This window comes from Methylobacterium oryzisoli (assembly GCF_046557895.1).
Classification (GTDB): Bacteria; Pseudomonadota; Alphaproteobacteria; order Rhizobiales; family Beijerinckiaceae; genus Methylobacterium; species Methylobacterium oryzisoli.
In genome coordinates, this window is the sequence record NZ_JBKIBX010000038.1 from 1 (window position 1) to 54,091 (window position 54,091).

Sequence of the window (54,091 nt, forward strand, 5' to 3'; positions counted from 1 at the left end):
GCGGCCCGGTGGCGCTCGGCAACCTCGCGGCCGGCACGCTGACCGCCACCTCCACCGAGGCCGTCAACGGCAGCCAGCTCTTCGCCACCAACCAAGCCGTCGCCGCCCTGCAATCCGGCGCCGCCGGCATGTTCGTCGTCGGCAATCCCGGCGGGGCGTCGGCACCGGTCGCGTCGGGCAGAGGTGCGGTGGCGGGCGGGTTCGGGGCCGTTGCCTCCGGCGACTCGACGGTCGCGGTCGGCGCGAATGCGCGGGCGACGCAGTTCGGGGCCACGGCCCTCGGTGCGGGCGCCGTGGCCTCGGGCGATCCGACCACGGCCATCGGCTTCAACGCGCAGGCCACCGGCAACGAGGCGTCGGCCTTCGGCGGCCTTGCCACGGCGAGCGCCGACAACACCACGGCCCTCGGCCGCTCGGCGACCGCCTCCGGCACCAACGCGGTGGCGGTCGGCGCCTTCGCGTCGGCAGCATCGGTCAACAGCGTGGCGATCGGCACGGGCGTGGCGACGACGCGCGCCGATCAGGTGGCGATCGGCACGGCCGGCCAGACCTACACGCTGGCCGGCGTGACCTCGGCCCAGAGCCGCGCGGCCCAGACCGGCCCGACGCGGTTCCTGACCAGCGACGCCTCGGGCAACCTCGCCACCTCCACCGTCGGTCCCGGCGATATCGGCGCGCTCGACGGGCGGGTGTCCAACCTGGAGGCCGGGCTCGGCGCGATCGGGCGCTATGCCTACGCGAGCCGGATCGAGGCGCGGCGCGGCATCGCGGCGGTCGCCGCGACCGCTCCCGTCGTGATGCCGTCGGCCCCCGGAAAGACCACCCTGACCGTCAAGGCCTCGAGCTACCGCGGCGAGGTCGGCGGCGGCTTCACCTTCGCCCACCGCCTCGACACGGCCCTGCCGGCCGTCGTCTTCGGCAGCTACTCCACGGGCAGCGGGCGCGAGCACGTCGTGTCGGGCGGTGCCGGCATCGAGTTCTGAGCATGCCTCTCGGTCTGGCGCGCCTCGCCTCGTGCTGCCTGCTCGGGCTCGCCCTCGCGGCGGGTCCGGCCCTGGCGCAACAGAAGCCGGCGGCGGCCCAGGAGGCTCCGGCTCCACGCCCGGCGCAGATCGACCGCAACGGCGTGCTGATCCTGATCCGCTCGACGCTGCTGGCGCTCAACCACGCCAACGAGACCGGCAACTACACCGTCCTGCGCGACTTGGCGGCGCCGGGCTTCAGCACGGCCAACACCGCCGCGCGCCTCGGCGAGATCTTCGCCAGCCAGCGTGCGCAAAAACTCGACCTCTCCGGCGTGGCCGTGCTGGACCCGCAGCTGACCCTGCTGCCGCAGATCGAGGCGAACGGCCTGCTGCACATGGCGGGCTTCTTCCCGTCCGTCCCGAGCCAGGTGAATTTCGAGCTGCTATTCGCCCCCGTCGACGGCCGGTGGCGGGTGTTCGGGATCTCGGTCAACGTCGGCTCCTCGACGCCGGCAGCACCCCTCCCGGCGCAGGCCCAGCCCTCAGCGCCGCAGCCGGACCGCGCCAGAGGTCATGAACCCCCCAGAGCGGCACAACGGCCCGCACCGCGGAAGAACGGCATGCCGGCCAGGAAGCCGGCGGATCACGAGGAGCCGCCCGGCAACCCCTGATCGCCCGGACGGTCTGCGACACCGATCGCCGGTTCGTCACAGAAAGCACTATGATATCAAATGCTTATAGCAGGATCCGATCGCAGCGTCACGGTCCGCGACAGCGTGCTGGCGGGGAGGGTGCACGGGCGTCGGAGGCTTCAGGGGCCTCCTGCGAGACTCCTCGTGTGAACACCTCCGGATGAGGTTGGGGAGGACCTGAAGCTGCAAGGTCAGTCTGACAGGCTCTTGCGTCCCCTTTCCCGGACGAATGAAACGAAGTGGAAGGAGATCCGGGATTCGGTCGAGGATGTGCCGCGAAGCGGCTCTGCTTTCGCACCGGTGCAGACAAACGGACGCTTCGCGACGTCTTTCGCTGGCCCCCGGATCTCCTTCCGCTTCGCTCCAGTCGTCCGGGACAGGGAAGGGATTGGAGCGGACCTGTTCCGCCATTCGAATCTTGCTCTAGCGGCCCGAACCGGACATCTGCGCCCCCGCCCGCAGCAGCGGGAAGAAGTCGGCATCTCCCATCTGGCCGCCCTTCAGAACGATCTCCAGGCCGTCATAGGCAGGGTCATCCGCAGAGGCCCGGCAGAGCGGCGCGCCGGGGCAGAGGCCGGCCGCGACCTCGAGCGCCCGGACGCCGAGCGCCCCCATCACGTCGCCGGAGCTGTCACCGCCCGCCACCGCCACCCGGCGCACGGCCGTCCCGGCGATGATCCGGCGCATCACCTCGGCCAGTGCCGCGCCGACCCGGCGGGCGGCATCGCTGCGGGACAGGCCGGCCCGGGCCGCGAGGGCGTCGAAGCCCGTGACGGCCGGGTCGTCCGGCCCCTCGGCACTGAACACGATCGGGCTCAGCCCGTCGCGGATCGCATCCGACGCGCGCGCCGTCACGCGGGCGATCTCCCCCTCGCGGGTCGCCTCGGGCAGCGCCCGGGCGAGGTCGAGACGCTCGGTCAAGAATCCCGCCTCGCGGGCCCGGGCGAGCTGCGCGGTGGTGACCGGCGAGCAGCTTCCGCTCACGGCGGCGACGACCGGGACAGGGGCGAGGGGCGGCAGGGCGTGTGCCTCCGGGAGCAGGCCCTCCGAGCGCCAGTAGGCCGCGAGCGCGTATTGGAGCCCGGACGACGAGGCGGTGAACACGCCCTCGCCGCGACCCTCCCAGATCAGCCGCCCTGCCTCGATCAGCGTGTCCTCGTCGAGAACGTCGATCAGCACCACCGGCACGTCGTCGCCCTGCAGCGCGGCCCTCCGCTGCGGGCCGGCGCCTCCCTTCAGCGCCACGAAGTCGATCAGCGCGATCCGCCGGTCGGTCTGTTCGGCCAAGTGCCGGGAGAGGTCGGCCTCCCGCATCGGCGTGACCGGATGGCGGGACATGGTGGGATGCCGGTCGAGGCGATGGCCGTGTCCGTCGACCGCGGCGAAGAGAGTGCCGAAGGCCTGATAGCGCTTCAACCGCGGCGCGCCGACGATCATCGGGCTCCAGCGCCCCTTCATCACGCGCACGCCGATGTCGATGGCCCGGCCGATCGAGCCGATCTCCGGCGAGGAATCGAAGGTCGAGCAGACCTTGTAGTGCAGGATCGGCGCACCGTGCCGTGCGAGACCCGAGAAGAGCGCCGGCAGTTCACGGTCCATCCACTCGGGCGAGCGCCCTCGGGAGGAGCCGGCGAGGCCGATGGCGCGGGCGTGCGGGAATCGGCTCAGCCACGCCGCGTCGGGCATGGACAGGAAGAGCACCGTCGGCACGCCGGCCGCCGTCAGCGCCTCCATGGCATCGGTCGAGCCGGTGAAGTCGTCGCCGTAATAGGTGAGGAGCGGGCCGTCGGGCCAGCCGGCCGCCTCCGCACTCATCGCCAGAACTCCAGGGCTTCGCGCAGGGCAGGGCTGGTCTCGGCGGCCCGGGCGAGCGGAACACCGCTGCGGGCCGCCGCCCAGGCGGCCCGGAAGGCCTCGACACCCGCCGACACCCCACCCGGATGGCCGAAGATGCCGCCGCCCGCCGTATGGATGAGGTCGGCGCAGCCGAGCGCCGCGTAGGTGTCGGCGGCTTGCAGTCCGGTCTGGCCCGAGCTGAAGACCGGCATCGCGGTCATGGCGGCGTCCGGGCCGACCGGCGCCAGCACCGCCCGGGCGGCCGCGATCACGCTCGCGTCGGACTCGCTGAACTTGTTGCGCAGGCCGTTGACGTGGAGGTGATCGGCCCCGGCCAGCCGCCAGAGCTGCTGCCAGGGCGCGTAGTCGTAGCCGAGGGCCGGGCAGCGATAGAGCGCTCCCCAGCCGGCCCTGTGGGCGTGGATCGGCACCTGGGAATGGCGACGGAACGCCTGCACGCCGACCAAGCCGACCGAGTTGAGGCACAGCATCACGCAGGTGCCGCCCTCCTGCAGCACGAGGTCGTGGCGGCGGCGCATCTGGTCGAGGTCGCCCGTCAGGTTGAAGGCGACCATCGCCTTCTTGCCGGTCCGATCGGCGTGCGCGTTGACGACGCGCATCACCGCCCGCACGCGGTCGTCGAACGGGCAGCGGGCCCCGTCGGCCTGCAACTCGTCGTCCTTGATGAAATCGATGTCGCCGGCCACCAGCGCGCGGACCTGATCGGCGGTCTCGTCCACCGAGAGGCCGATGCTCGGCTTGATGATCGTGCCGATCAGCGGCCCCTCCGCGACGCCCGACAGGCGCCGCGTCCCCGCGATGCCGAAGCCCGGACCCGCGAAGGGGGCGGTGAACGAGGGGGGCAGGCTCAGCCGCGTGAGGCGCAGGCCCGAGACCGGAGCGAGCTCGAACAGGTTGCCGGCGATGGTCGACCAGAGGTTCGGCAGCGAGGGGCCGAAATTCTCGACCGGCCACGAGAGTTCGAGGAGGGCGCGGGTGTAGCGCCCGGAGGGCTTGGCACCGGGCAGGCTCGGGGACGCGACGGTCTCCAGGATCTCCAGCCGCTCGACCCGCGCGCCGGAGCGCTCCTTCAGTTCCGGCGTCTCATGTGCCAGCGCCACGAAGGTGCCGCTCGACTGCTCGCCGGCGATCACCTCGGCCGTGCGGGCCGGGTCGTCGCCCGTTTCCATCCAGTAGGTCGCGTGGACACGTTCGCGCATCGGGGCCTCGTATGGATTGAAGGCGCGGCGGGGCGCCGCGAACCGCAAAGGCTCATGCGGAGCATCGTCCTGCCGGCGGGGGACGAACGCCGCTCCGCACCGGGTCAGCCACTCAGGTGATGCGCCGGATGCTCTCGGCGATCTCCGCCTCGTCGAGGCAGCCGAGCCAGTCGTCGCGCATCAGCCGCGGCTTGCCGAACTGGATCGCCTTGTTGCAGGCGTCCGAGAACACGCCCGGCACCTCCTTGAAGGTGACGGCCGCCAGGATGTTGAGATGGCCGAGCAGGAAGTCGCGGGCGCACTCCGCCGGCACGCCGCGCCGCACGGTCTCGTCCATCGCCTCGCGCATCACGTCGAGGAGCGTGGCGCAGACCGTCTCGGACAGGCCGGGTTCGAGGAGCGCCATCTGCTCGACGGTGAGACGGTAGGAGCGCAGGATCGGCGCCCAGATCGCCTTGGCGACGCGCTCGCCGAGGTCGAAGGCCTCCTCCGGTCCCTGCATCAGCGCGCTGGTGATCGACTGCTTGGCGGCGATGCCGCCGAAATGGTCGCGCCGGCCCTCGGGCGTGGTCTCGTCGTTGAAGATCGGCGGGTGGCAGGGATGCGTGACGAAGTAGGTCAGGTCGGGCCGCTCCGGCAGGTGGCCGGCGAAGGGCGCGGCGGCGTCGAGGATCACCACCATGGTGCCGGCCCTGAGCTTCGGCGACAGGGCGTGGGAGATCGTGCCGATCAGCGTGTCGGGCACCGCCAGGACCACCACCTCGGCCCCATCGAGGGCGCCGTCGGCGTCGACGCAGTCGAGGCCGAGTTCGTCCTTGAGGCGCTGGCGCCCCGCCTCGCCGACCTCCACGTGGGCGACCCGGAACTCGGAATTCACGAGGTTGCGGGCGAGCCGCACCCCCATCTTCCCGCCGGCCCCGAACAGGGCGATCTTTTCGTTCATGGCGCGTCTCCTCTCGTGCGGTCTCAGGCGGTGCGTGGGGTCGGGGTGGCCGCGGGCTGGGGCGCGCCGCGCCCGATCACGAAGGCGATGATGCCGGACAGCAGCATGAAGCCGCCGACGATCGGCATGGGCAAGGCGCAGGAGCCCGTGGCGTCCTTGACGGCGCCGGTGATGGTGGGGGCGGCGAAGTCAAGCCGATGAACGGCACGAGCCGCCACGCGATCTTGGCGATCGCGCTCTGCTCGACCGTCCGCGGCGCCGGCGTGCCGGGCGTGGACAGGGGCTTCCTCCGGTTCGGCCGGTTCCGGGAAGAAGACCCCAGTCCGGCTGCTCGTATCGCCCCGCGCCTCGCGGAGCGGCCGGAGAGTGGCGGGGCGGCCGGGCCGCAACAATCGATTTGTCCTCCCCTGTTATGAGTTGAACTCACGTCTCTCCCTCGCGCGGGTCCTGCGATGGCTCATAGTCTTCCCTCGCTCGTGGCGCTCCGTGCGTTCGAGGCCGCCGCGCGCCACCGCAGCCTGACCCGGGCCGCCGAGGAGCTGTGCGTGACCCACGGGGCCGTGAGCCGGCACGTGAAGGCCCTGGAGGCGGCCCTCGGCGTGCCTCTGATGCGCCGGGGCGTGCTCTCCTCCGATCCGACCCCCGAGGGGGCGCGCCTCGCCGAGGGCCTGAGCGCCGCCTTCGGCCTGATCGAGGCCACGATCGCCCAGGTCACGCCCGGACCCCTGACCCTGTCGTGCTCGGCCTCGATCATGCTGTGCTGGCTCATTCCGCGGATGCCGGCCTTCCACGCCGCCCACGGCGAGGTCCAGATCGAGCTGAACACGAACTACGACCGGGTCGATTTCAGCCGCGACAGGATCAGCGTGGCGATCCGCAACAGCACGATCCCGGCCCCGCGCGACGCGCTGATCCGCGACCTCGGCCGGGAATGGATCGGTCCGGTCTGCACGCCGGACACGCTGCGGGCCATGGACCTGCGCCGACCGGAGGATCTGAACCGGGCCGTGCTGCTCTCGACCCAGACACGGCCGGAGGCGTGGCGCGACTGGTGCGCCGTCACCGGCTATGCGGGGCCGCCGCTCGAACCCAGGCGGAGCTTCGAGCATTTTTACCTCATGATCCAGGCCGCCGCCTTCGGGCTCGGCGTCGCGGTCGTCCCGCACATGCTGGTGATCAGCGAGGTGAAGGCCGGCCGCCTCGTGGCACCGTTCGGCTTCGTGCCGGGCCAGCGCCAGCTCAAGCTCTGGATCGCCAGCCATCTCGGCGACCGTCCCGACCTGCGCGCGCTCGAGCGCTGGCTTTCGGCCGAGATGCGCTCGATCGTGCCGGAAGGATAGGGCGGCGCCGGCGGAAGGCCGGCGGTCGCCCGACCGAGGGCGCCCCAGGGTCGCGGCGCGCCCGTCACGGTCTCCCGCTTTCCGGCTCCGCCGCCCCGTTATGCCTTGAAAAAGCACCATCCCGCCCTTCCCTTGCGTGAAGCGCAGCCGTAGCGAGGTGCGGCGGGCCGGATCAGCATCGTGCCCGGCTCCATCAGACGAGCGACTCTCAAGACACCGATGGACGTCCGCAGCCCCCCGGAGACCGATGCGCCGCCGACAGGCCGGCCGCGCCGCTGGCTCGTCCTGACCGGCCTCGCCGTCGCGGCGGGGCTGGGGATCGCCGTCGCGGTGGTCCCGCAGCTGCGCGAGGCCGCCGCGACGCTTTTCGCCGGCTGGCAGAGCCCGGCCCCCTCACCGAAGGGCGAGGCGGCCGCTTCGGCCCCCGCAGGGGAGCGGGTGTTTCGTCCCACCCGGCAGCAGCGGGCCAGCTTCGGGATCCGCCCGATCGCGACGGCGAATTTCCGCCCCGCGGACATGGCCGAGGGCCGCATCGCCCTCAACGAGGACAACAACGTCCCGGTGGCCGCCCCCTATGCGGGCCGCGTCACCAAGGTGCTGGCCCGCGCGGGCGAGGAGGTGAGGGCCGGGGACATCCTGCTGAGGCTGGAGGCCGCCGACATGGTCCAGGCGCAGAACGACTACCAGGCGGCCCTGAACACCCTGCAGAAGCAGCAGGCGCTCTTGAAGCTCGACCAGACCATCGCGGCCCGCCAGCAGGAGCTGTTCGCCGCCAGGGCGGTCGCCCTGAAGGATTACCAATCCGCCCAGAACGACGTGATCGCCGCCCAGAGCGACCTGAGGACCGCGGAGGCCGCCGCCGACGCGGCCCGGAACCGCCTGCGGCTCCTGGGCAAGTCCGACGCCGAGATCGCGAGCTTCGAGAAGAGCGGCCGCCTCGGCTCCGAGGTGGAGATCCGCGCCCCGATCGCCGGCACCATCGTCCAGCGCAAGGTCGGGGTCGGCCAGTACCTCTCCTCGTCGAGCGACCCGGCCTTCGTGATCGGGGATCTCTCGACGGTGTGGCTGATCGCCAACGTCCGCGAGAGCGAGGTGCCGCAGATCCGGCTCGGCCAACCCGTCGAGGCGCGGGTCACGGGCTTTGGCGACCGCGTGTTCAAGGCGCGCGTCGACTACATGGCCGCGAGCCTCGATCCGGCCACGCGCCGGCTGGCGGTGCGCAGCGAGGTCGAGAACCCGGACCGGGTCCTGCGGCCCGAGATGTTCGCGGCCTTCACCATCATCACCGGCCCGGTGCAGCCCTCGCCCGCCGTCCCGCTCGCCGCGATCGTCTACGAGGGCGCCGACGCGCATGTCTGGATCGCGCGCCCCGACGGCACCATCGCGGCCCGACGGGTCAGGATCGGCCTGATCGACGGCGACACCGCGCAGGTGGTCGAGGGCGTCGAGGCGGGCGAGCAGATCGTCACCCGCGGCGCCCTGTTCATCGACCGGGCCGCCTCCGGCGACAAGGCCTCGTGAGGCGCCGCGCGCATGAACAGCCTGACCGTCTTCGCCCTGCGCCAGCGCGTCCTGGTGGTCCTGGGTTTCCTGGTGATGCTCGCGCTCGGCTACGCGAGCTACCTGCAGCTCAACATCGAGGCCTATCCGGACCCGGTCCCGCCGCTCGTCGACGTGATCACCCAGAGTCCCGGCCAGTCGGCGGAGGAGATCGAGCGCTACATCACGATCCCGATCGAGGTGCAGCTCGCCGGCATTCCGAACGCGACGGTGGTGCGCACCATCTCGCTGTTCGGCCTGTCCGACGTGAAGGTGCAGTTCAACTACAACTTCACCTACGAGGAGGCGCTGCAGCGGGTCCTCAACCGGCTCTCGCAGTTGCCGCCCCTCCCCAACGGCGCGCAGCCGCAGATCTCGCCGACCAGCCCCGTCGGCGAGATCATGCGCTACAAGCTCGTCGGACCGGCGGGGTTTTCCTCGGCCGACATGAAGACCCTGCAGGACTGGGTCCTGCAGCGCCGCTTCAAGGCGGTCCCCGGCGTGGTCGACGTCACCGCCTTCGGCGGCAAGGCCAAGGAATACGAGGTCGCGGTCGACCTGAACCGGCTGCAGGGCCTCGGCATCACCCTGGTGCAGCTCGTCACCGCGCTCGGCAACGCCTCGATCAACGTCGGCGGCCAGACGCTCAACGTGGGCGAGCAGGCGGCCGTGGTGCGCGGGATCGGCCTCATCCGCGACGTGGACGACATCCGCGACACGATGCTCACCCAGGTGAACGGCGTGCCGGTGCTGGTGCGGGACGTGGCGGAGGTGCGCGTCTCGCACGCGCCGCGCCTGGGCATCGTCGGGCAAGACGACGACGGCGACATCGTCGAGGGCATCGTCCTGATGAGCCGCGGCGGCCAGAGCCTGCCGACGCTCAAGCGCGTCGAGGCGGAGATCGACAAAATCAACGGCTCGGCGCTCCTGCCGCCCGGCGTGAGGATCGTGCGGATCTACGACCGCTCCGAGCTGATCCACACCACCACCCACACGGTGATGCACAACCTCGTCTTCGGCGTGGTGCTGGTCTTCGTGGTCCAGTGGATGTTTCTCGGCTCCCTGCGCAGCGCCATCATCGTGGCGGCGACGATCCCCTTCGCGCTCGGCTTCGCCATCATGATCATGGTGCTGCGCGGCGACTCGGCCAACCTGCTCTCGCTCGGCGCGATCGATTTCGGCCTGATCGTCGACGCCACCGTCATCATGGTCGAGAACATCTTCCGGCACCTCGCCGAGCCGCAGCACGCGGAGGGACGGGCGGCGCCGGGCGGCCTCACCGGGCGGCTCGGCGCCATCGCGGTCGCCGGCGCCGAGGTGAACCGGGCGATCTTTTTTTCGGCCACGATCATCATCGTCGGCTTCCTGCCGCTCTTCACGATGACCGGCGTCGAGGGCCACATCTTCGGGCCGATGGCCAAGACCTACGCCTACGCGCTGGTCGGCGGCCTCCTCGCCACCTTCACGGTCTCGCCCGCGCTCTCGGCGATCATCCTGCCCGGGCGCGTGGAGGAACGCGACACCCTGATCGTGCGGCTCCTGCGCGCCGGCCACGCCCTCGTCCTCCGGGTCGGCCTGCGCAACCGCCTGCTGGCGGTCGGCGCCATGCTGGCGGTCCTGCTCGCCTCGGGGCTGGCCGCGTCGCATCTCGGCCTCGAATTCCTGCCGCGGCTGGAAGAAGGCAATCTCTACGTGCGCGGCACCATGCCGGCCTCGGTCTCGCTGGAGACCGGCAACGCCCACGTCCAGCGCCTGCGCACGATCTTCCAGGAGGTGCCGGAGGTCGTCACCGTCATCTCGCACCAGGGCCGCCCGAACGACGGCACCGACGCCACCGGCTTCTTCAACGTCGAGATCCTGGCGCCCTTGAAGCCGATCGACCGATGGCGCAAGGGCCTCGACAAGGAGACCCTGATCCGGGATCTCTCGAAGCGCCTCGCCGAAGAATTTCCGGGCATCGAGTTCAATTTCTCCCAGTACATCGAGGACAACGTCCAGGAGGCGGCCTCGGGCGTGAAGGGCGAGAACTCCGTCAAGATCTACGGCAACGACCTCGCGCAGATCACCAGGACGGCCGACGCGGTCAAGGCGGTGCTCGCCACGGTGCCGGGCGTCACCGACCTCGCGGTCTTCGCCTCGCTCGGGCAGCCGACCGTCGAGATCGACGTGGACCGGCGCAAGGCGGCCCGGTTCGGCCTGTCGATCAGCGACGTCAACACCACGGTCGCGACGGCGATCGGCGGCCAGAATGCGGGCGACCTCTACGAGTACGGCTCGGACCGCCACTTCCCGATGCGGGTCCGGCTCGCGCCGCGCTACCGCTCCTCGCTGGAGACGATCCGCAACATCACGGTCGGCGCGCAGAACCCGAACGGTGGGGTGGTGCAGGTGCCGCTGTCCGAGATCGCGACCGTCTCGCTCGTCTCGGGCGCCGCCTTCATCTACCGCGAGAACCAGGAGCGCTACATCCCGGTCAAGTTCTCGGTGCGCGGGCGCGACCTCGGCGGCGCGGTGATCGAGGCGCAGGCCCGCGTCGCGGCGGAGGTGGAGCTGCCGCCGGGCTACCGCCTCGAATGGGTCGGCCAGTTCACCAACCTGAAGGAGGCGGTCGCCCGCCTCGGCGTGGTCGTGCCGGTCACGCTGCTGCTGATCGCGCTGCTCCTGTTCGTCAACTTCGCCTCCCTCACCGACATGCTGCTCACCCTGTCGGTGATCCCGATGGCGATGATCGGCGGCATCTTCGCGCTGTTCCTCACCGACACGCCGTTCTCGATCTCGGCGGCGATCGGCTTCATCGCGCTGTTCGGCATCTCGACCATGGAGGGCGTGATCCTGCTCGCCTACTACAACCAGCTCCTCGACGGGGGCTGGGAGCGCGCGCGCGCCGTCCGGCAGGCCGCGACGGTGCGGATGCGCCCGGTGATGATGACCTGCGTCGCCGCCTGCGTCGGCCTGCTGCCGGCCGCAATCTCCACCGGCATCGGCTCGCAGGTCCAGAAGCCGCTGGCCCTGGTCGTGGTGGGCGGCATCCTGCTGGCGCCGAACCTGATCCTCGTCGTGCTCCCCGTCCTGATCTCGCTGTTTTCCCGGCGGCGGACGAACGCCGGAGCGCGACCCGCGGGCGAGAGGGCCGCCGCATGACGCGACACCACCAGGGCACGCGCGGCGAAGGGCCGGTCGCCCCCCGCCTTCGCCGAGGAACCCGGAACCGCCCGGGGCGTCGGCTCGTCCGGCTGGCGGGGTCCTGTCTGCTCGCGGCGGCGTTGTGCGGCCCGCTCGCGGCCTGCATGGTGGGGCCGGACTACGTGCCGCCGGCCGATCCGCCGGTCTCCCGCTACACGCGCGAGCCGCTGGCGAACCCGAGCGCGGCCGACAGGCTCCGCACGCACCACGGCGGGTCGGCCGACCAGAGCTTCGTGGCCGGCGCGGACATTCCGGGGCAGTGGTGGCAGCTCTTTCGCTCGAAGGCGCTCAACCGCCTCGTCGAGGAGGCGCTCGCCCACAATCCGACCCTCGACGCGGCCCAGGCCTCGCTGCGCATCGCGCGCCAGACCGTGCTCGCCCAGCGGGGCACGCTCTACCCGACCCTGAGCGCCAACCCGCAGGCCCTCGGCGCGAAGGCGCCGGGCCTCGACCTGCAATCCCCGCTGCAGGCCTCGGACCAGTACCTCTACAGCCTCTACACGCCGCAGGTGGTCGTGTCGTTCAGCCCGGACGTGTTCGGCGGCAACCGCCGCCAGATCGAGGCGCTGGAGGCCGAGGCCGAGACCCAGCGCTTCCAGCTCGAAGCGGCCTATCTGAGCCTCACCGCCAACGTCGTGACGGCGGCGATCCAGGAGGCCGCCCTGCGCGCCCAGATCGACGCGACGAAGCGCGTGATCCAGGCCCAGACCGAGATCCTCGACCTCTACAACAAGCAGCTCAGGCTCGGGCAGATCGCGGGCGCCGACGTCGTGCAGCAGCAGGCCGCGCTCTCCCTGTCGCAGCAATTGCTGCCGCCGCTGGAGAAGCAGCTCGCCCAGCAGCGCAACCTGCTCACCGCCCTCACCGGACGGTTTCCGAGCGAGGAGATCGGCCAGACCTTCACCCTGAAGGCGCTGCGCCTGCCGACGCGGCTGCCGGTGAGCCTGCCGTCCCGGCTGGTGCAGCAGCGCCCCGACGTCAGGGCGGCCGAGGCGCAGGTGCGGGCGGCGAGCGCCAGCGTCGGCGTCGCCGTCGCGAACCGCCTGCCGCAATTCGCCATCACGGCGACCGCCGGGTCGAGCGCGGTGCGCCTGGCCCAGCTCGCCGATCCGGGGGCCGCCTTCTTCACGATCATCGGCCAGGCGACGCAGCCGATCTTCGACGCCGGCACCCTCTACCGGCGCCAGCGCGCCTCCGAGGAGGCGCTGGCCCAGGCCCAGGCCCAGTACCGGGCGACGGTCATCGCGGCCTTCCAGAACGTCGCCGACAGCCTACGGGCGCTGCAGGCCGACGCCCGCGCGGTGGCGGCGGCCGAGGCCGCCGAGAGGGCGACCGGCGAGAGCCTCGCCCTCGTGCGCAAGCAATACGCGGCGGGCGCCGTCAACGGCACGCAGGTGCTGATCGCCCAGCAGAGCTACCTCTCGGCCCTCGTCACCTCCGCGGGCGCGCGGGCGACCCAGTACGCCGACACGGCGGCCCTGTTCCAGGCCCTCGGCGGCGGCTGGTGGAACCGCACCGACGTGGCGCCACCCCCGCCGGAGACCGACCCGGCGAAGTTTCTCTGACCACGGTTCACGACCGGTGAACACGGCCATGCCTTGCGGTGGAACAGGCCCGCTCCAACCCCCTTTCCCGGATCTCCTTCCGCTTCGCTCCAGTCGTCCGGGAAAGGGGCGGGTGCAGGCCTGATCGACTGAGTTGGTCAACATATCCCACTCAAGGACTGCATCCGGTGGATCTCGCAGGAGGCCTCCTGATGGCTCCGACACGCTCGCCCTATCCCGAACGGGTCAGGCCGGCATCGCCTCCAGGCACAGCTCGAAGGTGATGCAGGCCGCGTTCGCGCCGCGCGCGAGCACGCCCTCGTGGATGGCGCCGTCGACATCCACCACCGCGATGTCGAGATGGGCCACGGGCGCCCCGTCCGGCCCGGGCCGCACCGCGCCCTCGCGGATCAGCACCTCGCTGGCATCGGTCGGGATCACCCGGCCGTCCGCGAAGACCGGGCGCACGATGCTGCCGAGGCCGCGCACGCGCGCGGCCGGCAGGCCGTGCGTCCGGCAGGCCGCCTCGATCGCGGCGAAGACCTCTTCGTTGGGCTGGAGCTTGAGGAGGAGGCAGCCCGGCCCCGCCGCCTCCCGCCCGCCCGCCGGGGTGAAGAGCGAAAAATTGGTCTCCGGGTCCGGCTCGACCCGCCATGCGGCGTCCGGGGTGGCGAAGGCCTCGGCCCGGGCGGGCGCACGCACCACCACCTCGGCGGGCAGCAGGTGGCCGGCGCGGCGGCGCCCGTCGGCCTCGGTCCAGATCCCGTGCACGTGCAGGAACGGCGCGCCGTCGCGCTCGCCGTAGGTGACGCTCGCCCGCTCCAGCCGCGTCTCGCCCGCGGGCCGGAAGGTCTCGCTGTAATAGGCGGCGAAGCGCGGGTCGGCCGAGAGGGCCGGCATCACGTAGGCGAAGGGGGCGAAGGATCCGCCCGCGAGCTCCACCACGCCGCCCCGCAGGCCGGCCTCCCGCAGGGGCCCGGCCACCGCGTCGAGCAGGGTGCGCCCCTCGGCCAGCGCGAAGGCGAGGCGCGCCGGCTCACCTCCGGCGGAAAGCCAGCGCTCGGCCCGCGCCGGCCCGGGCTGGGCGAGGCGGCTCGGCTCGGGGAGCATGGTCAAGGCTTTCCGGCGAGGGGCAGAGGGGCGAGGGGGAGAAGGCCCGCCGCCTCCAGATCCTCGCGCACCATCCTCTTGGTGATTTTGCCGTAGCCGGATTTCGGCAGGGCGGGGCGGATGAAGACCCGGCGCGGCAGCTTGTAGCGCGCGACCTTGTCGGCGAGGTAAGCGGCCAGTTCCTCCTCGCCGAGCGCCGCGCCCTCGCGCAGGACGAGGACCGCGATCCCGATCTCGCCCCAGGTCGGATCGGGCACGCCCAGCACCGCCGTCTCGGCCACCGCCGGATGGGTGAGGATCTTTTCCTCGATCTCCCGCGGGTAGATGTTCGACCCGCCCGAGATGTACATGTCGGAGGCGCGGCCCGTGATGGTGAGGAAGCGCTCCGCGTCGAGGAAACCGAGGTCGCCGGTGCGGAACCAGCCGTCGCGGAACGCGTCCGCATTGGCCTTGGGGTTGTTCCAGTAGCCCGCGAAGACGGCGGGGCCGCAGACGCAGATCTCGCCCTGGGTGCCGGCCGGGACCTCGCGCCCTTCCGCGTCCTGGATCTGCACCTCCATGCCGGTGCGCTCGATGCCGCAGGTGCCGACCCGCACGCCCGGGCCGTCCTCCGCCTCGTGCAGCGCGGGCGGCAGCACCGTGATGTTCCCGGTCACCTCGCCGAGGCCGAAATACTGCACCAGCACCGGGCCCAGCGTGCGCAGCGCCCGCTTCTGGTCCTCCCGGTACATCGGCGCGCCGGCATAGATCACGTAGCGCAGGGAGGTATGGTCGTGCCGCGCCACGGCCGGATGCTCGACCATCAGCTTCAGGATGGTGGGCACCGTGAACAGGTTGGTGACCCGGTGGCGCTCGATCAGCGCCCAGACCTCGCCGGCATCGAAGCGGTCGCCCTCCGGCAGCACCGTCGTCACCGCGCGGGCGACCTGGGTGAGCGCGTGGATGCCCGCCCCGTGCGAGAGCGGCGCCACCACGAGCGAAACATCGCCCTCCGGCGTCGTGCCCGGCATCAGGTCGCAGAGGTGGTTGGTGATCACGAAGGCCATCTGGCCGTGGGTGAGCACCGCGGCCTTCGGCTTGCCGGTGGTGCCGGAGGTGTAGAAGAACCAGCACGGGTCGTCGTGCTCCACCGCGGCGTTGGCCACGCGCCCGCCCTCGCCGGCGAACAGGCCCTCGTAGGGCTCGCCCTCCGCCGGCCCCTCGCCCAGCGTCACGACGAGACCGAGATCCGGGCAGGCGGCCCGCACCGCCGCCACGTGGGCCGGGTTGTCCGCCTGGCACAGGAAGGCCCGGGCGCCCGATTGCTGCGCCAGGTAGGCGACGTCGTCCGGCATCAGGCGGTGGTTGGTCGGCACGAACACGGCCCCGAGCCGGAAGGCCGCGTACATGATCTCAAGGATCGGGTTGCCGTTGCGGGCGTGCACGAGGAGCCGGTCGCCCTTGGCGATGCCGCGGGCGGCCAGTGCGCCGGCGAGGTGCGACACGCGCGCGTCGAAGTCGCGCCAGGTCCAGGTCCGGCCGCCCCAGTCGATGGCGATGCGCGCGGGATGGCGCTCGGCCGCCTGCGTGAGGGCGTGGGCGAGGTTCATCACCCGGCGGGACATCGGGGTCATCGGGGCGCCTCCCGGTTGGCGGTTGCTCGTGTCGGCCGCGGCCGGCGCCGCGTGCGCGCAGGCTTACGCAGCTTCGGGGGCGCGCGCCACGGCCGGCCTCAGGAAAAGTGGTGCGGCCTCACGGGCCGTCGGCGAGCCGGAAGCTGCGGCGGTGGTGGGGCGAGAGCCCCTGGCGGCGCATCGCCGCCCGGTGCAGGGCGGTGCCGTAGCCGGCATTGCGCTCCCAGGCATAGGCCGGGTGGCGGGCCGCCAGCACGGCCATCAGGCGGTCGCGCAGCACCTTGGCGAGGATCGAGGCGGCGGCGATCTGGGGCACGAGGCGCTCGCCGCCGATCACCGCGTGCACCGGCCCGTCGAGGCCCGGCGGCACGTCGCGCCCGTCCACCGCCACGGGCGCGTCGAGGCCGAGCCGCCGCACGCTGCGGCGCATGGCGTCGAGGGTCGCGGCGCGCACGTTGATGCGGTCGATGAGCCCCCGCGAGGCCCCCGCATACGCGTAGGCCGCGCAGGCGCGGATCTGCGGCGCCAGCCGGGCGCGCGTTGCCGCATCGAGCCGCTTGCTGTCGTCGAGGGAGGCCAGCAGGTCCGGGGGCAGGGCGGCGGGATCGAAGTGCACCGCCGCCACGATGACCGGGCCGCAGAGCGCGCCGCGGCCGACCTCGTCGCACCCGGTCACGACCGGGTAGCGGGCGGCCTGTGCCGGGTCGAACGGCCCCGTCACTCGCCCGTCACTTGTCGGTGCACAGCCCCGCGGCGGCGAGCTGGCGGTGGTGGCGCGGGTCGCAGTCGGTGGCCAGGAACGAAGCCCATTCGGCCTTGGTGCCGTAGAAGGCGTTGCGGTCGACGTCGCCGCGCACGCCCGGCACGCGGCCCGTGGAGGTGAACTGCCAGAGCATCCAGCGCCGGTTGGCGTAGCGCTGCTCCGGCTCGGCGGCGGTGGAGCGGACCCAGTGCGGGTAATCCTCCAGCTCGCCCTCCAGCACGTCCTTGTGGAAGGTGATGTCGGTGTAGATGATCGGGCGCTTGCCCGTGTAGGCCTCCATCTCGCGCAGCATGTACTGCGTCATCGCGAGCGCCTGGGCCTTCGGCAGCTTCTTCGGGCACTTGGCCGAGTGGCCGTTCCACTCGACGTCGAGGACGGGGGGCAGCGCGGTCGGATCGTTCGGGACGTTGCGCTTGAACCAGTCCATCTGCTCCTCGGCGGAGCGGCACCAGAACACGAAGTGGTAGGCGCCCCGCGGCACGCCGGCCCGGCCCGCCCCGTGCCAGTTCTCAAGGAAGCGCTCGTCGAGGTGGTCGCCGCCCTCGGTGGCCTTGATGTAGGCGAACTGCGTGCCGGCGCTGCGCACGGAGGCCCAGTCGATCGGCCCCTGCCACTTCGACACGTCGATGCCGTGGATCGGGTGCTGCTTGGCGCGGGCGACGCCCGGATGGGGCTTCACGTCGCCCTTGGTGGGGTAGAAGTCGGCGGTGCCCGCGCAGGCGGCGAGCAGGGCGAGGCTCGCGGCCGCGGCGGAGCGGCGCGCCCAGACGAGACCGCGCGTGGCAAGACCGCGCTTGGCGAGGGGAAGGGACTTCGGCTCCAGCGGCATCGACGCGCGACCTGAATAGACGCAGAACACTATGGCTAAGCGATGCAGCGGGGCCGGTTAATGAAGGCTTGACGGTAACGGCGCCGAATTCGGGAATGCGTTGCGGCAGGGACACATACGGGGGCCGGGGCCGCGCGCGAGGGCTCGGCCGCCGGGCCTAAGCGGCGGCGGCAGCACGGCTTTGGCCGGGAGGCGACGTGGAGAAGGTTCTGTTCACCATCGGGTACGAAGGCGCGGATTCGGAGCGGTTCGTGGGCGCGCTCGCGGGGGCGGGGGTGGCCACCCTCGCGGATGTGCGGGCGGTGGCGCTGTCGCGCAAGCGCGGCTTCTCGAAGAGCGCCCTGCGCGAGCGGCTGGCGGAGGCGGGGATCGGCTACGACCACCTGCGGGCGCTCGGCACCCCGAAGGCCGGGCGCGAGGCGGCCCGGGCCGACGACGCGGCGCTGATGCGCCGCATCTACTGCGAGGAGGTGCTGGACACGGGCGCGGGCGCGCAGGCCCTCGACGGCCTCGCGGCGCTGGCCGCGCGCGGCCCGACCTGCCTCCTGTGCTTCGAGCGCGATCCGGAGCGCTGCCACCGGCGGGTGCTTAGCCAGCGGATGGCGGCGCGGGGGTTCAGGATCGTGGATCTGTTCGCGTGAGGGGCTCCGTGCCGCCGACGCCGAGGGGCGCGCGGCCGAACCGGCGCACCGGGCGCGGCACGCCGGCCTGCGCGTGGGCGGTCTCGATGTTGGCGTAGAATTGCCGGGCGCTCTCCGCCCAGGTGTAGCGCAGGGCCTCCTGCCGGCAGGTGTTTCGCGGGATCGCGAGGCTGGCGAGCGCCGCGGCGCGCAGGTCGGCGTCGAGCACGCCCGCGCCGGTGCCCCCCACCACGTCGAGGGGACCGGTGACCGGGTAGGCCGCCACCGGCAGGCCGCAGGCGAGGGCTTCGAGGAGCACGATGCCGAAGGTGTCGGTGAGGCTCGGAAACACGAAGACGTCGCAGGCCGCGTAGAGCCGCGCCAGGTCCTCGCCCGTGCGGGTGCCGAGGAAGCGGGCCGCCGGCGCGAGGGCTTCGAGCCGCGCCCGGTCGGGACCGTCGCCGACCACCACCTTCGTGCCCGGGAGATCGAGGCCGAGGAAGGCCGCGACGTTCTTCTCCACCGCCAGCCGCCCGACGAACAGGAAGAGCGGGCGGGGCAGACCGTCGAGCGCCGCCACCGGCTCGTCGCGGGGCCGGAACAGCTCCGTGTCGACCCCGCGCGTCCAGCGCATCAGGTTGGAGAATCCCCGGCCCGCCAGCTCCCGCTCCAGGGAGGGTGTGCTCACCATCGTGCCGCTCGCCGCCCCGTGGAAGCGGCGCAGCCACGCGTAGGACCATGCCTGTGGCACCGGCGCCCGGGCGGCGAGGTATTCGGGGAAGCGGGTGTGGTAGCTCGTGGTGAAGGGCTGCCCGCGGGCGAGGCAGACCCGGCGGGTGGCGAGCCCGATCGGCCCCTCGGTGGCGATGTGGACGTGGGTGGGCGCGAGGTCCGGCCAGCGCGCCGCCACGCCCCGGGCGGTCACCAGCGAGAGCCGGATCTCGGGGTAGAAGGGCAGCGGCACCGAGCGGAAGGCGCGGGGGGTGAGCAGCGTCGGGGCGCAGCCGAGGCGGCGGCCCGCCTCCGCCATGTGCTCCAGGGAGCGCACCACCCCGTTGACCTGCGGATGCCACGCATCGGTGGCGACGAGGAGCCTCACGCGACGGCCCGCCGTCCCGCCGGCCCGAGCACCTGCGCGGCGCTCTGCGCCCCGGCGGGCACGGGCGCTCCGGCCGGGACGGGCGGCCCGGCCGGCACGGGCGGGATGGGCGGCGAGAGGGGCGCCGCGGCGGCCTGCTCGGTGAAGCGGATCACCTCCATGCGCCCGTCGTAATGCTCGACGATGGCGGTGCAGGATTCCACCCAGTCGCCCGTGTTGAGGTAGTGCAGGCCGTCGATGTCGCGGCTCGCCGCGTGGTGGATGTGGCCGCAGATCACTCCGTCGGCCCCGAGCCGCCGCGCCTCGGCGGCGAGCAGTTCCTCGAAGCGGCTGATGAAGTTGACGGCGTTCTTGACCCGGAGCTTGGCCCAGGCGGAGAGCGACCAGTAGGTCAGGCCGAGCCGGCGGCGCACCCGGTTGAGGTGGGTGTTCACGAACAGGGCCGCCTCGTAGGCGCCGTCGCCCAGGAAGGCCAGCCACTTGGCGTGCCGCATCACGAGGTCGAACTGGTCGCCGTGGATGACGAGGTAGCGCTTGCCGTCCGCGGCCTCGTGCAGCACCTGATCCTGCACCTCGATGCCGCCGAAATGCATGTCGAGGAAGTCGCGCAGGAACTCGTCGTGGTTGCCCGGCACGTAGACGAGGCGCGAGCCCTTGCGGACCTTGCGCAGGAGCTTCTGCACCACGTCGTTGTGGGCCTGCGGCCAGTACCAGCCCGAGCGCAGCTTCCAGCCGTCGACGATGTCGCCGACGAGGTAGATCTCGTCGGCATCGACCTCGCGCAGGAAGTCGAGCAGCAGCTCGGCCTGGCAGCCCTTCGTGCCGAGATGGATGTCGGACAGGAAGAGCGTGCGCACGCGAAGCGCGTCGGCGTCGTCGGCCACGGGCATCTCCTTGGCGTCGTCGCCCGCCAGCCAAACCTTATTCGCGTATCACTTTGATGACGCCGGCCGGGACGCGCCGGAGAGCCGCCGGGAGAACGGCCGGCCGTTAGGAGGCGGTTAATCCGATCATGCGGATGCTGCAGGGCAGCATTCCGCCTGGGCCGCTGGCTCGGCCGTGGCGGGCATGCTTGGTGAGGTCCGGCGCCCCGTCCGGGCCGCTTCACTCCCTTGCAACCGGCACGGATCATGGCAGCCCCCGGCGTCCTCTCCCAGCGGCCCGCTCCCGGGGACCAGACCTCCGCGCGCCCGGCCTCGGCGGGCCGGCCGTATCTCGGCATCGGGCTCAAGGTCCTGTCGGCGCTCACCTTCACGCTGATGTCGGCGGGGGTGAAGAGCCTCGCCGACCGCTTTCCCACCGGCGAGATCGTCTTCTTCCGCTCCGCCTTCGCGATCCTGCCGCTGCTCATCTGGCTCGGCTGGCAGGGCGGGGTGGCCGCGGCGGTGCGCACGCGCAACCTGCGCGGACACGTGCTGCGCAGCATCATCGGGGCCGCCGGCATGTTCGCGGGCTTCGCCGGCCTCTCTTTCCTGCCGCTCTCGGACGCGGTGGCGATCGGCTACGCCTCGCCGCTCCTCGTGGTGGTGCTGGCCGCGCTGGTGCTGCGCGAGCGGGTGCAGGGCTACCGCTGGGCCGCCGTGGTGGTGGGCTTCCTCGGCGTGCTGATCATGCTGGCGCCCCACCTCGACCTCGGGTCGGGCGGGGCCTCGGGCTCGGTCGGCGTGCTGTTCGCGTGCCTCGCGGCGGTCTGCACGGCGGCGGCGACCATCCAGGTGCGCCGGCTGACCCAGACCGAGCGCACCGGCGCGATCGTGCTCTACTTCTTCCTGTTCACGGCCCTGCTCGGCCTCTCGACCCTGGTGCTGGGCTGGCGGATGCCGACGCTGTTCGAATTCGGCCTGTTCGTGCTCGTCGGCATCCTCGGCGGCATCGGCCAGATCCTGCTCACCGAGAGCTACCGCTACGGCGACGCCTCGCTGGTGGCGCCCTTCGAGTACACCACGATGCTGTGGTCGCTGCTGATCGGCTGGTTCGTGTTCGGGCAGTTGCCGCAGGCGGCAGTGGCGCTCGGCGGGGTGATCGTGGCGGCGGCGGGCGTGTTCACGGTCTGGCGCGAGCGCCGCCTCGTGCTGGAGCGCGCCCGGGAGGCCGCGGCCGGCGGCGCGCGGGCGGGCTGAGTCCCTTCGGCGCGGGTCCCTTCGGCGCGAGACCTTTCGGCCGAGGGGCAGGCGCCGCCGCCTGCGGTTGACGCCCGCGCGCGGGCGCGCTTACTCGGGAGCGTGCCGGACGGTCCGGCCCGGAGACCCCGCATGCCCGTGGACACCTGCGCGACCGTGCCGGTCGACCTGCGGCTCTACGGCATCCTCGACATCGGCTTCAGCGGCCCCGACCCGGATCGCCTCGCCCGGCTGGCGCGCGACGCGGCCGCGGGCGGCTGCACGCTGCTGCAGGTCCGCGAAAAAAGCGTCGGGAACGCCCGCGCGAGCGTGGAGCGGCTGCGTGCGATCCACGCGGCGCTCCGGGGCACCGGGGTGCCGCTCCTCGTCAACGACCGGGTGGACCTCGCGCTGGCGGCCGGCGCGGAGGGCGTGCATCTCGGCCAGGAGGACCTGCACCCGGCCGATGCGCGCCGGATCCTCGGACCCAAGGCGATCATCGGCCTCACCCTCAAGACCGGCGCGCAGGCCGACGAGCTCTACCGGCTGCCGGTGGACTACGCCTGCATCGGCGGCGTCTTCGCCACCACCAGCAAGGACAACCCGGACCCGCCGGTGGGCCTCGACGGGCTCGCCCGCATCGTCTTCCGGGGACGGCTCGCCCGCGGGGCCGGCCTGCCGCTCGGGGCGATCGCGGGAATCGACCGCAGCAACGCGGCGGCGGCGATCGGGGCGGGGGCGGACGGCGTCGCGCTGATCTCGGCCCTGTTCGGGGCGCCCGGCGAGGTGGAGGCGCGGGCGCGCGACCTGCGCGGGGTGGTGGACGCGGCGCTGGCGGCCCGGGGCGCGGCATGACCCCGATCGCCGTCACGATCGCGGGCTCGGATTCGGGCGGCGGCGCGGGCATCCAGGCCGACCTCAAGACCTTTTCGGCGCTCGGGGTCTACGGGGCGAGCGTGATCACCGCGCTCACCGCCCAGAACACGCGCGGCGTCCAGGGCGTGCACGACGTGCCGCCGGACTTCGTGGCCCTGCAGATCGCCAGCGTCTTCACCGACCTCGCAGTGCGGGCCGTGAAGGTCGGAATGCTGTCGCGCGCGCCCATCATCGCGGCGGTGGCGGAGGGGCTGACCGCCCACGCCGCCGGCCTGCCCCTGGTGCTCGATCCGGTGATGGTGGCGACGAGCGGCGACCGCCTGCTCGCCGACGACGCCGTGGCGGCCCTGCGCGAGCGCCTGCTGCCGCGCGCCGTCCTCCTCACCCCGAACCTGCCGGAGGCCGCGGTGCTGCTCGGCGAGCCGGAGGCCCGCGACGAGGCCGCGATGCTGGCGCAGGGGCGCCGCCTGCTTGGGCTCGGGCCGCGGGCCGTGCTGATGAAGGGCGGGCACGGCAGCGGCCCCGAGAGCGTCGACCTCCTGGTCGGGCCCGGCGCGGCGGTGACGCGCCTGCCCGGACCGCGCCTGACCACCCGCAACACCCACGGCACCGGCTGCACCCTGTCCTCGGCCGTCGCCGCCGGCCTCGCCCGCGGCCTCTCCCTGGAGGCGGCGGCGCGCGGCGCGAAGCACTATCTCGCGGCGGCGCTCGCCGCCGCCGAGCGGCTGACGATCGGGCACGGGCACGGGCCGGTGCACCATTTCCACGCGGTGTGGTGAGGCCGCCCGGAGCCGCCGCATGGAGATCATCGAGGCCGTCGACGCGCGCGGGCACAGCCCGTTCGCGCGATGGTTCGATCGGCTCGATCCCCAGGCGGCCGCTAAGGTCACGGTCGCCCTGGTGCGAATGGCCCAGGGCAATCTCTCCAGCGTGAAATCGGTCGGCGGCGGCGTTCAGGAATGCCGCATCGATTTCGGCCGCGAGGGCGAGACGTGGATCATCCTGCTCGCGGGCGGGACCAAGAAGCGCCAGCAGGATGACATCAGGGCTGCAAAGGACCTGTGGGAGGAGTACAAGCGGCGCAGGAAGGAGGCCCTCTGATGGCGCTGACTCGGAGCTTCGGCGACACCGTCCGGGCGCGCGTCGCGCGGGATCCCGCCTTCCGTGATGCGCTGCTGACGGAGGCGGTCGAGCAGTTCCTCGGCGGCGACATCGATCTGGGCCGCGCCGTCCTGCGCGACTACATCGCGGCGACAATCGGGTTCGAGCGCCTCGCGTCGGAGACCGGCACATCGAGCCGGTCCCTGCAGCGCGTGCTCGGGCCGCACGGCAACCCGAGTGCCCGCACCCTCTTCGCGCTGCTCCAGGCCGTCCAGCAGATCTCGGGCGTCCGCTTGGCGGTCGCGGCCGACCACTGAAGTCGCCGCCCCCTCGCGGCTCGCCGCACTCTTGGCGATTCCGCCGCCGCGACGGCCTTTCCCCTTGCCAGCCCGGGCCGATTGCGTTTGATGGAGCGTACGGTCGTTCGGAATGCGGAACGGCGCGGCTTCATCCGAAACAGTGCGCGGGCGGGCGATGGGTGTCGAGCGGGGGCGTGAACGGGCCAAGGACATGATGACCGGCGCGCAGGTGCTGTCGGGGCAGCTCGGCAAGACCATCCAGCGGCTGCGCAAGGCCTACAACCTGTCGCTCTCGGAACTCGCCGAGCAATCGGGCGTGGCGAAGTCGATCATCAGCCAGATCGAGCGCAACGAGACCAACCCGACGCTGGCCACGATCTGGCGCCTGAGCCAGGCCCTCGACGTGTCGATCGAGCGGGTGCTGGCGACGGGCGACGAGGAGCCGTTCATCGAGAAGTCGTCGCGGGCCGACACGCCGATCCTCGTCTCCGACGACGGCCGCATGCGCCTCGCGATCATCGGCTGGATCAAGACCGTCGAGTGGCTGCAATGGTACGACCTCTCGGCCGAGCCGGGGGGCGAACTCGATTCGGACGCCCACCAGCGCGGCTCGGTGGAGTGCCTGTCGGTGCTCGAGGGCGAGTTCGAGGTCGACGTGGCGGGGGAGATCCAGCGCGCGAGGGCCGGCGAGACCCTGCGCTACCGCTGCGACCGGCCCCACACGGTGCGCTGCACCGGCACCGCGCCGGGGCGGGCCACGATGGTGGTGATCATGAAGGCGGCGGTGATGGAGTAGGGCGCCCGCCCGTCACGCCGCCGCGCCGACCCAGCGCACGATCTCGGCCAGCACCGTCGACAGCGCCCGGTCGAGCCCGTTGGCGGCGCTCCCGGCATTGACCTCGGCCACCGGCACGCGGGCCCGGAAGACCCGGGCGGCCACCACCGCGCCGGTGGCGTCGGACACCAGCTTGGCCGAGATGTCCACCACCGCCTCGCGCGAGCCCGCCGCGATGTCGAAGGCGCGGATCTCGGTGACGAGCAGCGTGTCCGCCGCGACCTTGTCGCCGGGGCGGCTCACGGAGCGCAGGCGCCCGGTATTCTCCAGGCTCTGGAGCAGGCGGGCCTGGATCAGGCGCGGCAGGCGGTCGGCCCATTGGCCACCGCCGAGGAACGACAGGGAGCCGCCGGCCTCGCGCACGATGATGCGGTCGGCCTCGAAGGGCTGCAGCCCGACCGGCTCGGCGACCACGAGCGCGCGCCGCGCCGGCCCGCTGCGCGCCGCGCCGGGGAGGGCGGTGAGGTCGAAGGTGGTCGGCACCGCGCCGCCGCAGCCCCCGAGGGCGAGGGCGAGGGCGAGGAGCGGGGTGCCGGCGCGGAGACGGGCGCGGAGACGGGGATGGGTCGGCATGGAGGCTGCGGGGCGGGGGGCGCGAGACCCAGACATAGGCCCCGAACCTTGACGGGATAGCCTCCGGGCGGCCCGCCAGGAGTCCGGCCGCGCGCATCTGCTGGGGGTGCAGCGCAACAAAGCTACCGCCCGTTGTATTCGGGCAACGTCGGCTTGCCGCCGAAGATCACCTGCGAGGGGTCGCGCTCCAGGGTGCGGGCGGCGCTGTTGAGGCTGTTGAGGGTGCGCTGGCCTTCCGTGGAGAGGGTCTGCACCTCGCGCCGGCCGGCGCCGGAGAGGCGGCCGAAATGGGTGGTGATGCTGGCGGTGCGCTTGTCGAGGTTCTCCGACATCGTCCGGAAGGCGCGGCCGGCCTCGCGGATCGACACCGCCGCCTCGCGGATCTCGCCGAAGGTGCTCCTGCCCTCCTCGCCCGAGGCGGAGCCGAGGAAGCCCTCGGCGCCCTTGAGCACCGCGTCGATGCGGTCGGCGGAGGCGTTGAGCTTGGCGGCAAGCGAGCGCGCGTCGCGCAGGCCCGCCTCGATGTCGGGGGAGGCGGAGGCGAGGGCGGCGGAAAACCGGTCGGCGTTGTCGATCAGGCTGCCGAGCTTGCGCCCGTCCACGGCCTTGACCAGGGCGTCGAGGGCCGGCGCGCTGTCGCTGAGGGTCTTGGAAAAGCGCTCGACGTTGGCGAGCGTCCGGTTGATCGCCCCCTCGTTGCCGGCGACGACGCGGTCGAGGCGCTGGAGCATGTCGTCGGCGCGCTGCGCGATCATGCGCGCGCTCTGCATCAAATCCTGGATGTCGGAGGAATCGGCGAAGATCGTCGCCATCCGGTCGCCCTCCGGGGCCTTGAGGGCCGGGGCGTCGGCGCTGCCGCCGACGAGCGCGATCGAGGCGACGCCGGTGAGCATGGTCATGTCGAGGCGCGCCCGCGTGTCGGCGCGCAGCGGGGTGGTGCGCTCGACCTCGACCACCGCCATCACCCGGCGCGGGTCCTGCGGCAGGAGCTGCACGTCCACCGCCTCGCCGACCCGGATGCCGTTGAAGGTCACGAGCGAGCCCTTGGCGAGCCCGCCGACGCCGCCCGAAAAGACGATGCGCAGCGGCAGCCGTCCCTCATTGGAGACGCTGCCGCGCATCCAGTAGGCGAACAGGAAGCCGGCCGCGATCACCGCGAGCGTGAAGGCGCCGATCAGCACGTTGTTGGCGCGGGTTTCCATGCCTCTCAACCGGCTCCTGTGGCGGGGGGACGGCGGATGGCCGCGCGCCGCAGGGGCCACCTGCGCCGGGACGTCCTGCCATCCAGCAAGGGGACCGATGCGACGGGAGCATCGGGACGGGCCGGACGGCCCTGATTAACGGCCACGCTCGGCGCGGAGGGTGCGGCGGCGCACATCACCGGGCGGCCGCCCGTGCCTCGCCGGGGACGATCGAGCGGGCGCGCTTGCCGTGGAAGTACGAGCGCAGCCAGGGATGGTCGGAGGCGAGCATCTCCTCGATCGGGCCGTGGGCGATGATCTGGCCGTCGCCGAGCGCCGCGATGCGGTCGCAGGCGGTGTAGAGGCTGTCGAGGTCGTGCGTGACCATGAACACCGTGAGCCCCAGCGTGCGCTGGAGCGTCGCCACGAGCTCGTCGAACTCCCCCGCGCCGATCGGGTCGAGGCCCGAGGTCGGCTCGTCGAGAAACAGCACCTCGGGGTCGAGGGCCAGCGCCCGGGCCAGCGCCGCGCGCTTGATCATGCCGCCGGAGAGCTCGGAGGGGAGCTTGTCGGCGGCGTCGGCCTTCAGGCCGACGAGCTCGATCTTGAGCCGCGCGAACTCGTCGAGCAGGCGCTCGGACAGGTTCAGGTGCTCGCGCATCGGCACCTGGATGTTCTGCTTGACGGTGAGCGCCGAGAACAGCGCGCCCTGCTGGAAGAGCACGCCCCAGCGCCGCTCGATCACGCGGCGGCGGGCGGGGGTGAGGCCATCGACGTCCTCGCCGAAGACCTCGATCGTGCCCGCGCGCTTGGGCACGAGGCCGAGCAGGGTGCGGGTCAGCACGGACTTGCCCTGGCCCGAGGGGCCGACGAAGCCCAGGATCTCGCCGCGCAGGATGTCGAGGTTCAGTCCCTTCAGCACCGTGCGGTCGCCGAAGCCGACCACGAGGTCGCGCACGCGGATGATCGCGTCGCGTCGCGGGGACGTCTGACTTTGGCGCTGGCCTTGCACGGGAAGCCGTCTCTACAGGTCGATGGCTGCGAAGAAGATGGCGAAGACGCCATCCAGCACGATGACCATGAAGATTGACTTGACGACTGAGGCGGTGACGTGGCGGCCGAGCGATTCCGCCGAGCCCTCCACGGCGAAGCCCTCGCTCGTCGCGATGACGCCGATGATCAGGGCCATGAACGGGGCCTTGATGAGCCCGATGGCGGCGTGGCGGTAGGAGACCGCGTTCTGGAGCCGCGCCAGGAAGGCGTCGATCGACATCCCCCCGTAGAGGAGCGAGGTGAGCGCCCCGCCCGCGAGCGCCGCGAGATCGGCCAGGAAGGCGAGGAGCGGCAGCGCCAGCATCAGGGCGAGGATGCGCGGCACGATCAGGATCTCGATCGGGTCGAGGCCCATGACGCGCAGCGCGTCCACCTCCTCGCGCATGCGCATGGAGCCGATCTCGGCCGTGAAGGCCGAGCCCGAGCGCCCCGCCACCATGATGGCGGTGAGCAGCACCCCGAGCTCCCGGAGGGTCAGGATGCCGATCATGTTGACGACGTAGGACTGCGCCCCGAAGCGCTGGAGCTGGATGATGCCCTGCTGCGTCACGATGCAGCCGACCAGGAAGGCGATCAGCATGATGATCGGCGCGCCCCGGAAGGCGATCTGCTCCATCTGGTTGACGAGGGCGGCGCCCCGGAAGGAGCGCGGGCGCGCCAGCACCCGCAGGCAGGCCGCGACGGTCTCGCCGAGGAAGCCGACCCAGGCCACGACCTCGCGCCCGAGCCGGCGCACGCCCGCGCCGAGGGACGCGACGGCGTCCACGGGGCCGGCGCGGCGGCGCGCGCCTGCCGGCGCGGCCTCCCGGTAGGCGACCTCGCGCAGCAGGATGCGGTGCTCCGGGAGCGCGCCCGCGTAGTCCACGGCCCGGCCCGCGGCCTCGATCTCGGCCCGCGTGCGCTCCAAGACCCAGGCCCCGAGCGTGTCGAGGCGGGCGAGGCCCGAGAGTTCGATCTGCACCCGCCCGCCCTCGCGGGCGGCCCCGGCGATCTGCCCGGCCGCCGCCTCGACGGCGGGCGCGTGCGCGGCGACCCAGCGCCCGGACAGGCGCGCCTGCACGCCGTCGCGGAAGCGCACCAGGGTGGCGGCGGCGCCCTCGGACGAGGCGCGCTCCGGCCCGGCACTCTCGGGCAAGGGGCCTTCGGGCAAGGGGCCTTCGGGCAAGGGGCCTTCGGGCAAGGGGCCTTCGGGCAAGGGGCCTTCGGGCAAGGCAGGTTCGGGCACGGTGCTCTCGGGCACGAGCCGCATGCCGGACTCGGTCGACACGGGCCGGCCCTCCATCCTTCGCGAAGCGTCCCCTTGACTCGCGCTTATAGCGCCGGAGCGGGGCCGGCGGCAAACCCGCGGTCCCTCTCGCGTCATGCCCTCGATCGGAGCGGACGGGAAACGCCCGGCCTGCCGCCTGTTCCCTCTCTGTCCTCAGATCATCCCTCATGCTGTCAGGCGGCGTCGGCAGGGGATAAGCTCTACCGTAGGGCGTTTGCCGCTGGAACATCGGTGCGGCGGTGACGTCTAACGGACGTGGACGAGCGGAGGCACGGCGATGATGCGCGTGAAGGTCGAACGGATCGGAGGCGGCCTGCATCCGAGCGAGGTCGTCGTTGCCGTAGAGACGAGAACCGGACGGGAGGAGCTATCCGTCGACGGACGCTCCTTGCAAGGCTCTTCGCAAGACTCTTCCCTTGAGATAGGATGGCCCGTGGGCCAGGATGAAGCATACTACCTCGTGGAACTGCCCAACGAGACGTTCAGAGGATTCTGGCGCGTCTGGGTGCCCAAGAGCGACGTGACTTCAGCCGGCGGAGCTGCAAGAGCCGTGGCGTGATCCTCACCGATCGTGAGATCAAGAACTCCTTGGCAAGCGGGTTGATCGACATCAGCCCGCTGCCGGCACCCGAGTCTTATTCATCGACATCCGTCGATCTGACCCTGGCCCCGATCATCAGGGTGTTCAAGCAGCCGACGGTGGGTGTGACGGCGGCCATCGATCCGATGGTTCCGGGATACAGCGTGGTAAGGCTGATCGAGCGCGAGACCGACGCCCTGGATCTCTCGCAGAACGGCTACGTCCTTCCGGGCAAGACCCTCATACTGGGCTGGACGAGGGAGGCCGTTGCCCTGCACGATCGCGGGCGTGTGGCCGCTCGGGTTGAGGGCAAAAGCTCGCTTGCCCGCATCGGCTTGGCGGTCCATGTCACCGCCCCGACGATTCACGCCGGATTCAAGGCGCCATCGATTCAGCTGGAGATCGTCAACCACGGTCCGCTGCCGATAAAACTGACTCAGGGCATGCCCATATGCTAGCTCATCTTCGAGCAGACCCTGGGCATGCCGGACAAGGCCTATCAGGGTCAGTTCGTCGGCCAGACCCCCACGTGAGCCCGCTCCGGCCCGCCGCGAGCGGCCTTCTCGCCGGCAGGTCACCGGAGCACCCGCGTCAACCCGATCCGACCGCCGGGCGCGGGGCGCGGCGGGCGGCCGCCGCCACGAGGGCGAGGCCGAGGCCCGCGAGCGGCAGCATCAGCGCGAAGGCCAGCACCGGGCCGCCGGCCCGCACCGCCGCGCCGCTCGCCAGCGTGGCGACCGCGGAGCCCAGCGCCGCGACCGCCCCGTAGGTGCCCTGCGCCCGCCCGCGCGCGCCCTCGGGGGCGAGGCGCGACAGGGCGCCCATCGCCCCGAGCTGCGTCGCCCCGAAGGTGAGGCCGTGCAGCACCTGGAGCGGCAGCACCGCCGCCGGGAGGTCGGCCAGGACGACGAGTCCGGCCCAGCGCAGGAGCGCGGCGCCCGCCCCGAGGGCGAGGAGGCGGAAGGGCGCGTCGCGCAAGCTCGGCAGCCGCGGCACCAGGGCGAAGAAGGCGATCTCCGCCACCACGCCCACCGCCCAGGCGGCGCCGATCGCGGCCGGCGAGAGCCCGAGGGCGGCCCAGTGGATACTGCCGAAGGCGTAGACCGCCGCGTGGCTCGCCTGCAGGCAGGCCGCCGCGCCCATGGCGAGCCACAGGGCCGCCGGCAGGGGGATGCGGGCGGAGGCCGGGGCCGGGGCGGCGTCGCGCTGCGGTTCTCGGGCCGCCAGGACGGCGCAGCCCGCCGCCGAGACGAGGCCGAGCGCGGCCAGGAACGCGGTGGCGCCCGCCCGCTCGCCGACGAGCCCGAGCAGCCAGCCGCCGCTCAGCGCCGCCGCCAGGAAGCCCAGCGAGCCGCCGAGCCGGATGCGCGCGTAGGCGAGGCGGGGGTCGCGCCGCACCGCCGCGAGGCTCAGCACGTCCACCGCCGGCACGAGCGGCGCGCCCGCCACCGCGTTCAGCGCGATGACGAGGGCGAGCAGCGGCCAGCCGATGCCGGCCGCCGCCGGCATCAGGGCGTAGGTGAGGGCGAGCCCGAGGCTGCCGGCCACGAGGAGGGTGCGGGGGCCGACGCCGCGGTCGATCAGCCCGGTGAGCGGCGCGGTGACGAGGATCTTGACCGCGATCGGCAGCGCCACCAGGGCGCCGATCAGCCCCGGCTCCAGCGACAGGCTGGCGAGCCAGAGCGGCATGAACGGCATGGCGATGCCGATCCCGGCGAAGATCACCGCGTAGAGCAGGCCGAGGCGCAAGGCCGGCGAGGAGGCGGGGGAGGACGCGGGTTTGGACATGGGGCTGCGTCGGCCGGGCGCCGAATCGACCGGACCGCGCGTAAGCCGACGTTAACGCCGGTCTGTCAAGCCGTTCCGGGTGTTCTGCGTCCACAAGCCCGGGACCGTGCGACCATGGCAGAGTTCCATCCGCTCACGCCGACCGGCATCGACGAGTACGAGACGATCGAGACCGCCCTGATGGAGACGGGGCGGGGCCGATGGTTCCTGTCCGAGTTCGCCCGGCGCCAGCGGGGCGACGACACCGAGCGGCTGCTCGGGGCCATCGCCAAGCTGGAGACCACCCTCACGGCCGAGCGCCCGGTGCCGGAGATCGACCGGATGCGGCTCGACCTCGTGGAGATGGTCAAGGCGATCAGCCGCACCAAGTCCGAGATCGCGGCGATCCAGGCCCCGGACCAGGACCAGAGCCGGCTGGAGGCCGCCTCCGAGGCGCTCGACGCCATCGTGCGCACCACCGAGCGCGCCACCTCGGACATCCTGCAGGCGGCCGAGGAGGTGCAGGAGGTCGCCTGGACCCTCCGCGAGGGCGGGGCCGACCCCCGGGTCTGCGACACGCTCGACCACAACGCCACCCAGATCTACACCGCCTGCTCGTTCCAGGACCTCACGGCCCAGCGCACGAGCCGGATCGTCCACACGCTGCGCTACCTCGAACAGCGCCTCACGGCGATGATCGAGATCTGGGGCGCGGACGGCGCCGAGCCGGCGCCGGCCGCCGGCCCGGTGCTGGTCACCCCCGACCTCGCCCAGAGCGACGTCGACGCGATGATCGCGACGAGCCCGGCGGCGTCCGAGCCGCGCCCGCCCCGGCTGGCGCTGGTCGAGCCCGTGCTGCCGGTCGACGACATCGCCTTCGTGCCCGCCGCCGACCCGCTGCCCGCCGCCGAGGACGAGACCTCGCAGGACGAGAGCTTGGACGAAGAGACCTTGGACGAGGAGACCTCGGACGACGTGACCTGGGAGGGCGAGACGATCCCGCTCGGAAGCGTCTTCTCCGACCTCGACGGGCTCAGCGTGCAGGAGCGGATGAGCCGGTTCAGCTGACCCCCCGCCTCGCGCGCGCCACGATCGCCCGCCAGAGGGGGCGGCCCCGCGGCGGCCTCGATCCCATGCCCCTCCACCTCCTGAAGCTCTGCGTCGGCTGCGAGTCCATCCGCGACCTCGAATCGTGGATCGCCGCGCGGCGCGCGGCGGCCGAGCGGGAGGGCGCGGCCTTCGAGCAGGTCCACACCACCCGGATGGCCCCCAAGCGCGCCGACGAGATCGCCGGGGCGGGCTCGCTCTACTGGGTGATCAAGGGGCTGGTGGCCTGCCGCCAGCCGATCCTGGCGATCCGTTCCTTCACCGACCCGGAGGGGATCGGCCGCTGCCGGCTGGTGCTCGATCCCGGCGTGATCCCGGTCGAGCCGCGCCCCTGCCGCCCGTTCCAGGGCTGGCGCTACCTCGCCGCCGCGGACGCCCCGCGCGACCTCGGCGGCCGGACCGGCGCCGACCTCGCGGCGATGCCGGAGGCGATGCGGCGGGAGCTGGTCGCGCTCGGGCTGCTGTGAGGGGCGGTCCGGCGGCGACGCTCCCGCCGGCCGCGCGGCGGAGGCGCCGTCCCGGATCGGGGCGGACCGGCGGTCCGTCTCAGCGCAGCATCAGGAGCGGCACGCCGATGCCGAGCAGCGCGCCGAGGAACAGGAGCCCGAACAGGGTGCCGAGGCGCCAGAAGTCGGCGGTGGGCAGGTAGCCGCTCTCGTAATAGACCGGCGCCGGCCCGGTGGCGTAGGGGGTGATGACACCCATGATCCCGTGCGTGACGGCGAGCGCGACGGCGAGCGTCGGCACGGGCAGGCCCGGCACCGCCATGCCGACGGACAGCATCACGGGCAGCATCGCGGTGGTGTGGGCGGTGATGCTGGCGAACATGTAGTGGGAGAAGAAGTAGATCGCCACCAGGGCGAGCAGCGCGGGCGTCGGCGCGAGGCCGCCCATGTGGGTCGCGACATAATCGGCGAACCACCTCACGAAGCCGGTGCGGCTCAGCCCCCCCGCCAGGGTGACCAGGAGGGCGAGGAGCGACAGCGTGGTCCAGGCCGCCTTGTTGGCCGCCATGTCCTCCCAGGTGACGACGCGCGTCATCAGCATCAGCACGAGCACGATCAGCGCCGCGGTCGTCGCCTCGACGGAGTGGCCGCCGAAGATCCACATCAGCACCGCGAACAGGACGAGGACGGCCAGGATCACCTCCCGGCGCGAGATCGGTCCCATCCGCTCCAGCTCCCCCGCCGCCCAGGCCGGCACCTCGTCGCTGCGGGTGATGCGGGGCCGATAGGCGACGTAGGTGAGGAGCGGCAGCAGCAGCAGCAGCGGCAGCGCGAAGGGCGCGGCGGCGAAGAACCACTGCGCCCAGGTGATCTGGACGCCCGCGATCTTGCCGATCAGCTCCACCGCCAGGAGGTTCGGGGCCAGCGCCGTGAGGAAGAGGGAACTCGTGATGCAGCCCGCCGCGAAGGTGGTCCACATGATGTAGCCGCCGACGTCCCGGGCCGAGGGGTGGTTGGGCAGCGAGCCGTAGAGCGGCGGCAGGTTGCGCACGACCGGGTAGACGGTGCCGGCGCTGCGCGCGGTGTTCGAGGGCGTGAAGGGCGCCAGGATGGCGTCCGCGAGCGTCACCGCGTAGCCGAGCCGCAGGGTGGAGCGCCCGAGCGCGCGCACCAGCAGGAGGGCGATGCGCCGCCCGAGCCCGGTTTTTTCGTAGCCGAGCCCGAGCATGAAGGCGGTGAAGACCAGCCACACGGTCGGGTTGGCGAAGCCCGAGAGCGCCCAGCGCAGGGATTCCTCGGCGGCCTTGAAGCCGGGCTTGGCGAGGTCGGCGGGGCTGAACAGCACCCAGGGCGCCAGCACCGTGACCGAGACCACGCCCGCGAGCGCCACCGCCGGGCCGGGCAGGGGCTCGACCACGAGGCCGGCGATCACCGCGGCGAAGATCGCGAAGTAGTGCCACGTGTAGCTCGCGAGGCCCGCCGGGGCGGGGCTGAGCGCGATCAGCACGGCGACCCCGAGGGGCAGGAGGGCGCGCCACAGGGCCGGCCGGTGCGCCGGCTTCGCGGGGGTCCGGTCGGCGGAAGGACTGGAGCTGGCTTGGATCACGGACGCTCTCTCCTCTCGCGCGCGATCGGACGCCGCGCTCGCGGGCGCGGGCGGGACGCCCGCGCCTTGCGTCCTACATTCACCCGTCCGTAACGGAAGGGAAGTCGAATCATGAACCGACGCGACGTTCTGACGGGAGCCGGCGCCTTCGCGGCCGTCGGCCACGAGGCCCTCGCCGGCGGGCTGCCGCTCGGCAACCTGCCCGGTACCCGCTACCCCGATCCGCGCATCGAGGCGCTCGATCCGCGCTTCACGGCCAAGATCGGCAACGCGGGCATCGAGCGGATCGCCACCGGATTCCGCTGGGCGGAGGGGCCGGTCTACGTCCGCGACGGCGGCTACCTCCTGTGGAGCGACATTCCGAACGACCGGATGCTGCGCTGGCTGGAGGAGGACGGCCATGTCAGCGTCTTCCGGTCGCCCTCGCACCATTCCAACGGCAACACCCGCGACCGGGAGGGCCGGCTCGTGACCTGCGAGCACGGCACGCGGCGGGTGACCCGCACCGAGCACGACGGCCGCATCACGGTCCTGCTCGACCGGTTCGAGGGCAAGCCGCTCAACGCCCCCAACGACGTGGTGGTGGCCTCCGACGGCGGCATCTGGTTCACGGATCCGGGCTACGGCATCGACGGGAACTACGAGGGCATCAAGGCGGCGGCGGAGCTGCCGACGCGGGTCTACCGCCTCGATCCCGGGACCGGCCGGGCGGCCGTGATGGTCGAGGACATGGCGCGGCCGAACGGCCTCGCCTTCTCGCCGGACGAGCGCATCCTCTACGTGGTCGACAGCGCCACCGGGAACGGGCGGCGGGCGCACATCCGGGCCTTCGCGGTGGAGGGCGCACGCCTCGCGGGCGGCCGGGTCTTCGCCGACGATTTCGCGCCCGGGCTCACGGACGGCCTGCGCACGGACGAGGACGGCAACGTCTGGTGCAGCATGGGCTGGGCCGACCCGGCCGAGGACGGGGTGCGCTGCTACGCGCCCGACGGCACCCTGATCGGCAAGATCCACCTGCCGGAGACCTGCGCCAACCTCTGCTTCGGCGGCGTCAGGCGCAACCGCCTGTTCATGACCGCGAGCACCTCGGTCTACGCGCTCTACGTGGACGCGCAGGGCGCGCTGCGGCCGTAGGGCGCTCGCACTACGGACACTGGCGCGCTTTCCCGGACGACTGGAACGACGTGGAAGGAGATCCGGGATCCAGGCGATGATGTCGCGAAGCGTCGGCCTTCAGCGATCGCGCCGAGAGGCGGAGCCGCTTCGCGGCGCTTCACGGGGCTGGATCCCGGGTCGCATTCCGCTGTCGCTGCATGCGCCCGGGAAAAGGAAGGGATGCGCGAAGCCTCCCGGGCTTCGCGGTCCCGGTCATGTCGGACGCCGACGTCAGAACCCGACCCGGTCGCCGCCCTTCAGCTCCAGGATCCCGCGCGCGTCGTCCGGGGTCGCGATCTCCAGGCCCAGGCCCTCGATGATCTGGCGCACCCGCGTGACCTGCTCGGCGTTCGAGCGGGCGAACTGGCCGGGACCGATCCAGAGGGAATCCTCCAGGCCGACGCGGACGTTGCCGCCCATCGCGGCGGCCTGGGCGGCGATCGGGAGCTGATTGCGGCCGGCCCCCAGCACCGACCAGCGGTAATCCTGGCCGAAGAGCCGGTCGGCGGTGCGCTTCATGTGGGCCACATCCTCCGGATGCGGGCCGATGCCGCCGAGGATGCCGAAGACGCTCTGGACGAAGAACGGCGGCTTGATCACGCCGCGGTCGGCGAAGTGGGCCAGCGTGTAGAGATGGCCGATGTCGTAGCACTCCACCTCGAAGCGGGTGCCGTTCTCGGCGCAGGTGGTGAGGATGTGCTCGATATCCGCGAAGGTATTCTTGAAGATGCGGTCGCGCGAGCCGGCGAGGTAGGGTTCTTCCCAATCGTGCTGGAACGACTTGAAGCGGTCCAGCATCGGGTAGAGCCCGAAATTCATCGAGCCCATGTTGAGGGAGGCGACCTCCGGCTTGAAGTGGGCGGCGGGCGCGAGGCGCTCGTCGATGCCCATGGTGGGGGCGCCGCCGGTGGTGAGGTTCACCACGCAGTTCGCCCGCTGCTTGATCACCGACAGGAAGGGCTGGAAGGCCTCGGGACTCTGGTCGGGCTTGCCGGTCTTCGGGTCGCGGGCGTGCAGGTGGACGATGGCCGCGCCGGCCTCGGCGGCACCGATCGCGGCCTCGGCGATCTCCTCGGGCGTCACCGGCAGGTGGGGGGACATCGAGGGGGTGTGGATCGCGCCCGTCACCGCGCAGGTGATGATGACTTTCCGGGGGGCCATGGAACGAACTCCTGTCAGCGTTGGGCGCGCTTGTGCGCCATCAGGGCGGCGAGGCGGGCGTCGCGGCGGCGCGCGCGCGCCTCGGCCGGGTCCGGATCGGGGCCGCCGTCCCAGGCGGCGACGATCCGGGCGAGGGTGTCCGCCTCCCAGACCGACGGCGGGGCCGGGTCGGCCGCGAGGCTGCGGTAGAAGCCGCCGTAGCGGGCCCCGTAATCGGCAACGCCCCCGGGCGCGTTGAGATCAATGGTGGCGAAGGGGCCGAGGAAGGACCAGCGCAGCCCCAGGCCCGCCGCCACGGTCTTGTCGAGGTCCTCGGGGCTCACCACGCCGTCGGCGACGAGGCGGAACGCCTCCGAGAGCAGGGCGCCCTGGAGGCGGTTGAGCACGAAGCCTTCCACCTCGCGGTGCACCGTCACGGGCTCCTGGCCGGCGGCGGCGTAGAGGGCGCGGGCGCGCTCCACCACGGCCGGATCGGTCCAGGGGGCGCCGCAGAGCTCCACCACCGGCACGAGGTGGGGCGGGTTGACCGGGTGGCCGACGAGGCAGCGGGCGCGGCCGGGGAGATTCTCGGTGAAGCGCGAGGCCACGATGGCCGAGGTCGAGGAGGCGAGGATCGTCCCGGGCGCGCAGAGCGCGTCGAGTTCGGAAAAGAGCGCGCGCTTGGCCTCCACGGTCTCGGGGCCGTTCTCCTGCACGAGGTCGGCGCCCGCCACCGCCTCGGCGAGCGACGGCGTCGTGCGCACCCGGGCGAGGATGGTCGGCACGTCCGCGACGAGGCCGTGGGCCGCGAGCTGGCGCAGCGCCTCCTCGATATGGCCGGGCGCGGCCATGAGCGCGGCCTCCTGCACGTCGGTGAGGCGGACCTCGAACCCCGCGCGGGCGAAGACCACGGCCCAGGAGCGGCCGATCAGCCCGGCTCCGACGATCGCGACGACTGGCATCAAAGAGGTCTCCGGTGATCGGGCCGTCACAGCCACAGCCTCACAACCACAGAACTTGCCGGCGCAGATCGAGGTCGTCCCGCAGGGCCTGCGAGGGGCCGACATGCATCACCCGGCCGCGCTCCAGCGCCACCGTGCGGTCCGAGAGCGCGAGCGCGAGGTCGAGGTTGTGGTCGACGATGACGATCGAGACCTCGCGGCGCAAGCGATCGAAGGTCTCGAACAGGCTCTCGACGATGGCGGGCGCCAGCCCCTCGAAGGGCTCGTCGAGGAGCAGCACCCGCACGTCGCCGGAGAGGGCGCGAGCCACCGCCACCATCTGCTGCTCGCCGCCCGAGAGGTAGTCGGCGGCGGTGCGCCAGCGCTCGCGCAGGCGCGGGAAGTAGGCGAGGATGCGCTCCTCGTCCCAGTGCACGCCGTTGCCGGTGAGCCGCCGCAGGCGGCCGAGTTCGAGATTTTCGGCGACGCTCATGCCGGCGAAGAGGCCGCGCCCCTGCGGCACGTAGCCGATGCCCGCGCGCGCGATCGACGCCGCCGAGCGCCCGTCGAGGGAATCGGCCCCCAGGCGGATGTGGCCGGACGCGTGCGGGGCGATGCCCGTGATGGTCTTGAGGCAGGTGGACTTGCCGGCCCCGTTGCGGCCGAGCAGGGCCACGATCTCGTGCTCGTGCACGTCGAAGGTGACGCCCGAGAGGATGTGGCTCTTGCCGTAGAAGGTGTCGACGTTGTCGAGCGCGAGCAGCGTGCGGGGCTCGGCGGCGCTGGGGCGGGGCTTGGCGGCCATCGCGGCGGTGCCCGAGCCGATATAGACCTCCTGCACCGCCTTGCTGGAGCGGGCATCCTCGACGGTGCCGTCGACCAGCACCCGGCCCTCGTTCATCACCGTCACGGCGTCGGCGATCTGGAAGACGCGGTCGATGTCGTGCTCGACCATCAGGACGGGCACCTCGGTGGAGACCCGCTTGATGATGTCGCCGATGCGCCCGCGCTCGGCCGCCGCGAGGCCGGCCAGCGGCTCGTCGAGGAGCAGCACCCGGGGCTTGGTGGCGAGCGCCACGCCCATGTCGAGGAGGCGCTGGCCGCCATACGAGAGGGAGCCGGCCTCCGCCCGCTCCAGGCCGGCGAGGCCGAGCCAGCGCAGGATCTCGGTGGTCTCGGCCGCCACCGCGGGCTCGCTGCGGGCGTCCCGCCAGGGATGGAAGCGCCCGGGATGGCGGCCCTGGACCGCGAGGCGGATGTTCTCCTCGACGCTGAGCGCCGGGAACAGGTTGGTGATCTGGAACGAGCGCCCGAGGCCCGCCTGGCAGATCCGCTCCGGCGAGAGGCCGGCGACCGGGCGCTCCTCCAGGGTCACGGTCCCGGTATCGGGCTTGAACATGCCCGAGATCAGGTTGAAGGCGGTGGTCTTGCCCGCGCCGTTCGGGCCGATCAGGGCATGCAGCGTCCGGTCGCGCACCGCGATGGTGACGTCCTCCACCGCCTTGATGCCGCCGAAGCGCTTCGAGATGCCGTTCGCCGCGAGGATCGCGCCCGGCACGGGGGCGTCCGGCCGCAGGAAGGCCGGCAGGTTCTCGGGCGCGCCGGCACGGCGTCCGGCCATGGCGGCGTCCTCGGTGGCGGCGGGCCGCACCATCCGGTAGAGGCGCCGGCCGATGCCGACGAGCCCGTCCGGCGAGAACAGGATGAAGCCGACGAACAGCAGGCCGAACCAGAAGAGCCAGTCGCTGGTCCAGATCGAGAGCAGCTCGCGAAACAGGATGAAGAACAGGGCGCCGATCGCCGGCCCGGCGAGGCTGCGCATGCCGCCGATCACCACCATGGCGAGCAGTTCGCCCGAGAAGGCGATGCCGAGGGGCTCGGCCGAGGCGAAGCGGTGGGTGAAGACCGAGAGCACGCCGGCGAGCCCCGTCACGCTCGCCGAGACCGCGAAGGCGAGGAGCTTGTAGCGGTTGGTCGGGTAGCCGAGGAAGCGCGCCCGCTGCTCGTTCTCGCGGATCGCCTCCAGCACCGTGCCGACGGGCGAGCGGCGCAGGCGCGACAGGGCGTAGAGCACCGCGAAGCCGAGGACGGCCACCACCGTGTACCACAGGCCCGGCCGCTCCAGGTCGAACCCCGCCAGCGCCGGGCGCTGGACGCCGCCGAAGCCGCTCTCGCCGCCCGTGAGCGCGGTCCAGCGATAGGCCACCGTGAAGGTGAGCGCCGAGAGCGCGAGCGTCAGGAGCGAGAAGTAGACCCCGCGCCGGCGCAGGATCAGCAGGCCGAGCAGCAGCGCGGCGAGCGCCACGAAGGCGAGGGCGAACAGGGCGGGCGCCACGATGCCGCCGGGAAACAGCGCGCGCTGGCTGATCGCCGCCGCGTAGGCGCCCAGGCCGAAGAAGGCCCCGTGCCCGAACGAGACGAGGCCGGTCTGGCCGACCAGGATGTTGAGGCCGAGGCACGCCACCGCGAAGACCACGACGTCGGTGGCGGAGGTCAGCGTCAGGCCGAGGCCCTGGAGCGCGAAGGGCAGGGCGGCGAGCGCGAGCGCGAAGGCGGGCAGGACGAGCCGGTCGGTGTGCGGCATCGGGCTCAGGTCCCTACTCGAAGCGCAGGATGCGCTCGCCGAACAGGCCGCGCGGCCGGACGAGCAGGATGATGGCCATGAGGGCGTAGATCGCCGCCTCGGCGAAGCCCGGATAGACGAGAACCATCAGGCCGCGGACCACGCCGACGATGAGGGCGGCCGCCACGACGCCCCAGAACGAGCCGAGGCCGCCGATCACCACCACCACGAAGGCGCCGGTGAGCACCTCCGCGCCCATCGCCGGGTGCACGCCGGAGATCGGCGCCAGCATCACGCCGGCGAGCGCCGCGAGCCCGACGCTGATGACGACGACCGCCGCCATGTAGGGCTTGAGCGAGATGCCGAGCGCCGCGACCATGTCGGGGTTCTGCACGCCGGCCCGCACCACGCGCCCGAAGGTGGTGCGCTGGAGCAAGAACCACACCGCCGCCACCGCGACCACCACCGCGGCCAGGATGGTCAGGCGGTAGCGCGAGAGGATGAAGTCGCCGACGAAGATCTGGCCGCGCAGGGCCTGCGGGATGCCGTAGGGCAGGGGCGGCGCGCCGAAGATCATGCGCAGCGCCTGCTCGGCCACCATGGCGAGGCCGAAGGTGAGCAGGAGCGAGAGAATCGGGTCCGAGCGGTAGAAGCGGCGGAAGAGCACCCGCTCGACCAGAAGCCCGATCAGCCCCACCAGCACGGGCGCCGCCACGACGGCCCCGCCGAAGCCGACATACGGCGAGAGCACGATGGTGAGGTAGGCGCCGATGGCGAAGAACGCCCCGTGCGCGAGGTTCACGATGCCGCCTAAGCTGAAGATCAGCGACAGCCCGAGGGCGATCAGGAGGTAGATCGCCCCGAGGAAGAGGCCGTTGACGACCTGCTCGACGGCGAGGGTGAGGAGCATCACGGGGTCGGTTCCGGTGTCTCGAGGCCGGTCATGGCGTTCGCGCAGGACAGCGCGGGAACCCCTCTCCCGTGCGGGAGGGGGGTTCCGGTGCGGCCCGCGCCTTACTTGGCGGACGTGCGCAAGGCGCCGCCCGTCACCCCTCCATCTTGCAGCCCGCCTCCTCGGCGGTGGGGGCCAGCACCTCCAGGTCCTCGTTCGGCCCCGGCAGGGCGGGCGAGGAGGAGAAGATGTCCCACTTGTCCTTCACCTTGTCGGCCGGCAGCGCGGTGATGGCGTACATCTCGCTGATGAGCTGGTGGTCGCGGGACCGGAAATAGCCCGGGCGGGGCTTGAGCACGTCGAACTTGGCGCCGCCCTCCAGGTAGGAGACCAGGGCCGGCCCCTCGGTCGACTTCGCCTCGCGGATCGCCTGGGCGACGATCTTCACGGCGTTGTAGTCGCCCCAGGCCTGGTTCTCCGGGGGCTTGCCGTACTTCTTGGTGAAGGCGGCCGTGAAGGCCTTGGCGGAGGGCGTGTCCACCTTGTGGTGCCACAGGCAGGGCCAGGTGCCGGCGAAATTGCCGGGGCCGGCGCCCCAGGCGAGCGCCGTGTCGAAGCCGAAGCCCGCGATCGGGAAGGGCAGGCCGTACTCGGCGTACTGCTTGAGGAAGTTGGTGATCTGGTTGCCGGCGAGGTTCGAGATCACGAGGTCGGGCTTCGCCTGCCGGATCTTGATCAGGTAGGCGGAGAAGTCGGTGGCGTCGGTGGGCACCAGCTCGTCGGCCGCGAAGGTGCCGCCGTTGCCCTGCATGAACACCTTGGCGACGCGCAGGAGATCGTGGCCGAAGGCGTAGTCGGCGGTGAGCGAGTACCACTTCTTGCCCTTCACCAGCCCGTCCTGGACCAGCGAGCGGCCGACCGCCTTCACGTACATCGAGTTGGCGCCCTCGATGTGGAACATGAAGCGCTTGCAATCCTGCCCGCGCAGCGCGTCCGAGTTCGCCCCGGTGTTGAAGAACGGGGTGCGCCCGCGCTGGGCCACCTGCCCGATGGCGAGCGCCGAGGCGGACGAGATCTCGCCCACCACGGCCGCGACCTTGTCGCGCTCGATGTAGCGCTCGGCCTTGCTCGACGCGGTCTGCGGGTTGACCGAATCCTCGGTGAGGAGTTCGAGCCGCCGGCCGTTGATGCCGCCCGCGGCGTTGATTTCTTCGGCGGCGAGCTGGGCCGCCGCCACGGCGTACTCGCCGAGCGGCCCGAGGAAGCCGGTGCGCGGCGTCAGGTGCCCGATGCGGATCGCCTCGCCCTGCGCCCGCACGAGGGCGGGCATCGCCAGGGCGGCGCCGGCGGCGAGCCCTCCCTGCATCAGGCGGCGGCGCGTCGGATTCATCCCCTGCGTCATGGTGCGTTCCCTGCCCGAACAATCCGTCACGGTCGCTTGGCTTGCCGTGATCTGTGATCACACGTACGGTGACATCAAATCGAAGGCCTGTCGAGCCCCGGGAGGGGTTACGGCGGGCTCCGGAACGGGCGGAACGCGAAGGTGGACGACGCCATCGGCAGGATCGGGCGGGTCGAGCGCGTGACGCTCGGCGCCCGCGTCTACGCGGAACTGCGCGGGCTCCTCATCGCCGGGGAACTCGCCCCGGGCGAGCGCCTGTCGCTGCGCCGCGTCGCCGACCAGCTCGGCACCTCGATGATGCCGGTGCGCGAGGCGGTCTCGCGGCTGGCCGCCGACGCGGCCCTCACGGTGCTGCCGAACCGCTCGGTGCGCGTACCGCTGATGGATGCCGGCCAGTTCCGGGAGCTGACGCGGGTGCGGCTCGCCATCGAGGGCTTCGCCGCCGAGGAGGCGGCGCGGGCGCGCAGCGAGGCCGACCTCGCGGCGATCGCCGCGCTGGACGACCTCTTCCGGCGCGAGGCGCGCGCGGCCGCGCCGAGCTTCGAGCGGGCGGTGCGGGCGAACAAGGACCTGCATTTCGCCGTCTACGCGGCGGCCCGGCTCCCGACCCTGACCGCAGTCATCGAGGGGCTGTGGCTGCGCGTCGGCCCGGTGCTCAACCTCGACATGCGCGTGTCGGGAACCCGCCTCGCGGAGGGGGCGGCGGAGCGCCATCACGGCCGGCTGCTGGCGGCGATCCGGGCGCAGGACGGGCTGGGCGCGCGCGCGGCCCTGGTGGCGGATATCGAGGAGGCGGCGGCCTTCATCGCGGGCAGCGGGCGCCTCGCCCCCTGACCCCGGCAACCTGACGAGGAGACGAGCATGGATATGGGATTGTCGGGCCTGAAGGTCCTGGTGACGGCGGGCGCGGCGGGGATCGGGATCGAGATCGCCCGCGCCTTCGTGGAGGAGGGCGCGCGGGTCCACGTCTGCGACGTCGACGAGGCGGCGCTGGCCGCCCTGCCGGAGGGGATCACCGGCTCGCGGGCCGACGTCGCCTCGCGCGAGGACGTGGAGCGGCTTTTCGCGGAGGCGCAGGCGTCGCTGGGCGGGCTCGACGCGCTCGTCAACAACGCCGGCATCGCCGGCCCGACCGGGCGCGTGGAGGCGATCGGCCCCGAGGAATGGGACCGCTGCCTCGCCGTCTGCCTCACCGGGCAGTTCAACTGCGTGCGCCTCGCGGTGCCGCTGCTGCGGCAGAGCGCCAACCCGTCGATCGCCAACCTGTCCTCGGTGGCGGGCCGGTTCGGCTTTCCCCTGCGCTCACCCTACGCGGCGGCGAAGTGGGGCGTGATCGGCTTCACCAAGTCCCTGTCGCGGGAACTCGGGGTGGACGGCATCCGGGTCAACGCGGTCCTGCCCGGCATCGTCGCGGGCGACCGCCAGCGCCGCGTGCTGGAGGCGCGCGCGCAGCAGCGGGGCATGAGCTACGCGGAGGTGGAGGCGGAGGCCTTCGCGGCGGCCTCGATCAAGGATTACGTCACGGCCCGCCAGATCGCCGACCAGATCATCTTCCTGGCCTCGCCGCGGGGCCGCACCATCTCGGGGCAGGCGCTGGCGGTGGACGGCGACCTGCAGATGCTGAGCTAACCGGATAAGCGGTCCGCCGGGCTTGATCGGGACCGGGCCGCGGCCGAAACTGGACGTCGGTCCAAGTGCTTGGATCAGTGTCTCTTTGGATCAGTGTCTCTTGGGGGAGGGGCGTCGTGCGGGGTTTGGCGACGGGATGGCTCGTGCTCGGGATGACGGTGCTCGGCGCCGGGACGGGCGCGGCGCAACCGATACAGAGTCCGCAGGATGCGGCCTGCCGCAACGAGGCGCGGGCGCGGGTCTTTTCGACGCCGGACCCGCAGGGGCTCGGGCCCTACGTCGTCGGCCGCCAGATCTACACGGCCTGCATGCAGCGCGCCCAGGCGCCCCAGGGGCGCCGGGCCAAGCGCGTGAAGCGGTCGCGGCGCTGAGCCGACCCGCCCCGGGCGTCCCGCGCGGGCTCCTTGACGCCGGCCCGTGCCCGCCCCGGCGGGCCTGGCCTCACCCGGCGCAGCGCCGCGGATCGGGCGTCAGAGGGACCTGCGGCCGCGCCGCAGCGTCCGCCCGCGAGAGCCGCACGGCATCGACGGCGTAGAGCACCAGCGCCACCACGGTGAGCGCGAGCACGATGGCGCGCGAGGCCTCCAGGGTCTCGCCGTAGACGAGCACGCTCAGCACCAGCAGGCAGGACGGGGCGATGTACTGCATCAGCCCGAGGGTCGCGAGCTTGAGCCGGCCGGCGGCGGCCGCGAACCAGATCAGCGGCACCGAGGTGCTGAGGCCCGTCAGGAGGAGGAGCCCCAGGGTGCGCCCGTCGAGGGAGGAGACGGAAGCGGTCTCGGGGGCGAGCCACGCGAGGTAGCCCAGCGCCAGCGGCAGGAGCAGGAAGGTCTCGGCGCAGAAGCCGAGGATCGGGTCGATCGGCACCATCTTGCGGATCAGCGCGTAGAGCGCGAAGGAGACCGCGAGCGCGAGCGCCACCCAGGGCAGGGTGCCGGCGGTCGCCACCGCCACCGCGACCCCGAAGGCCGCGATCCCCACCGCCGCCTGCTGGAGCGGACGCAGCCGCTCGCCGAGCACCAGGGCGCCGAGCGCCACCGCCACGAGCGGGTTGATGAAGTAGCCGAGGCTCGCATCGAGCATCCGGCCGTTCTGCACCGCCCAGAGGTAGAGCGACCAGTTCGCGCCGATCATCAGGGCGGAGACGATCAGCAGGGCGTGGCGGCGCTGCGGCACCACCCGCACCCGGCGCAGGGCCGCCAGCAGCAGCACCACGAACACGCTCGACCACAGGATGCGGTGGCCGAGGATCACCCAGGCCGGGGTGCCGTCGAGCAGGCGGAAATGCACCGGGACGAGGAGGCCCCAGCTCAGGTAGGCGCCGAGCGCGTAGATCAGTCCCACCGGCCGCCCCTCCCGGAGACGTGCCCGCGTCCGGCGCGGGCCCCGTGTTCTGCCCGAGGGCGTCGCGCCTCACCAGGGCACCGGGCGGGCGGCGGCCATCCGCCCGGCGCATGACGAGAGGCGCGGAAAACCCTTCTCCCGCGCGGGAGAAGGGCAGCGGGATCGTCGATCCCGCCAGCATCGCGCGCGCGTCCGCGTTCAGCGCCGGTGACGGCTCGCGAGGCTGCTGTCGTCGCCCGCGGCAGTGGTCATCGGCCTTGCGTGCCGCCGGGGTCGTCGCCGCCGGTCGCGGTCCCGGCGCGGGGGGCGCCCGTCTCGTCGAAGTCGCGGCGGTTGCCGGCGTGGTCTTGGTACTGCTCGGTCTGCACGTGCTTGCCGTCGAGGCCGCGCTCGTCGCTGTGACGGGACTTGTCGCGGTTCGACAGCACCATGTTCTCTTCGAGGATGCCCTCCGGCAATTCGGTCATCGCGCCGGTGCCCGAGCCCTTCCCCTGGGCGCCGGGACCCATGTGGTGCCTGTCGGCCTTGGCCATTCGCATCCTCCGATCGCGGTGGGCGGGGGCGACAGGCCTCCGCCGGGGAAGGAGAGATGAGAGGGCGCCTTCGCCCGGGCAAGCGCGGCCGGAGGAAATATCGGCCCGGAACAATCCGGCCCCACGCGCGATGGGGGGCCGGTCGATGGCGAGGGCCGGTCGATCAGGACTTCTTGGAGCACGGATAGGCGTCGCGCAGGGCCAGCAGGGCGAGCACGCCCGCGCTCTCGCGCAGGGAGGCCGGGTGCGCCCCGCCGTAGGTCACGACCGCCTGGACCAGCTGCAGCAGCGTCCCCTCCGGCGGCAGGCAGGCGCCGAGCAGCGGCGGCTCGCCCTCGCGGTCGGCCACGGCCGCGAGATCCTGAACCGCGCTCATGAAGGCGAAGCAGCCGACCGTGTCGGGCTCCTGACGGAATTCGAGGGCCTTGCCGCGGGCCTTGGCGCTGCGCAGGAGGCTCTTGCACTGCGCGACGAGCTGGCCGCCTTCGACCGCGGAGGCGGCGGGAGCGGCCAGGAGCATCGCGGCGGCGAAGGCCGGCAGCAGCAGGTATCGCATCGGGACGCCTTGGCTGGAGCGGCCGCGTGGGCCGGGAGCCGCACCCTAGCAAGACCCGGGCGGCCCGGCGCAAGCCGCGGCCGGCCATCCCCGCCATCCCCAAAGCCGCACCCCGCGGCCAAGTCGCGCGGTCAAGTCGCGCGGTCAGGCCGTGCGGAGTTTCCGCGCGGATCAGCGGGCCGGATAGATCACCCGCATGGCGGTCGCGGTGCGGGCTTCGGCGTCGCCGGGTTCGGCGGCCGGTGTTCCGCGCCGGAGCCGGGCCATCGCGCGGCGCGCCTCGTCGGCCGGCAGGGCGCCCACGGGGGCGGTCATGGCCATGAGGTCGCGGCGGGTCTTGGTCGAGACGGCGCGCGAGCGGCTCACGTCCTCGAAGTCGCTCATCCGGTGCTTGCTGCCGGATTCGCCCTTGAACACGCGCGGCCCCTCCGGGAGGATGACGATGTCGCCGGGCCGGAGCGTCGGGTCGCGCAGGAGCGCCGCGCGCGGATCGAACGGCCCGCTCGGGCGCTCGACCTTCACGGGCTTCGTCTCGGCCGCCTCGGGCTTGGGCAGGGCGACGTAGCGGGCGCGGGCGCGCAAGGCCGCCCGGGCCTGCATCCGCTGGCGCCGCAGGGGACGGGCGTAGGGATCGGGGAGCGGCGCGGCCACCGGGGCGACCGCCTGGACCGGGGCCGGCGGCGCGAACAGGCTCCGGAACAATCCCCCGAACCCATCATCGGCGGCCTGCACGGCGACGGCGGTCGAGACCAGGATCATGCCGGAGGCGAGGGCCAGGACCAGCTCGCGGCCGCGCGATGCCGGGCCCATAGGGTTCTGCGGCATGGAACTCCTCCGGTGGCGCTTGTCGACGTGAGGCGTCTTGCCTCCAACCTCGACAGCGCGGAACAGTTCCGCTGACCGCGCAGAAACTTGACGTTTTCTTAATACCTTCGTGAAAGAGCAGTTCAGCCCCGAATCGCCGACGCAAGATCCGGAGAGTCCGGTCGATACTCCCGATGAACGGTAGACGGCCCTCTGACCCAGCGGCCGACCGGAGCGCCGACCGGCTTCAGAAGTCGATCCCGCCCACAATGCGCCCGGAGACGCACCGCTGCGCGCGCCGGAGCGGGGCGAGGTCTCACGGAAGATCGTGCGGGCGGGAGCCGAATCCTGGCCGGGCGGAGAGGAGCAGTCCGATCATCGGACCCGGCCGTGGGGCGAGGAGCGCTCCGGCTCAGAGCCGGCTCAGGCGGACCTTGGAGACGCCGCTGATGCCGATGGCGCGGGCGGAGGCCTGGCTCAGGTCGATCACCCGTCCGCCGACGAAGGGACCCCGGTCGTTGATGCGCACCACCACGGAGCGGCCGTTGCTGGTGTTGGTGACCCGCACCCGGCTGCCGAACGGCAGGCTGCGGTGGGCGGCCGTGAGGGCGTGAGTGTTGAAGCGCTCGCCGTTGGCGGTGCGGCGGCCCTGGAATCCCGGTCCATACCAGGAGGCGCCACCGGACTGAGCGAGGCTCGGCGTGCTGGCTTGTAGGGTTGCACCGACGCCGCAGACCGCCGTCGCACAGATGATCGCCAGCTTTGCCTTCGAAACCATATCGCATTCCCGTTTTGCTTGGTTGAGACCGCGCAACATAGGGCCGAAAGGGGCAGGAATGTGACTGGCGCTGGAGCGGACTAAACTAGGTATTGATCGATCCCATCGACTATGGGATCTGGTGGATGTTCTTTTAATGATTGACATCTCGCAGTTGCGAGATGAGTCGCGAGGGGCGGGCGTCAGCGCGCCCGCTCGCCCTCGCGAACGGCGATGCGGATCAGGTCGGCCAAGCTGCGGGCGCCGAGCTTGTGGCGCATCTGCGAGCAGGCATTGGCGACGGTCTTGTAGCTCACCGCCAGTTCCTCGGCGATGGCGCCGTGGGAGCGCCCGGCGCCGAGCAGGGCCAGGATCTGGCGCTCGCGCGCGGTGAGCGCCGCGAAGGGATCGGGCCGGGACGCGGCGCGCAGCAGCGCCACCTCGGCGGCGAGCGCGGGATCGAGGTAGGATTCGCCGGCCTGCACCCGCTCGAAGGCGCGGTAGAGGTCGCCCGAGGCGGTGTCCTTGAGGACGTAGCCCATCGCGCCGCTCTCCAGCGCCCGGGCGACGATCACCGGGTCGTCGTGCATGCTGAAGACGAGGATGCGCGTCTCCGGCGCGACGGCCCGGATGCGGCGGATCAGTTCCAGGCCGCTCAGGGTGTTGCCCTGGAAGGTGAGGTCGGCGACCACGACGGCGGGGCGGTGCCGGTGGAAGCTGCGGTAGCCCGCCACGACGCCGGTGGCCTCGTGCACGGCCTCGACGCCGGCATCCTCCAGCACGCGGCGGCATCCCTGCAGAACGATCGGATGATCGTCCACCACCAGCACGTTCACGGCCCGCTCCCTCGATCCTCGCCCGTCCCTCCCGCCCTGATAGCATCCGGCCCGGGAGCGCGCCGCTCCGTCCACGTCACTCTCATCAGGACGCCGCGTAGCGGGGGAGGCCGCATTCGAGCCGGGTGGAGAGGCGGAACAGCGCGGAGCGGCGCTCGGCCGCGTCCAGCATGACCGCGTCGAGATGCGCGCAGAGCTCGTCGAGGCTCGCCCCCGCGGCGAGGTCGGGGCAGTCTTGGTAGGGGCTCGACGCCTCGCGCACGGCGAGCGGACCGTCGGGGATCGCCACGATCGGCAGGCCGGGCCACGCGCCGCGCAGCCGCGCGGCGATGCCCGGCAGGGCGGGCGAGCGGCGCAGCGCCCCGCTGACCAGCGCGAGGTCGAGGACGGGAAGACCGATGCCCGGCATGGTGAGGACCGGACTCATCCGGGGGCCGATGACGCTCAGCACCCCGTAGCCCTTCGCCTTGAGCAGGCCGGCGAGGCGCGGCACCGCCTCGTCCGCGGTCCGCAGCAGCATCAGGACGGGTTCGCACGGATAGGCCATGACCGCCACCCAACTCGCCCGGTCATGGCTAGCACAGGCCCGGCGAGAGCGGCATTGCCCCTTTTGGGCGAGGCCGGGGCGCGACGTCCCCGGTCCGACGCGCGCGCCGCCGCACCGGTCCGTCGGCGGAGCCGGGCGGCGGCGCCGAGCGGCGGGACGGTGACCCGGTCTCCGCTCAGCGGCCGGTGCGGACGCGGGTCCAGAGGCGCGTGACGGTGCGCTGGGTCCGGTCGTCGTAGGCGGTGTTGGTGAACAGCCGCCGGAAGGTCGCGTCGTCCGGGTAGATGCCGGGATTGCCCAGGATCTCGGGCTTCACGAGCGGCTTGGCCGCGAGGTTGCCGCTCGCGTAGGAGACGAAGTTGGTGTTGGCCGCCGCCACCTCGGGCCGCATCATGAAGTCGATGAAGGCGTGGGCCTCGGCCGGATGGGGCGCGTCCTTCGGAATCGCGAAGGAATCGAACCACATCAGCGCCCCCTGCTGGGGGATGAAGTAGGCGATGTCGACGTCGTTCTTGGCCTCCTGGGCGCGCTTGCGGGCCTGGAGGACGTCGCCCGAATAGCCGACCGAGAGGCAGACGTCGCCGTTGGCGAGCTGGTTGATGTACTCGGAGGAGTGGAACTTCTGCACCGCGCCGCGGATGCGGAAGAGCGCCTCGCCGGCCTGGTTGAGGTCGTCCACGCGCTTCGAATCGGGCTTGAGGCCGAGCGCCGCCAGCACGTTCGGAAAAATGTCGTCGGGGGAATCCAGCAGGGTGACGCCGCACTCCTTGAGCTTGGCGACGAGTTCGGGCCGCAGCACCACGTCCCAGGTGTTGAGCGGCTGGTTGGGCCCCAGCCGCTCGCGCACCAGCGCGGTGTTCACGCCGATCCCGGTCGTGCCCCACATGTAGTTGACCGCGTAGGTGTTGCCCGGGTCGTAGACGGCGAGCCGCCCGGTCACCTCGGGCCACGCGTTCTTCAGGTTGGGCAGCTTGCCCTTGTCGAGGGGCTGGAAGACGCCCGCCTTGATCAGCCGCTGCAGGAAGGGCCCCGAGGGCACCACGAGATCGTAGCCCGAGCGCCCGGCGAGCAGCTTCGTCTCGACGATCTCGTTCGTGTCGTAGGTGTCGTACACGACCTTGATGCCGGTCTCGCGCGTGAAGGCGTCGAGCATCTTGGGGTCGATATAGTCCGACCAGTTGTAGACGTGGACGACCCGCTCCTGCGCGCCCGCGGGCCAAGCGAGGGCGAGGCAGACCGCGGCCGGGAGCGCGGCCAAGAGCCCGGCCGAGAGGCTGCGCAGGACGCGGCGGCGCAGGAGGGGTCGTCCCATCTCAGGCCCCCGCCGCCGCGGTCACCGAGATCTCGACCACGTACTGGGGACCGGCGAGCCTCGCCTCGACGGTGGCGCGGGCGGGCGCGTGGCCGGGCGCCACCCAGGCGTCCCAGACCCGGTTCATGTCGGCGAATCCCCCCATGTCGGCGAGGTAGATGGTGGCCGCGAGGATCCGCTCCTTCGAGGAGCCGACCTGCGCCAGCAGGGTTTCGATCTGGGACAGAATCGCCTGCGTCTGGGCGGCGACGCCGTCGCCCTGAGCGACCTGCCCGGCGAGGTAGACCGTGCCGTTGTGCACCACCGCCTGGCTCATCCGCGTGCCGGTCTCGATCCGTTGGATGCTCATGCTGTCGTCCTGCTCCGGAGTGCGGGGAAAGGCCCTCGCGGAAGAAGCCTCCGCGAAAGGGCCTCCGCGACTGGCCTTGTGCCGTCACCGGGCCGGGCGCGTAAAGCCCCGCCGGAGCGCGTCCCGCGGCCGGCGGCTCACGGACAAGCTCGCCCCGCGCAACCCTCCGGCGTCCTGCGCGTTGCCGGAGGAATCTCAAGCGAGGCCGAAAGGCGAAACCCTCATGTCGATCCTCTGGACCATCATCATCGGCTTCATCGCCGGCGTCATCGCGAAGTTCATCATGCCCGGCCGCAACGAGCCGAGCGGGTTCATCCTCACCACGATCCTGGGCATCGTGGGCGCCTTCGTCGCCACCTTTCTGGGTCAGGCCGTAGGCTGGTACGGACCGAACCAGGGCGCGGGCCTCATCGCCTCGGTGGTCGGCGCGGTGATCGTCCTGGCGATCTGGGGCTTCATCCAGAGCCGCCGCACCACGACCTACTGAGCGAACGCCGCACGGGCCCGCATCCCGCCGCCGGACGAAAAAGGGCGCCGCGATCGCGGCGCCCTTTTTCGTGTCTCGGCTGGCGTTCGCGCCGCGCTTCAGGATCACCCGCCAATCCGTTGGCCGGGCGGCGGGAATCCCGAAGTGCGGAATCATGTGTCGTAATGCAGGCGGCCGGATTCGGGCTGCTGTTCGAGGAGCGCCTTGGCGGCGCAGTGGCCGGTGGCGCCCCGGATGGCCAGCAGCGACCCTCCGAGTAGCACCGCGAGGCTCAGGAGCTTGTTGGGGCGCGGCTGCGCCGCCGCGGCGGCGAGCCCGAGGCCCAGCACCACCGAGATCGCCCGCTCCTTGGTGGAGAGGTTCGGGGGACCGCTGAAGACGTCCGTGAGGGCATTCGACATGGGGATCGCTCCTGAATGGGGATTCGGGGAGCGAACGCCGGGGAAACGGTGCCGTTCCGCATCCTGACCATGCGGCCGACGCACGCACGGGTCACCCAAACGCGAAGCGCGGCCCTCGTCGGGCCGCGCTCGCGCTCGTCGGATCGGGGGGTGGTGCGGCGCCTACTCGCCCGCGCCCTGGCGCGACTGCCGCTCGCGGTTGCGGTCGGCGTCACGCTCGGCCTTCAGCTTCTCGGTGAGGTCCTCGCCGGTCTGCTGGTCGACGACCTTCATCGAGAGGCGGATCTTGCCGCGCTCGTCCTGGCCTAAGAACTTCACCTTCACCTTGTCGCCTTCCTTCACCACGTCGGTGACCTTGGCGACGCGCTGGGGCGCCAGTTCCGAGATGTGGACGAGGCCGTCCTTGGCGCCGAAGAAGTTGACGAAGGCGCCGAACTCCATCGTCTTCACGACCGTGCCCTCGTAGATCATGCCGGGCTCGGCCTCCGCCACGATCGAGCGGATCCAGTTGTAGGCCGCCTTGATGGCCTTGCCGTCGGACGAGGCGATCTTGATGATGCCGGTGTCCTGGATGTCGATCTTGGCGCCGGTCTTTTCCACGATCTCGCGGATGACCTTGCCGCCCGTGCCGATGACCTCGCGGATCTTGTCGGTGGGGATCTGCATGGTCTCGATGCGGGGGGCGTGCTCGCCGAGTTCCGGCCGGGCCGTGGTCAGGGCCTTGGCCATCTCGTCGAGGATGTGGGCGCGGCCCTCCTTCGCCTGGTCGAGGGCGACCCGCATGATCTCCTCGGTGATGCCGGCGATCTTGATGTCCATCTGGAGGGAGGTGACGCCCTCGGAGGTGCCGGCCACCTTGAAGTCCATGTCGCCGAGGTGGTCCTCGTCGCCCAGGATGTCGGAGAGCACCGCGTAGCGCTCGCCCTCCAGGATCAGGCCCATGGCGATGCCCGCCACCGGACGGCGCAGGGGCACGCCCGCATCCATCAGGGACAGCGAGGCGCCGCAGACCGAGGCCATCGACGAGGAGCCGTTCGACTCGGTGATCTCCGACACGACGCGGATCGTGTAGGGGAACTCGTGCGCCGCCGGGAGCAGCGGGTGCACGGCGCGCCACGCGAGCTTGCCGTGGCCGATCTCACGCCGGCCCGGCGAGCCCATGCGGCCGGTCTCGCCCACCGAATAGGGCGGGAAGTTGTAGTGAAGGAGGAACGTCTCCTTGTAGGTGCCTTCCAGCGCGTCGATGAACTGCTCGTCGTCGCCGGTGCCGAGCGTCGCCACGACCAGCGCCTGGGTCTCGCCGCGGGTGAACAGGGCCGAGCCGTGGGCGCGCGGCAGCACGCCGACCTGCGACACGATCGGGCGCACGGTGCGCACGTCGCGCCCGTCGATGCGCGAGCCGGTGTCGAGGATGTTCCAGCGGACCACCTTCGACTGGGCCTCCTTGAAGGCGGCCTTGACCTTCTCGGGCTCGAAGCGGGCCTCGCCCTCGGCCGGGATGAGCGCGGCCGTCACCTTCGCCTTCACGGCGTCGACGGCGGCGTAGCGCTCCTGCTTGACCGTCTTCTTGTAGGCCTCGCGCAGATCCGCCTCGCCGACCTCCAGCACCGCCTTCTCGACCTCCGAGAGGTCGGTGGGCTGGAAATCGCGCGGCTCCTTGGCGGCCTTCTCGGCGAGCCGGATGATCGCCTCGATGACCGGCTGGAAGTGCTTGTGGCCGAACATCACGGCCCCGAGCATCACGTCCTCGGGCAATTCCTTGGCTTCAGACTCCACCATCAGCACGGCGGCGTCGGTGCCGGCCACCACGAGGTCGAGGCTCGACTCCTCCATCTCCTGGACCAGCGGGTTGAGCTTGTACTGACCGCCGACATAGCCGACGCGGGCCGCGCCGATCGGCCCCATGAAGGGCACGCCCGAGAGCGTCAGCGCCGCGGAGGCCGCCACCATCGCGACGACGTCCGGGTCGTTCTCGAGGTCGTGCGAGAGCACGGTCACGACCACCTGGGTGTCGTTGCGCCAGCCCTCGACGAAGAGGGGGCGGATCGGGCGGTCGATCAGGCGGGAGACCAGGGTCTCCTTCTCGGAGGGCCGGCCCTCGCGCTTGAAGTAGCCGCCCGGGATGCGGCCCGCCGCGTAGGCGCGCTCCTGGTAGTTCACCGTGAGGGGCAGGAAGTCGATGCCGGCCTTCGGCTCCTTCATCGACACCACGGTGGCGAGCACGGTGGTCTCGCCGTAGGTGGCGACCACGGCGCCGTCAGCCTGGCGGGCGACCTTGCCGGTCTCCAGCACCAGCTTGCGTCCACCCCAGAGCAATTCTTCGCGTTGTACGTCGAACATGTCGTCATGCCTTCATG

General features: G+C 72.2%; 54 protein-coding genes. 22 read left to right on the forward strand and 32 right to left on the reverse strand.

Annotation, left to right across the window (positions count from 1 at the left end; genetic code table 11):
- Positions 1-128: 128 nt before the first annotated feature.
- Entirely contained in the window at positions 129-983 is an 855-nt protein-coding gene (locus tag ACKUB9_RS26345; RefSeq protein ID WP_407528972.1) for an adhesin, read from the forward strand.
- Between the two features lie 2 nt (positions 984-985).
- A complete protein-coding gene (locus ACKUB9_RS26350; RefSeq protein WP_407528869.1) occupies positions 986-1,636 on the forward strand; it encodes a hypothetical protein in 651 nt (216 codons plus the stop codon).
- A gap of 444 nt (positions 1,637-2,080) precedes the next feature.
- On the opposite strand, the gene oiaK is transcribed toward ACKUB9_RS26350, so the two are convergent.
- The 4 genes from oiaK to ACKUB9_RS26370 all read right to left on the reverse strand — a co-directional run bounded on the left by oiaK (position 2,081) and on the right by ACKUB9_RS26370 (position 5,874).
- The gene (gene oiaK / locus ACKUB9_RS26355; protein WP_407528871.1) at positions 2,081-3,472 is read right to left on the reverse strand and encodes a 3-oxo-isoapionate kinase OiaK; all 1,392 of its coding nucleotides are present in this window, start codon (positions 3,470-3,472) and stop codon (positions 2,081-2,083) included.
- The gene (locus ACKUB9_RS26360) at positions 3,469-4,713 is read right to left on the reverse strand and encodes a ribulose-bisphosphate carboxylase large subunit family protein (protein WP_407528873.1); all 1,245 of its coding nucleotides are present in this window, start codon (positions 4,711-4,713) and stop codon (positions 3,469-3,471) included. Before ACKUB9_RS26360 ends, oiaK begins: the two co-directional genes overlap by 4 nt.
- Before the next feature lie 112 nt (positions 4,714-4,825).
- Complete coding sequence (locus ACKUB9_RS26365; RefSeq protein ID WP_407528875.1) at positions 4,826-5,656, reverse strand: phosphogluconate dehydrogenase C-terminal domain-containing protein; 831 nt, start codon at positions 5,654-5,656, stop codon at positions 4,826-4,828.
- A gap of 23 nt (positions 5,657-5,679) precedes the next feature.
- Entirely contained in the window at positions 5,680-5,874 is a 195-nt protein-coding gene (locus tag ACKUB9_RS26370) for a hypothetical protein (RefSeq protein WP_407528877.1), read from the reverse strand.
- Between the two features lie 234 nt (positions 5,875-6,108).
- On the opposite strand from ACKUB9_RS26370, the gene ACKUB9_RS26375 reads away from it, so the two are divergent.
- The 4 genes from ACKUB9_RS26375 to ACKUB9_RS26390 all read left to right on the forward strand — a co-directional run bounded on the left by ACKUB9_RS26375 (position 6,109) and on the right by ACKUB9_RS26390 (position 13,283).
- Positions 6,109-6,996 (forward strand): LysR substrate-binding domain-containing protein, encoded by an 888-nt coding sequence (locus ACKUB9_RS26375; protein ID WP_407528879.1) that lies wholly within the window; start codon positions 6,109-6,111, stop codon positions 6,994-6,996.
- A 219-nt stretch (positions 6,997-7,215) separates the two neighbouring features.
- Entirely contained in the window at positions 7,216-8,517 is a 1,302-nt protein-coding gene (locus tag ACKUB9_RS26380; protein WP_407528880.1) for an efflux RND transporter periplasmic adaptor subunit, read from the forward strand.
- Positions 8,518-8,529: 12 nt separating this feature from the next.
- Complete coding sequence (locus ACKUB9_RS26385) at positions 8,530-11,676, forward strand: efflux RND transporter permease subunit (RefSeq protein WP_407528882.1); 3,147 nt, start codon at positions 8,530-8,532, stop codon at positions 11,674-11,676.
- Positions 11,673-13,283, forward strand: a complete 1,611-nt coding sequence (locus ACKUB9_RS26390) for an efflux transporter outer membrane subunit (protein WP_407528884.1) — start codon at positions 11,673-11,675, stop codon at positions 13,281-13,283. The genes ACKUB9_RS26385 and ACKUB9_RS26390 overlap by 4 nt, the downstream gene beginning before the upstream one ends.
- A 225-nt stretch (positions 13,284-13,508) precedes the next feature.
- Here the strand turns inward: ACKUB9_RS26390 and ACKUB9_RS26395 are convergent, their stop codons facing one another.
- The 4 genes from ACKUB9_RS26395 to ACKUB9_RS26410 all read right to left on the reverse strand — a co-directional run bounded on the left by ACKUB9_RS26395 (position 13,509) and on the right by ACKUB9_RS26410 (position 17,577).
- A complete protein-coding gene (locus ACKUB9_RS26395) occupies positions 13,509-14,372 on the reverse strand; it encodes a PCC domain-containing protein (protein ID WP_407528974.1) in 864 nt (287 codons plus the stop codon).
- Between the two features lie 2 nt (positions 14,373-14,374).
- Entirely contained in the window at positions 14,375-15,985 is a 1,611-nt protein-coding gene (locus ACKUB9_RS26400; protein ID WP_407528886.1) for an acyl-CoA synthetase, read from the reverse strand.
- 118 nt (positions 15,986-16,103) lie between these two features.
- The gene (gene rnhB / locus ACKUB9_RS26405; protein ID WP_407528888.1) at positions 16,104-16,706 is read right to left on the reverse strand and encodes a ribonuclease HII; all 603 of its coding nucleotides are present in this window, start codon (positions 16,704-16,706) and stop codon (positions 16,104-16,106) included.
- A gap of 7 nt (positions 16,707-16,713) precedes the next feature.
- Complete coding sequence (locus ACKUB9_RS26410) at positions 16,714-17,577, reverse strand: glycoside hydrolase family 25 protein (RefSeq protein ID WP_407528889.1); 864 nt, start codon at positions 17,575-17,577, stop codon at positions 16,714-16,716.
- Positions 17,578-17,774: 197 nt separating this feature from the next.
- On the opposite strand from ACKUB9_RS26410, the gene ACKUB9_RS26415 reads away from it, so the two are divergent.
- Positions 17,775-18,218 carry a DUF488 domain-containing protein gene (locus ACKUB9_RS26415; protein ID WP_407528891.1) on the forward strand — a complete coding sequence of 148 codons (444 nt, stop codon included), beginning with the start codon at positions 17,775-17,777 and terminating at the stop codon, positions 18,216-18,218.
- Here the strand turns inward: ACKUB9_RS26415 and ACKUB9_RS26420 are convergent.
- Together ACKUB9_RS26420 and ACKUB9_RS26425 are read right to left on the reverse strand one after the other, a co-directional pair.
- Positions 18,193-19,296, reverse strand: coding sequence for a glycosyltransferase family 4 protein (locus ACKUB9_RS26420; RefSeq protein WP_407528892.1), 1,104 nt, complete (start codon positions 19,294-19,296; stop codon positions 18,193-18,195). The genes ACKUB9_RS26415 and ACKUB9_RS26420 overlap by 26 nt on opposite strands.
- Positions 19,293-20,186 carry a UDP-2,3-diacylglucosamine diphosphatase gene (locus ACKUB9_RS26425; protein ID WP_407528894.1) on the reverse strand — a complete coding sequence of 298 codons (894 nt, stop codon included), beginning with the start codon at positions 20,184-20,186 and terminating at the stop codon, positions 19,293-19,295. The genes ACKUB9_RS26420 and ACKUB9_RS26425 overlap by 4 nt, the downstream gene beginning before the upstream one ends.
- A gap of 240 nt (positions 20,187-20,426) precedes the next feature.
- On the opposite strand from ACKUB9_RS26425, the gene ACKUB9_RS26430 reads away from it, so the two are divergent.
- The 6 genes from ACKUB9_RS26430 (at position 20,427) to ACKUB9_RS26455 (ending at position 24,467) form a co-directional block, all read left to right on the forward strand.
- Positions 20,427-21,416: a DMT family transporter gene (locus tag ACKUB9_RS26430; RefSeq protein WP_407528896.1), complete on the forward strand. Its 990-nt coding sequence runs from the start codon at positions 20,427-20,429 to the stop codon at positions 21,414-21,416.
- Positions 21,417-21,548: 132 nt separating this feature from the next.
- The gene (gene thiE, locus ACKUB9_RS26435) at positions 21,549-22,250 is read left to right on the forward strand and encodes a thiamine phosphate synthase (RefSeq protein WP_407528897.1); all 702 of its coding nucleotides are present in this window, start codon (positions 21,549-21,551) and stop codon (positions 22,248-22,250) included.
- Positions 22,247-23,050: a bifunctional hydroxymethylpyrimidine kinase/phosphomethylpyrimidine kinase gene (gene thiD, locus ACKUB9_RS26440; protein ID WP_407528898.1), complete on the forward strand. Its 804-nt coding sequence runs from the start codon at positions 22,247-22,249 to the stop codon at positions 23,048-23,050. The genes thiE and thiD overlap by 4 nt, the downstream gene beginning before the upstream one ends.
- A gap of 19 nt (positions 23,051-23,069) precedes the next feature.
- The gene (locus ACKUB9_RS26445; RefSeq protein WP_407528900.1) at positions 23,070-23,372 is read left to right on the forward strand and encodes a type II toxin-antitoxin system RelE/ParE family toxin; all 303 of its coding nucleotides are present in this window, start codon (positions 23,070-23,072) and stop codon (positions 23,370-23,372) included.
- Complete coding sequence (locus ACKUB9_RS26450; protein WP_407528903.1) at positions 23,372-23,689, forward strand: helix-turn-helix domain-containing transcriptional regulator; 318 nt, start codon at positions 23,372-23,374, stop codon at positions 23,687-23,689. Before ACKUB9_RS26445 ends, ACKUB9_RS26450 begins: the two co-directional genes overlap by 1 nt.
- Positions 23,690-23,846: 157 nt before the next feature.
- Entirely contained in the window at positions 23,847-24,467 is a 621-nt protein-coding gene (locus ACKUB9_RS26455; protein ID WP_238240630.1) for a helix-turn-helix domain-containing protein, read from the forward strand.
- Between the two features lie 12 nt (positions 24,468-24,479).
- On the opposite strand, the gene ACKUB9_RS26460 is transcribed toward ACKUB9_RS26455, so the two are convergent.
- The 4 genes from ACKUB9_RS26460 to ACKUB9_RS26475 form a co-directional block, all read right to left on the reverse strand.
- The gene (locus tag ACKUB9_RS26460; protein WP_407528905.1) at positions 24,480-25,079 is read right to left on the reverse strand and encodes an ABC-type transport auxiliary lipoprotein family protein; all 600 of its coding nucleotides are present in this window, start codon (positions 25,077-25,079) and stop codon (positions 24,480-24,482) included.
- 122 nt (positions 25,080-25,201) lie between these two features.
- Complete coding sequence (locus ACKUB9_RS26465) at positions 25,202-26,281, reverse strand: MlaD family protein (RefSeq protein WP_407528907.1); 1,080 nt, start codon at positions 26,279-26,281, stop codon at positions 25,202-25,204.
- A 175-nt stretch (positions 26,282-26,456) separates the two neighbouring features.
- Positions 26,457-27,227, reverse strand: a complete 771-nt coding sequence (locus tag ACKUB9_RS26470; RefSeq protein WP_407528976.1) for an ABC transporter ATP-binding protein — start codon at positions 27,225-27,227, stop codon at positions 26,457-26,459.
- Positions 27,228-27,284: 57 nt separating this feature from the next.
- Positions 27,285-28,394, reverse strand: coding sequence for an ABC transporter permease (locus tag ACKUB9_RS26475; RefSeq protein WP_407528977.1), 1,110 nt, complete (start codon positions 28,392-28,394; stop codon positions 27,285-27,287).
- A gap of 463 nt (positions 28,395-28,857) precedes the next feature.
- On the opposite strand from ACKUB9_RS26475, the gene ACKUB9_RS26480 reads away from it, so the two are divergent.
- On the forward strand, positions 28,858-29,139 hold the full coding sequence (locus tag ACKUB9_RS26480; protein WP_407528909.1) for a PDZ domain-containing protein: 282 nt from the start codon (positions 28,858-28,860) through the stop codon (positions 29,137-29,139).
- On the forward strand, positions 29,136-29,618 hold the full coding sequence (locus tag ACKUB9_RS26485) for a dCTP deaminase (RefSeq protein ID WP_407528910.1): 483 nt from the start codon (positions 29,136-29,138) through the stop codon (positions 29,616-29,618). Before ACKUB9_RS26480 ends, ACKUB9_RS26485 begins: the two co-directional genes overlap by 4 nt.
- 133 nt (positions 29,619-29,751) lie before the next feature.
- Here ACKUB9_RS26485 and ACKUB9_RS26490 read toward each other — a convergent pair whose 3' ends face one another.
- Positions 29,752-30,948, reverse strand: a complete 1,197-nt coding sequence (locus ACKUB9_RS26490; protein ID WP_407528912.1) for an MFS transporter — start codon at positions 30,946-30,948, stop codon at positions 29,752-29,754.
- A gap of 114 nt (positions 30,949-31,062) precedes the next feature.
- On the opposite strand from ACKUB9_RS26490, the gene ACKUB9_RS26495 reads away from it, so the two are divergent.
- Together ACKUB9_RS26495 and ACKUB9_RS26500 are read left to right on the forward strand one after the other, a co-directional pair.
- A complete protein-coding gene (locus tag ACKUB9_RS26495; RefSeq protein ID WP_407528913.1) occupies positions 31,063-31,995 on the forward strand; it encodes a hypothetical protein in 933 nt (310 codons plus the stop codon).
- A 65-nt stretch (positions 31,996-32,060) separates the two neighbouring features.
- Entirely contained in the window at positions 32,061-32,501 is a 441-nt protein-coding gene (locus tag ACKUB9_RS26500) for a DUF1489 family protein (protein ID WP_407528915.1), read from the forward strand.
- Positions 32,502-32,580: 79 nt separating this feature from the next.
- On the opposite strand, the gene ACKUB9_RS26505 is transcribed toward ACKUB9_RS26500, so the two are convergent.
- A complete protein-coding gene (locus ACKUB9_RS26505; protein ID WP_407528917.1) occupies positions 32,581-34,086 on the reverse strand; it encodes an anion permease in 1,506 nt (501 codons plus the stop codon).
- A 111-nt stretch (positions 34,087-34,197) separates the two neighbouring features.
- Between ACKUB9_RS26505 and ACKUB9_RS26510 the strand changes: the two genes are divergently transcribed.
- The gene (locus ACKUB9_RS26510) at positions 34,198-35,220 is read left to right on the forward strand and encodes an SMP-30/gluconolactonase/LRE family protein (protein WP_407528919.1); all 1,023 of its coding nucleotides are present in this window, start codon (positions 34,198-34,200) and stop codon (positions 35,218-35,220) included.
- 252 nt (positions 35,221-35,472) lie between these two features.
- On the opposite strand, the gene kce is transcribed toward ACKUB9_RS26510, so the two are convergent.
- The 5 genes from kce to ACKUB9_RS26535 all read right to left on the reverse strand — a co-directional run bounded on the left by kce (position 35,473) and on the right by ACKUB9_RS26535 (position 42,179).
- Positions 35,473-36,402 carry a 3,5-dioxohexanoate:acetyl-CoA acetone transferase gene (gene kce / locus ACKUB9_RS26515; protein ID WP_407528921.1) on the reverse strand — a complete coding sequence of 310 codons (930 nt, stop codon included), beginning with the start codon at positions 36,400-36,402 and terminating at the stop codon, positions 35,473-35,475.
- A gap of 14 nt (positions 36,403-36,416) precedes the next feature.
- Complete coding sequence (locus ACKUB9_RS26520; protein ID WP_407528922.1) at positions 36,417-37,343, reverse strand: 3-hydroxyacyl-CoA dehydrogenase; 927 nt, start codon at positions 37,341-37,343, stop codon at positions 36,417-36,419.
- Between the two features lie 40 nt (positions 37,344-37,383).
- The gene (locus ACKUB9_RS26525) at positions 37,384-39,906 is read right to left on the reverse strand and encodes a branched-chain amino acid ABC transporter ATP-binding protein/permease (protein ID WP_407528925.1); all 2,523 of its coding nucleotides are present in this window, start codon (positions 39,904-39,906) and stop codon (positions 37,384-37,386) included.
- Positions 39,907-39,919: 13 nt separating this feature from the next.
- Positions 39,920-40,795, reverse strand: a complete 876-nt coding sequence (locus ACKUB9_RS26530; RefSeq protein ID WP_407528979.1) for a branched-chain amino acid ABC transporter permease — start codon at positions 40,793-40,795, stop codon at positions 39,920-39,922.
- A gap of 136 nt (positions 40,796-40,931) precedes the next feature.
- Positions 40,932-42,179, reverse strand: a complete 1,248-nt coding sequence (locus ACKUB9_RS26535; RefSeq protein WP_407528926.1) for an ABC transporter substrate-binding protein — start codon at positions 42,177-42,179, stop codon at positions 40,932-40,934.
- 141 nt (positions 42,180-42,320) lie between these two features.
- On the opposite strand from ACKUB9_RS26535, the gene ACKUB9_RS26540 reads away from it, so the two are divergent.
- The 3 genes from ACKUB9_RS26540 (at position 42,321) to ACKUB9_RS26550 (ending at position 44,179) form a co-directional block, all read left to right on the forward strand.
- Positions 42,321-43,013 (forward strand): GntR family transcriptional regulator, encoded by a 693-nt coding sequence (locus ACKUB9_RS26540; RefSeq protein ID WP_407528927.1) that lies wholly within the window; start codon positions 42,321-42,323, stop codon positions 43,011-43,013.
- A gap of 27 nt (positions 43,014-43,040) precedes the next feature.
- A complete protein-coding gene (locus ACKUB9_RS26545; RefSeq protein WP_407528929.1) occupies positions 43,041-43,808 on the forward strand; it encodes an SDR family oxidoreductase in 768 nt (255 codons plus the stop codon).
- A gap of 116 nt (positions 43,809-43,924) precedes the next feature.
- A complete protein-coding gene (locus ACKUB9_RS26550) occupies positions 43,925-44,179 on the forward strand; it encodes a hypothetical protein (RefSeq protein ID WP_407528931.1) in 255 nt (84 codons plus the stop codon).
- 70 nt (positions 44,180-44,249) lie between these two features.
- On the opposite strand, the gene rarD is transcribed toward ACKUB9_RS26550, so the two are convergent.
- The 9 genes from rarD to ACKUB9_RS26595 all read right to left on the reverse strand — a co-directional run bounded on the left by rarD (position 44,250) and on the right by ACKUB9_RS26595 (position 50,846).
- Complete coding sequence (gene rarD / locus ACKUB9_RS26555) at positions 44,250-45,152, reverse strand: EamA family transporter RarD (protein ID WP_407528933.1); 903 nt, start codon at positions 45,150-45,152, stop codon at positions 44,250-44,252.
- Positions 45,153-45,400: 248 nt separating this feature from the next.
- Positions 45,401-45,685 (reverse strand): hypothetical protein, encoded by a 285-nt coding sequence (locus tag ACKUB9_RS26560; RefSeq protein WP_407528935.1) that lies wholly within the window; start codon positions 45,683-45,685, stop codon positions 45,401-45,403.
- Between the two features lie 163 nt (positions 45,686-45,848).
- The gene (locus tag ACKUB9_RS26565) at positions 45,849-46,241 is read right to left on the reverse strand and encodes a Rap1a/Tai family immunity protein (RefSeq protein WP_407528936.1); all 393 of its coding nucleotides are present in this window, start codon (positions 46,239-46,241) and stop codon (positions 45,849-45,851) included.
- A 171-nt stretch (positions 46,242-46,412) separates the two neighbouring features.
- Entirely contained in the window at positions 46,413-47,066 is a 654-nt protein-coding gene (locus ACKUB9_RS26570) for a hypothetical protein (RefSeq protein WP_407528938.1), read from the reverse strand.
- A gap of 391 nt (positions 47,067-47,457) precedes the next feature.
- On the reverse strand, positions 47,458-47,823 hold the full coding sequence (locus tag ACKUB9_RS26575; protein ID WP_407528939.1) for a septal ring lytic transglycosylase RlpA family protein: 366 nt from the start codon (positions 47,821-47,823) through the stop codon (positions 47,458-47,460).
- Between the two features lie 182 nt (positions 47,824-48,005).
- A complete protein-coding gene (locus ACKUB9_RS26580; RefSeq protein ID WP_407528941.1) occupies positions 48,006-48,638 on the reverse strand; it encodes a response regulator in 633 nt (210 codons plus the stop codon).
- A gap of 85 nt (positions 48,639-48,723) precedes the next feature.
- Positions 48,724-49,185 (reverse strand): hypothetical protein, encoded by a 462-nt coding sequence (locus tag ACKUB9_RS26585; protein ID WP_407528944.1) that lies wholly within the window; start codon positions 49,183-49,185, stop codon positions 48,724-48,726.
- Between the two features lie 175 nt (positions 49,186-49,360).
- Complete coding sequence (locus ACKUB9_RS26590) at positions 49,361-50,497, reverse strand: polyamine ABC transporter substrate-binding protein (RefSeq protein WP_407528946.1); 1,137 nt, start codon at positions 50,495-50,497, stop codon at positions 49,361-49,363.
- A gap of 1 nt (position 50,498) precedes the next feature.
- Positions 50,499-50,846 (reverse strand): RidA family protein, encoded by a 348-nt coding sequence (locus ACKUB9_RS26595; protein WP_407528948.1) that lies wholly within the window; start codon positions 50,844-50,846, stop codon positions 50,499-50,501.
- Positions 50,847-51,069: 223 nt separating this feature from the next.
- Here ACKUB9_RS26595 and ACKUB9_RS26600 point away from each other — a divergent pair, with 223 nt between their 5' ends.
- Positions 51,070-51,333 (forward strand): GlsB/YeaQ/YmgE family stress response membrane protein, encoded by a 264-nt coding sequence (locus ACKUB9_RS26600; RefSeq protein ID WP_238240524.1) that lies wholly within the window; start codon positions 51,070-51,072, stop codon positions 51,331-51,333.
- A gap of 152 nt (positions 51,334-51,485) precedes the next feature.
- Here the strand turns inward: ACKUB9_RS26600 and ACKUB9_RS26605 are convergent, their stop codons facing one another.
- Both ACKUB9_RS26605 and pnp read right to left on the reverse strand, forming a co-directional pair.
- Positions 51,486-51,734 (reverse strand): YgaP-like transmembrane domain, encoded by a 249-nt coding sequence (locus tag ACKUB9_RS26605; protein WP_407528950.1) that lies wholly within the window; start codon positions 51,732-51,734, stop codon positions 51,486-51,488.
- A gap of 162 nt (positions 51,735-51,896) precedes the next feature.
- Positions 51,897-54,074 (reverse strand): polyribonucleotide nucleotidyltransferase, encoded by a 2,178-nt coding sequence (pnp, locus tag ACKUB9_RS26610; RefSeq protein WP_407528952.1) that lies wholly within the window; start codon positions 54,072-54,074, stop codon positions 51,897-51,899.
- Positions 54,075-54,091: the final 17 nt, after the last annotated feature.

Excerpts from the sequence above, each read along its gene's own strand:
- ACKUB9_RS26400 (WP_407528886.1), bottom strand. The coding sequence starts at position 15,985 with ATGACCCCGATGTCCCGCCGGGTGATGAACCTCGCCCACGCCCTCACG.
- ACKUB9_RS26360 (WP_407528873.1), bottom strand. The coding sequence starts at position 4,713 with ATGCGCGAACGTGTCCACGCGACCTACTGGATGGAAACGGGCGACGAC.
- ACKUB9_RS26500 (WP_407528915.1), top strand. The coding sequence starts at position 32,061 with ATGCCCCTCCACCTCCTGAAGCTCTGCGTCGGCTGCGAGTCCATCCGC.
- ACKUB9_RS26460 (WP_407528905.1), bottom strand. The coding sequence starts at position 25,079 with ATGCCGACCCATCCCCGTCTCCGCGCCCGTCTCCGCGCCGGCACCCCG.
- oiaK (WP_407528871.1), bottom strand. The coding sequence starts at position 3,472 with ATGAGTGCGGAGGCGGCCGGCTGGCCCGACGGCCCGCTCCTCACCTAT.
- ACKUB9_RS26385 (WP_407528882.1), top strand. The coding sequence starts at position 8,530 with ATGAACAGCCTGACCGTCTTCGCCCTGCGCCAGCGCGTCCTGGTGGTC.
- ACKUB9_RS26565 (WP_407528936.1), bottom strand. The coding sequence starts at position 46,241 with ATGCGATACCTGCTGCTGCCGGCCTTCGCCGCCGCGATGCTCCTGGCC.
- ACKUB9_RS26395 (WP_407528974.1), bottom strand. The coding sequence starts at position 14,372 with ATGCTCCCCGAGCCGAGCCGCCTCGCCCAGCCCGGGCCGGCGCGGGCC.
- pnp (WP_407528952.1), bottom strand. The coding sequence starts at position 54,074 with ATGTTCGACGTACAACGCGAAGAATTGCTCTGGGGTGGACGCAAGCTG.
- ACKUB9_RS26375 (WP_407528879.1), top strand. The coding sequence starts at position 6,109 with ATGGCTCATAGTCTTCCCTCGCTCGTGGCGCTCCGTGCGTTCGAGGCC.
- ACKUB9_RS26480 (WP_407528909.1), top strand. The coding sequence starts at position 28,858 with ATGATGCGCGTGAAGGTCGAACGGATCGGAGGCGGCCTGCATCCGAGC.
- ACKUB9_RS26430 (WP_407528896.1), top strand. The coding sequence starts at position 20,427 with ATGGCAGCCCCCGGCGTCCTCTCCCAGCGGCCCGCTCCCGGGGACCAG.
- ACKUB9_RS26545 (WP_407528929.1), top strand. The coding sequence starts at position 43,041 with ATGGATATGGGATTGTCGGGCCTGAAGGTCCTGGTGACGGCGGGCGCG.
- ACKUB9_RS26585 (WP_407528944.1), bottom strand. The coding sequence starts at position 49,185 with ATGGCCTATCCGTGCGAACCCGTCCTGATGCTGCTGCGGACCGCGGAC.
- ACKUB9_RS26410 (WP_407528889.1), bottom strand. The coding sequence starts at position 17,577 with ATGCCGCTGGAGCCGAAGTCCCTTCCCCTCGCCAAGCGCGGTCTTGCC.
- ACKUB9_RS26425 (WP_407528894.1), bottom strand. The coding sequence starts at position 20,186 with ATGCCCGTGGCCGACGACGCCGACGCGCTTCGCGTGCGCACGCTCTTC.
- ACKUB9_RS26445 (WP_407528900.1), top strand. The coding sequence starts at position 23,070 with ATGGAGATCATCGAGGCCGTCGACGCGCGCGGGCACAGCCCGTTCGCG.
- ACKUB9_RS26510 (WP_407528919.1), top strand. The coding sequence starts at position 34,198 with ATGAACCGACGCGACGTTCTGACGGGAGCCGGCGCCTTCGCGGCCGTC.
- kce (WP_407528921.1), bottom strand. The coding sequence starts at position 36,402 with ATGGCCCCCCGGAAAGTCATCATCACCTGCGCGGTGACGGGCGCGATC.
- ACKUB9_RS26465 (WP_407528907.1), bottom strand. The coding sequence starts at position 26,281 with ATGGAAACCCGCGCCAACAACGTGCTGATCGGCGCCTTCACGCTCGCG.
- ACKUB9_RS26600 (WP_238240524.1), top strand. The coding sequence starts at position 51,070 with ATGTCGATCCTCTGGACCATCATCATCGGCTTCATCGCCGGCGTCATC.
- ACKUB9_RS26605 (WP_407528950.1), bottom strand. The coding sequence starts at position 51,734 with ATGTCGAATGCCCTCACGGACGTCTTCAGCGGTCCCCCGAACCTCTCC.
- ACKUB9_RS26345 (WP_407528972.1), top strand. The coding sequence starts at position 129 with ATGTTCGTCGTCGGCAATCCCGGCGGGGCGTCGGCACCGGTCGCGTCG.
- ACKUB9_RS26535 (WP_407528926.1), bottom strand. The coding sequence starts at position 42,179 with ATGACGCAGGGGATGAATCCGACGCGCCGCCGCCTGATGCAGGGAGGG.
- ACKUB9_RS26495 (WP_407528913.1), top strand. The coding sequence starts at position 31,063 with ATGGCAGAGTTCCATCCGCTCACGCCGACCGGCATCGACGAGTACGAG.
- ACKUB9_RS26390 (WP_407528884.1), top strand. The coding sequence starts at position 11,673 with ATGACGCGACACCACCAGGGCACGCGCGGCGAAGGGCCGGTCGCCCCC.
- thiD (WP_407528898.1), top strand. The coding sequence starts at position 22,247 with ATGACCCCGATCGCCGTCACGATCGCGGGCTCGGATTCGGGCGGCGGC.
- ACKUB9_RS26350 (WP_407528869.1), top strand. The coding sequence starts at position 986 with ATGCCTCTCGGTCTGGCGCGCCTCGCCTCGTGCTGCCTGCTCGGGCTC.
- ACKUB9_RS26365 (WP_407528875.1), bottom strand. The coding sequence starts at position 5,656 with ATGAACGAAAAGATCGCCCTGTTCGGGGCCGGCGGGAAGATGGGGGTG.
- ACKUB9_RS26590 (WP_407528946.1), bottom strand. The coding sequence starts at position 50,497 with ATGGGACGACCCCTCCTGCGCCGCCGCGTCCTGCGCAGCCTCTCGGCC.
- ACKUB9_RS26525 (WP_407528925.1), bottom strand. The coding sequence starts at position 39,906 with ATGCCGCACACCGACCGGCTCGTCCTGCCCGCCTTCGCGCTCGCGCTC.
- ACKUB9_RS26595 (WP_407528948.1), bottom strand. The coding sequence starts at position 50,846 with ATGAGCATCCAACGGATCGAGACCGGCACGCGGATGAGCCAGGCGGTG.
- ACKUB9_RS26455 (WP_238240630.1), top strand. The coding sequence starts at position 23,847 with ATGGGTGTCGAGCGGGGGCGTGAACGGGCCAAGGACATGATGACCGGC.
- ACKUB9_RS26570 (WP_407528938.1), bottom strand. The coding sequence starts at position 47,066 with ATGCCGCAGAACCCTATGGGCCCGGCATCGCGCGGCCGCGAGCTGGTC.
- ACKUB9_RS26380 (WP_407528880.1), top strand. The coding sequence starts at position 7,216 with ATGGACGTCCGCAGCCCCCCGGAGACCGATGCGCCGCCGACAGGCCGG.
- ACKUB9_RS26450 (WP_407528903.1), top strand. The coding sequence starts at position 23,372 with ATGGCGCTGACTCGGAGCTTCGGCGACACCGTCCGGGCGCGCGTCGCG.
- ACKUB9_RS26490 (WP_407528912.1), bottom strand. The coding sequence starts at position 30,948 with ATGTCCAAACCCGCGTCCTCCCCCGCCTCCTCGCCGGCCTTGCGCCTC.
- thiE (WP_407528897.1), top strand. The coding sequence starts at position 21,549 with ATGCCCGTGGACACCTGCGCGACCGTGCCGGTCGACCTGCGGCTCTAC.
- ACKUB9_RS26575 (WP_407528939.1), bottom strand. The coding sequence starts at position 47,823 with ATGGTTTCGAAGGCAAAGCTGGCGATCATCTGTGCGACGGCGGTCTGC.
- ACKUB9_RS26520 (WP_407528922.1), bottom strand. The coding sequence starts at position 37,343 with ATGCCAGTCGTCGCGATCGTCGGAGCCGGGCTGATCGGCCGCTCCTGG.
- ACKUB9_RS26560 (WP_407528935.1), bottom strand. The coding sequence starts at position 45,685 with ATGGCCAAGGCCGACAGGCACCACATGGGTCCCGGCGCCCAGGGGAAG.
- ACKUB9_RS26530 (WP_407528979.1), bottom strand. The coding sequence starts at position 40,795 with ATGCTCCTCACCCTCGCCGTCGAGCAGGTCGTCAACGGCCTCTTCCTC.